A 55,619-nucleotide genomic window follows, 5' to 3' on the forward strand; every position below is an offset into this window, starting at 1 on the left:
ACCACCCCACCCCGCGCCGTCCACACGTCCGCCGATCGAGGAAGAAGAATACGTGCCGCTATCAGGCGGTAGAGTTGTTGATTGATGATGAGCCAGTCGCAATCCCAGGATTCCGCGCTCCCCGCAGAGGTCGAGGAGCGCCTCACTTTCGATGCCCAGGGGCTGGTCGCAGCCATCGTGCAGCAGCACGATACGGGTGAAGTCCTCATGCTGGGGTGGATGGATGCCGAAGCCCTCCATCGGACCCTCACGAGTGGCCGGGTGACCTTCTGGTCACGGTCGCGTCAGGAGTATTGGCGCAAGGGAGACACCTCCGGCCACCGCCAGTACGTCCGGTCCGTGGCCATGGACTGCGACGGCGACGCCCTGCTCGTCCGGGTCGACCAAATCGGTGCGGCGTGCCACACGGGGACGCGCACCTGCTTCGACGGACGCGATCTGCAGGCCGTGGTCGGCCACGAAGAAGACTGAGCCTCGCCCCATCGTTGTAAGGACATTCCCATGACTACTCAGCAGAACGACCTCTCCGGCCAGATCCGACCCACCCGCGAGGAATTCCGAGCCCTGGCCGCCCGCCGCAGGGTGGTGCCCGTGAGCATTACCGTGGTTGCGGATTCACTTACGCCCATCGGCATCTACCGTTCGCTCGTGGCCCGTGACGGCCACGTTCGCCCCGGCACGTTCCTCCTCGAATCCGCGAACGCAGGGGCACAGTGGGCCAGGTATTCGTTCATCGGCGTCTCTTCGCGCTCGACCCTGACCACCAAGGACGGCAAACCCTTCTGGCAGGGCACCGTTCCGGAAGGAGCACCGACCACGGGAAGCCCGGTCGACGCGATCCGCGAGACTCTCGAGATGCTCCACACCGAACCATTCGAGGACCTTCCGCCTCTGACTTCGGGGCTCGTCGGGTACCTGGGGTGGGACACCGTGCGCCACTGGGAAAAGCTGCCGCACCCGCCGACCGACGACGTCCACCTCCCGGAGTTCGCCCTCAACCTCGTGTCCGACATGGCCATCCACGACCACAAGGACGGATGCGTGACCCTGGTGGCCAACGCCATCAACTGGGACGGAACCTCCGATCGCGTGGATTGGGCGTACGACGACGCCGTCTCCCGGGTCCGGTCGATGCTCGAGCGCCTGGCCGAGCCCCTGAGCCGGACCACCGTGTCCTTCATGGCCGAACCGGACAGGGACGAGGGACCCTTCGGGCAGGACGTCACGGAGACCTGGACCCGCCAGCAGTACATGAACTCGATCGTCGAGGGAAAACACGCGATCCATGATGGCGACATCTTCCAGATCGTCATTTCACGCCGCTTCGAGGCGGAGACCGAGGCACTGCCCCTGGACGTGTACCGGGTGCTGCGGCAGACCAACCCGTCGCCCTACATGTACTTGTACGCGTTCGAGGACACGGAAGGTGAGCCCTATTCGATCGTGGGGTCCTCGCCCGAAGCGCTCGTGACCGTGACCGGGGACCGCGCCACGACCCATCCCATTGCCGGTTCCAGACCGCGAGGCGACACCCACGCGCACGACGTCGCCCTCGCCGAGGAACTGTTGGCCGACGAGAAAGAACGCTCGGAGCACCTGATGCTCGTGGACCTGTCCCGCAATGACCTGTCCAAGATCGCGGACCCCGGCACGGTCGAGGTCACCCAGTTCATGGACATCGAGCGATTCAGTCACATCATGCACATCTCCTCGACGGTCGAGGCACGCATCCGGGAGGACGCCAACGCCTACGACGTCCTGAAAGCCACGTTCCCGGCCGGCACGCTCTCCGGGGCCCCGAAACCGAGAGCCATGCAACTGCTCGACGATTACGAGCCTCACCGACGCGGCGTCTACGCTGGCGTGGTGGGGTATTTCGACTTCGCCGGCAACATGGATATGGCGATCGCTATCCGCACCGCGCTGCTCAGGAAAGGGCGGGCGTACATCCAAGCGGGAGCCGGTATCGTGGCAGATTCCGACCCCGAGACCGAAGCCGATGAGACCGTCAGCAAGGCCGCGGCCCCGTTGCGAGCCGTGCTCCGTGCCCAGCACCTGACGAGCCTCGCCGAGGAGGATTGACCATGAGCGAGGATCCCGCCGAAGGATCTGCCCCCGTCGCACGGGTGGACGGAAACACGGACGACAAGACGAAGAAGGCGGGTTCCGGACGAGTCATTCTCACGAGCCTTCTGGTCCCGGTCCTCGCGTTCGTCACCACCCTGTTTCCGTGGATCCACGCGAACGTCTCGAGCGTGATGTCGCAGGTCGACGTCGACGTCAAAGGGACCGACGCGGCGCCTGCCGTGTCCGCACTGGGTCTGGTCGCGCTCGCCGGGGTGGTCGCCGTCCGGATCGCGGGCAAGGTTCTGCGCGCCGTGATCTGCGCGGTCATCGCGTTGGCCGGCGCGGGCACCGCAATTTCGGCGCTGACCGCGGCCCTCAACCCGCAGGATGCGGCGATGACCAAAGTGGGCGAGGCCACCGGGACCAACGGGCCGGGCGGAAGCTATGTCGTGACCGTGTGGCCGTGGCTGACCTTCGTCCTGGGACTGGCCACGATCGTGGTGGCGCTGTGGTTGTGGTGGTCGAGCCGCCACTGGAAGACCACGTCGAGGCGTTACGAACGCGAGTCGCAACATTCGGTCCAAAAAGGTGACAACCCTCACGCCGACGACATCGACACCTGGGATTCGCTCACCGAAGGGGAAGACCCCACTCGTTAGCGAACACGAAACATCGCTCGCCGTCGTCATCGATGGCATAGAATGTCACGGTAGTGCGCGCTGGAAATCGCGCTGATCGCTTCATCGAAGGAGGGCCAGTGAGCTCTGAACAACAACTCGAACTCACGCCGGTCGCCGTGGAAGGCCACGGCAATACCGTCTCCGCATGGACTCTCGTCCTGTTGGTCATGTTGGGTTCGATTGTGGGATGCGTGGCGTTCTGCCTGGGCAATATCCCGTGGCTGATCGTCGGATTGGCGATCATCGCTGGCGGGTGCGTGGCCGGAGGAATTCTCAAGGCCCTCGGGTTCGGCAAACTCGGATCCCGCACGAAGACCCACAGTTGAGCATTGGGCTTCTGGCAGCGCTCCCTGATCGGCATGGTCGTCAGCGGGGCGCTGTTCTCTATGACCAGAGTGGCCCCGGGCCACGAAGAGCAGTAGACCGGAGATCACCGCTTTCATGACAGTTTTGGACGACATCATCGCCGGAGTCCGCGAGGACCTCGAGGAGCGGCGTCGGGCTGTGAGCCTCGACGAGCTCAAGGACCGCGTCTCGTCGGTCTCACCGGCCCGAGACGCCGTTTCGGCCCTGCGCGGTCCGGACCGGGACACCGTGGAGATCATCGCGGAGGTCAAACGCGCGAGCCCCTCCGCAGGTGATCTGAACGGTATCCCGGAGCCGGCCACGTTGGCTCACGAATACGAGGCCGGGGGAGCCGCCGCGATTTCCGTGCTCACGGAGTCGCGCCGCTTCAAGGGATCGCTCGAAGATCTCGACGCCGTCAGGTCGGAAGTCTCGATCCCGATCCTGCGCAAGGACTTCACGATCGATCCGTACATGATCTGGGAGGCCCGGGCCCATGGTGCGGACCTGGTCCTGCTGATCGTTGCTGCCCTGAGTGACCAGGAGCTTCACGAATATCTCGAACTGACCCATCGTCTCGGGATGAATGCGATCGTCGAGGCCCACACGGCCGACGAGATCGAGCGAGCCGTCGAGGCCGGTGCCAACATCGTGGGCGTGAACGTCCGCAATCTCAAGACGCTCGAGACCGACAAAACCCACTTCGCGTCCCTCGCATCCCACCTTCCGGAAGGCCCCGTGATCATCGCGGAGTCCGGCGTGGCCGAACCGAGCGACGTCGCCGACTACGGACGCCAGGGCGCCGAAGTGGTCCTCGTGGGCGAGGCCCTGGTCAGGCACTCCGATCCGCGTGACGCTGTGGGCGAATTCAAGAACCAAGGCCGCAAGGCACGCGCGGCGTACTGGGAAGAGAAGGATGCACGAGATGGCCGATAATTCCACGCCGGAGCAGGACACCGAACTCGCCGAGCCCTTTCTGGGCGCCCAGAACGGTTCGTTGAGAAACGCGACCGGTCCGTACTTCGGGGATTTCGGCGGACAGTGGATGCCCGAATCCTTGATCCAGGCCATGGACGAACTCGAGGACACTTTCGAGAAGGCCAAAGCGGACCCGGAGTTTCTCGAGGAATTCCAGCGACTGTCCCGCGAATACTCGAATCGGCCGTCGCTGCTCACCGAGGCAGAACGGCTGAGCGAGAAGGCCGGCGTTCGCATCTTCCTCAAGCGCGAGGACCTGAACCACACCGGATCCCACAAGATCAACAACGTTCTGGGCCAAGCCCTGTTGGCCAAGAAAATGGGCAAGACACGGTTGATCGCGGAAACCGGGGCGGGCCAGCACGGCGTGGCAACGGCGACTGCCGCGGCGTACTTCGGCATGGACTGCGTGGTCTACATGGGCGAGGTGGACACCAACCGTCAGGCACTCAACGTGGCGCGGATGCAGCTGCTGGGCGCGAAGGTCATCGCTGTGCAGAACGGATCACGCACCCTCAAGGACGCGATCAACGAGGCGCTGCGCGACTGGGTCGCCAACGTCGAGGACACCCACTATCTTCTCGGCACGGCCGCGGGGGCGCACCCCTTCCCGGCCATGGTCCGGTACTTCCACGATGCGATCGGTACCGAGGCGCGTCAGCAACTCCTGGACAGGACGGGTCGGTTGCCCGACGCGGTCGCGGCCTGCGTGGGCGGTGGATCCAACGCGATCGGCATGTTCCACGCATTCCTGGACGATGAGTCCGTCGAGCTCTACGGCTTGGAACCCGGTGGCGACGGAATCGACACCGACCGCCACGCCGCGACGATCAACCTCGGCAGGCCCGGTGTGCTCCACGGGGCACGCACCTACCTGATGCAGGACGACGACGGCCAGACCATCGAGTCGCATTCGATTTCGGCCGGGCTCGACTACCCGGGCGTCGGCCCCGAACACGCGTACCTGTCCGACATCGGGCGAGTCTCCTATCAGGCCGTGACCGATACCGAGGCCATGGACGCTCTCCGCGCCCTGTGCGAGTCCGAGGGCATCATCCCCGCCATCGAATCCGCCCACGCCCTGGCCGGGGCGCTGCGCCTGGCAGAACAGTGGAAGGCCGAGGATCCGGAGACGGCACGGAACAAGATCATTGCGGTGTGCCTGTCCGGACGAGGGGACAAGGACATGAGCACGGCCGTCGAGTGGTTCGGGCTGGGCAAGGCAACCCCGAGTTCCGAGGTCAACGCGGCCAACCTGCGCAGCCAGGAATCCGGGAACGCCGACGCACCAGCATCGGAGACCGGCCCCGCCGATTCGGAGGAACAGAAATGACGACACCGCATCAGGACGCCGGCCGCTACAGCGCCGCCACAAAACGCTTTCCGGAGCCGAACCCCGATTCGAAGGTTTCCGCCCGGATCCGGGACTGCCGCGACCAGGGGAGACCCGCGCTGATTGGCTACCTGCCGGTGGGCTACCCGACCGTCGACGAGTCGATCCGTGCCGGCATCGAGCTGGGACGGAATGGGGCCGACATCATCGAGCTGGGCATCCCGTACTCGGACCCCGTGATGGACGGACCCGTGATCCAGGACGCCACCACGGTGGCGTTGAGCAACGGCTTCAAGGTCGATGACGTCTTCCGCGCCGCCCGCGAGATCACCGATCAGACGGACGCGGTCGTCGTCGTGATGACCTACTGGAACCCCGTGCTACGCAAGGGAGTGGATGAATTCGCTCGTCGGCTCGCCGAAGCCGGCGGTGCCGGCATCATCACGCCCGATCTCGTCCCCAATGAAGCGGGCGAGTGGTTCGAGGCGAGCCAGGCCCATGGTCTCGATCGCATCTTCCTCGCGGCTCCTTCGTCATCGGTCGAACGACTCGATATGATCGCCCACGCTTCGAGCGGCTTCGTGTACGCGGTATCCGTGATGGGCGTGACGGGCGCGAGATCGTCGGTCTCCGACGTCGCCGAGCGCCTGGTCACGGACATACGGGCCGCCGGGGCGGAGAACGTGTGCGTGGGCCTCGGCGTGTCGCGTCGCGAGCACCTGGACGAGATCGGAGCATACGCCGACGGCGTCATCGTGGGTACCGCCCTGGTCAAAGCACTGGGCGCCGGCGGACCGGAGGCCGTGGGACGTCTCGCGCGCGAACTGGCCGGCCGTCCCGAACAGCCGGCGTGAACCCGATGACCCCCACGGCTGCCATTCCCTCTCCGACATGGTCGGCGTTCCACCTGGGGCCCCTGACCATTCATGCCTACGCCCTGTGCATCCTGCTCGGGATCGTCATCTGCATCTGGTTGACCTCCAGGCGCTGGCGAGCCATGGGCGAGGACCCGGAGAGAATTTGGGACATCGCCCTGTGGGCGATCCCGTTCGGCCTCGTGGGGGCCAGAATGTACCACGTGTTCGTGACGGCTCCGGGGGACTACTTCGGGCCCGGCAGGAACCCCGTGGACGCCCTCAAGATCTGGGAGGGCGGTATCGGCATCATGGGTGCCGTCACCCTGGGCGGCCTCGGTGCGTGGATCGCGTGCCGGAAAATGGGCCTCTCTCTGGTGAAATTCGCCGACGCCGCAGCCCCGGGAATCATCATCGCCCAGGGCATCGGGCGCTGGGGCAACTGGTTCAACCAGGAACTGTTCGGCAAGCCCACGAGCCTTCCCTGGGGGCTCGAGATCGACCCCATGTCGCACAATTTCCCGGCCCAGTACCCACCAGGAACGCTGTTCCATCCCACCTTCCTGTACGAATCCCTCTGGGACCTGCTGGGCGGTTTGGTCCTCCTGTGGCTCTCGCGTCGGATCCTGGTGAAGAGCGGTCAGGTGTTCTGGACGTACGTCATGTACTACGGGATCGGCCGTTTCCTGATCGAATTGTTCCTCCGCATCGATGAATCCGATGTCATTCTGGGTCTGCGCATCCACGTCTGGACCTCGGGAATACTGGTCCTCTTGGCCCTGGTCATGCTGGTCGTCGTCTCGCGCCGTCGGCCGCGTGAACCCCAGGAACACGAGGAGCTGACCGCGTAACACAACCGGGCCCACGGATGCGTATGACGCCGCCCACCACGGTCCGTGGTAGTTTTGGTCAACAACACATAGGCAAGTTGGGCTGCCCGCTCACGCATCACATGGCGGGAGCCACCACCGATTCGGCGTCGACACCTAGGAACGCCGACACTTTGTCTCGTGATTGCTGCAATGAAGCGGCCACCACCGAAACGTAGGGCACTGCCCGGGTGAAGCGCTCGTTGCGGACGCGATGAGCACTCTTTTCTTCCCGTACGGTGCCGGAGCTGGATCCAAATGCCCGGCCACCTGTCCGAGGGACGTTTCGTCTGGCCGCCGAACGTGGTTTCGCGCAGTCCGCTGCGCGGGCCCAGGAGCTCGGTCAGGGCATGACCCGAAACCGAGCTCACGGACTCACACGAGGAAGAGAGGCTTCAGCGTGACTCGCTTCGAAACGCCCCGTTCCACCACGGAACCAGGTGAGGTGCGCTCACCGTTCACCGCATTCGCGGACATCCCCGAGAAAGACGGTCTCTACGACCCGGATTTCGAGAAGGATGCCTGCGGTCTTGCCATGATCGCGAACTTGACCGGCGAGGCGACGCACGACGTCGTCGACAAAGCACTGACGGCTCTTCGCTCGCTCGAACACCGCGGGGCGGTAGGCGCCGACGAAGGCACCGGCGATGGCGCTGGCCTTCTGACCCAGGTCCCGGACGAATTCTTCCGGAAGAGCGTTGACTTCTCCCTGCCGGAACTTGGCAAGTACGCGGTCGGCACGGCGTACCTGCCCACGCACGGTGAGAACGCGGAGGAACTCCAGGATGCCCTGACTGAGATGGCCGAGGCCGAAGGCCTTCAGGTGCTCGGATGGCGCGAGGTCCCGGTGGACGAAACCGTGGTCGGCGCCTCTGCGCGGGCGGTTATGCCGTACTTCGTGCAGATGTTCGTCTCGGAGGCGGTCAACGAGGTCACCGAAGAAGCATTCACCGGGCACATTCCCGTGGTCGATCTGGACCCCGACCAAGAACGTCGCCAACTGGACCAGAAGGCATTCCGCATCCGGAAGCGGTCCCAGCACAAGCTCGGCATCTACTTCCCGTCCTTTTCGACGCGGACCATCACCTACAAGGGCATGCTCACCACGGCTCAGCTCGAGCCGTTCTACCCCGACCTGTCCGATCCGCTGTTCTCCACGCGACTGGCGATCGTGCACTCGAGGTTCTCCACGAACACCTTCCCTTCGTGGCCCCTCGCGCAGCCTTTCCGGACCATCGCCCACAATGGCGAAATCAATACGGTCAAGGGCAACCGGAACTGGATGAGAGCCCGCCAGTCGCAGTTGAAGTCACCGCTGCTCGGCCGGCACCCGGAGGAGCTGTTCCCGATTTGCTCGGTGGGCGCCTCCGACTCGCAGTCACTCGACGAGGTGGCCGAATTGCTCATGCTCTCGGGCCGCTCGATGCCCGAGGCGATCATGATGATGCTCCCGGAGGCCTGGGAGAACCACGAGACGATGGACGAGAACCGTCGCGCGTTCTACCGGTACCACTCGAGCCTCATGGAACCGTGGGACGGCCCGGCCGCGGTCACCTTCACCGACGGCGACATGGTCGGATCGGTGCTCGACCGGAACGGCTTGCGCCCCGGTCGCTACTGGCAGACCGACGACGGTCTGGTCATCTTCGCCTCGGAGGTCGGCGTCGTCGACCTGGGGGACACGAAGATCGTTGCCAAGGGCCGAGTGTCCCCGGGCACGATGTTCCTGGTCGATACGAAGGAAGGGCGCATCGTGCCCGACCAAGAAATCAAGGACCAGGTCGCGGCCCGCAACCCGTGGAAGGAATGGGCCGATCAGAACATCTTCACGCTCGACGACCTTCCGGAGCGTGAGCACCGCAACCCGCCGGCCCAGTCGATCCTGGTGCGGCAGCAGATCTTCGGGTACACCCACGAAGAACTCACATCCATCCTGGGGCCCATGGCAGCCAAGGGTGCCGAACCGATTTACGCGATGGGCACGGATACCCCCATTGCGGTGCTCGCGAAGCGGCCGCGGCTCCTGTTCGACTACTTCATCCAGTCCTTTGCGCAGGTCACGAACCCGCCCCTGGACTCGATCCGCGAGGAACTCGTGACCTCGTTGCGCAGTTCCCTCGGGCCGAACGGCAACCTGTTGCGCAACGGCTATGTCACGTCGCGCCAGCTCGAACTCGACTTTCCGGTGATCGACAACGACCAGCTCGACAAGATCATGCACATCGAGGACGAGGACGGTATGGCCACCGCCCTGAAGGTTCGGGGCCTCTACGAGCCTTCCGGCGGTGCCGCGTCCCTGAGGTCTCGGCTGTCCGAAATCTGTGAGAAAGTCTCGGCCGCCGTGAACCGCGGCGTGGAGTACGTGGTTCTCTCGGATCGCAATGCAAACGCCAACTGGGCTCCGATTCCTTCTCTGCTGCTGACGGCCGCGGTGCATCACCACCTGCTCCGGTCCGCCACCCGGACCAAGGTCGGCCTGGTCGTGGAGGCCGGTGACGTCCGCGAGGTCCACCATGTTGCCGCACTCGTCGGCTTCGGGGCCTCCGCGGTGAACCCGTACTTGGCCATGGAATCGGTCGAGCAGCTGGTGCGTACCGGTGCCCTGGAAGGTGTCACGGCCGAGCAGGCGACGCGCAACCTGATCAAGGCCCTGGGGAAGGGCCTGCAGAAGATCATGTCCAAGATGGGCATTTCGACCGTGAGCTCCTACTGCGGCGCCCAGACCTTCGAGGCACTCGGCCTGTCCCAGGCATTCGTGGACGAATACTTCACGGGAACGCACTCGCAGATGGGCGGCGTCGGTCTGAACGTGATTTCGGACGAGGTCAAGGCCCGGCATGACCGCGCGTACCCGCAGGACGGGGTCAAGGTTCCGTACCGTGACCTCGAGTCCGGAGGCGAATACGACTGGCGCAGGGATGGTGCCCCGCACCTGTTCAACCCGCACACGATCTTCCGGCTCCAGCACTCGACCAAGACCCGCAGATACGACATCTTCAAGTCCTACACGAAGCTCGTGGACGACCAGTCCCGGGACCTCATGACCCTCCGTGGGCTCCTCGATTTCGCGCCCCGGCGACAGCCGGTGCCTCTCGAGGAGGTCGAGTCGGTGAGCTCGATCGTCAAGAGGTTTTCCACCGGCGCGATGTCCTACGGTTCGATCTCGCAGGAGGCGCACGAGACGCTGGCGATCGCGATGAACCGGCTGGGCGGCAAGTCCAACACGGGTGAGGGTGGCGAGGACCTGGAACGCCTTCTCGACCCGGAGCGGCGTTCGGCCATCAAGCAAGTGGCTTCGGGCAGGTTCGGAGTGACCAGCCTGTACCTGACCAACGCCACGGACATTCAGATCAAGATGGCGCAGGGGGCCAAACCGGGCGAGGGCGGCCAGCTCATGTCCGCCAAGGTCTACCCCTGGGTCGCCCGCACGCGCCACGCGACTCCTGGGGTCTCTCTGATCTCGCCGCCTCCTCACCACGACATCTACTCGATCGAGGACCTCGCCCAGCTGATCTACGATCTCAAACGGGCGAACCCGGAGGCCCGGGTGCACGTCAAGCTGGTTTCCGAAATCGGGATCGGCACGGTCGCAAGCGGTGTGACGAAGGCGAAGGCCGACGTCGTCCTCGTCTCGGGGCACGACGGCGGGACCGGTGCAGCGCCCATGAACTCCCTCAAGCACGCGGGTGCACCCTGGGAGCTCGGCCTCGCCGAGACCCAGCAAACCCTGTTGCTCAACGGGCTCCGCGATCGCGTCGTCGTGCAGGCGGACGGGCAGATGAAGACGGGACGCGACGTCGTCGTGGCCGCACTGCTCGGCGCCGAGGAGTACGGCTTCGCAACGGCGCCCCTGGTGGTCGAAGGGTGCATCATGATGCGCAAGTGCCACCTGGACACGTGTCCGGTCGGAGTCGCGACCCAGAATCCGAAGCTGCGCGAGCGGTTCACCGGCAAGGCCGACCATGTGGTCAACTTCTTCGAGTTCATCGCGGAAGAGGTCCGCGAATACCTGGCCGAGCTGGGTTTCCGGAGCCTGGACGAGGCCATCGGCCACGCCGAGGTGTTGGATACCCGCAAGGCGGTCGCACACTGGAAGGCCGAGGGGCTCGACCTGCGCCATATTCTGCGGTCCACCGCCGACGAATACGGCAACCAGGGGACCAGGAACACCAGGCCGCAGGATCATGAGCTCGAGAAGCACATGGACAACGAGCTGATTCGGCTGTCCGAGCCGGCCTTGACGCACCGCACGCCGGTATCGATGGATCACCCCATCATCAACACGGATCGAGCCGTCGGAACGATGCTCGGCCACCGGGTGACCAAGACCTTCGGTGCGGAGTTCCTGGACCATGACACGATCACGGTCAATCTCCACGGCCAGGCAGGACAGTCCCTGGGCGCTTTCCTGCCCCAGGGAATCACCCTGAGGCTGACGGGGGACTCGAACGACTACACGGGCAAGGGACTCTCCGGCGGACGCATCATCATTCGGCCCGAGGCCGACGCCCTGTTCGAGGCCCAGGACAACGTGATCGCGGGAAACGTGATCGGGTACGGCGCAACCAGCGGCGAACTGTTCCTGAGGGGTCAGGTGGGGGAGCGATTCCTGGTGCGCAATTCAGGCGCCACCGCCGTGGTGGAAGGCATCGGCGACCACGGGTGCGAGTACATGACGGGCGGTGTTGCGCTCATCATCGGTCAGACCGGTCGCAACTTCGGCGCCGGGATGTCCGGTGGCGTCGCCTACGTCCTGGACCTGGATCTGGCCGACGTGAACAAGGCCGCGCGTGAATCGGGTGAGCTGACGTTCTCCGGTCTGGACGAGGAGGACGAAAAGCTCGTCCGGAGCCTGTTGGAGAAGCATTTCGCGGAAACCGGTTCCACGGTTGCCCAGACGATGCTGGCAGATCCAGCCGGGTCCATGGCGCGCCTGACCCGAGTTCTTCCCCGCGATTTCGCGGCGGTCCAAGGAATTCGCTCCCGGGCCGAGGCCGAAGGAAACGATCCGGACAGCGATCCGGTGTGGCAGGAGATTTTGGAGGTGACCGCGCGTGGCTGATCCCCGTGGCTTTCTGACGTACGAACATCGCGCTGACCGGCCCAAGCGGCCGGTGCCGGTCAGGATCCTGGACTGGAAGGAAGTCCAGGTCGAGCAGGACTCGGCGACACTCAAGCAGCAGGCGTCCCGTTGCATGGACTGCGGCGTCCCCTTCTGCCATCAGGGCTGTCCTTTGGGGAACTTGATTCCCGAGTGGAACGACTTGATGTGGCGGGGTAGAACGGACGAGGCCGTGCAGAGAATGCACGCGACCAACAATTTTCCGGAGTTCACGGGCCGTGTTTGCCCCGCGCCGTGCGAGTCCTCGTGCGTGCTCGGGATCAATCAGCCTGCGGTCACGATCAAGCAGATCGAATACACGATCGGGGAGAAGGCCTTCGACGAGGGTCTCATCGAGCCTCACCTGCCGGAACGCCTGGTGGACAAGACGGTTGCCGTGGTCGGCTCCGGGCCTGCGGGCCTCGCGGCCGCCCAGCAACTGACACAAGCGGGCTACACGGTCGCGGTCTACGAGCGCGACGACCGCATCGGAGGCCTGCTCCGGTACGGGATCCCCGACTTCAAGATGGAGAAATCCGTTCTCGACCGTCGCCTCGACGTCATGCGCGCCGAAGGCACGAGGTTCCGCGCCGGTGTGGAGATCGGCAGGGACATCACGTGGGACCAGTTGCGCCGGAGGTACGATGCCGTCGTGGTCGCCACGGGTGCAACCAAACCGCGCGACCTGCCGATCCCGGGCCGCGACCTGTCAGGGGTCCATTTCGCGATGGAGTACTTGGTGCAGTCCAACCGTGTCGGGGCAGGCGACGAGGTTCCGGACCAGATCAATGCCGAGGGAAAGCACGTGGTGATCCTCGGTGGCGGCGACACGGGTGCCGACTGCATCGGAACCGCGAACCGCCAGAAGGCCGCGTCGGTCACGACCCTCGCCATTGGCAAGAAGCCGCCCGAGGATCGCGCCGAGCACGAGCCGTGGCCGATGTTCCCCAACCTCTTCGAGGTCGCGAGCGCGCACGAAGAAGGCGGGGAGCGCAATTACCTCGCTTCGACCGTGGAGTTCGTGGGGGAGAACGGTCAGGTCACGGGCATCAAGGTCGCCGAGACGGAATATCGCGAGGACGGAACCCGAGGCCCGAAGGAAGGTTCCGAGAGAATCATCCCGGCAGACTTGGTGTTTCTGGCCTTGGGCTTCACGGGACAGGATTCCGAGGCCATAGCGGAGCAGGCCGGTGCCGAGTTGGACCGGCGCACCAACGTCTCCCGGGGAGAGGACTACATGACCAACGTTCCTGGCATCTTTTCCTGTGGCGACGCCGGTCGTGGACAGTCGCTGGTCGTGTGGGCGATCGCCGAGGGGCGTGCCTGCGCGGCCGCCGTCGAACGCCATCTGGTCGGCAGCACGCTGCTCCCCGAACCCGTCGCACCGACGGATCGACCGATCGACCTTCTGTAGAGGGCGGCTCGAGTCCCGACGCTGGGGCGGACTCCACGGAGAACGCGGTGAACCCAGCCGGGCGGCCTCGGGGCCTCCGAAGCAACCAGAAAGGACCCCCACTCGCCGAACACGGTCGAGTGGGGGTCCTTTTTCATGCGCCAGTTTGCGGTCGATAAATGTGGTCGCGACAAGCTGTGGGATTCGAACCACCACGGCGGGGCAACACCAAATCAGAGCCGCCTACTTCCACCAACCCTGTTTGCCAGACTGATCCCAGGGATCACCGTGCTTCTGGCGACGTTTTTCGTGTTCCTTTTCTCGGAGCTCGTCTTTGTAATTCCTGATGTGCCGCCTCGTCATGTCACCGAATTCTTTGTTCCTACGGTCCAGCTCATCCTCGGACATGTCTTCCTTCCACGGCTTGGTAAGGAGCAAGTCAGGGAGAAACCCAATGACCCCGCAAAGTATCCCGAAGATCACGAGGGAAAAAGCTCCGCCGAAGAGCGGGGCAAAGACCGCACCTACGATCGCCGGTGCCAACAGTGTGTTTACGGTGACTGCTGCACCATGCGGCAACGTCTTTCGTTGCCTGTACTGCACGGGCCGGTTCAGGAACACTTGCAGGCAACTACCGAGCACACCAATGAGCAACGCCAAGAGTACGAGGGCGCCAACCCGGTACGGGTGATTGAACAAGACCAGGTTGAGTACCAGGCCGACGATGAAGACTGGGATGCTGATGAGCACACCGATCATGGTCGACCCCGAGAGAGCGTATCCGAGTCCTGGTGGGTTGAACTGTTGGTCAGTCATGGTGGTTACCTCGGTTCGCGGTAAGAGATGGCGGCGCAGAGGCCAGTGGTTCGAGGCCCGCGCGGAAATGTCTATGGGCTGCAAGCTTCGATGACGCCGCGAACTCCGAGGATGCCTTCAAGCCCTGACGTCGCTAGACGTCCCAGCTTGCCGAGGACGAGGTGGCAGGTTTGTGCAGTATCAGGGCCTGAAACTGCACAAACCTGCCACCTCGCGGGGGAGTGAGTGCGCGGTCAGAGCGCCTTGATGGCGGAGACCAACGGCGCGATCGAGGCGCGGTCGCGGTAGTCTGCCGAGCCGCCGTAGCACTCGATCATCTGGAGGTCCGTCTCGGACTTGTTGGGCTTGGACTTGAGGAAGGTGCGCACGCCCATCATGGCGGTCTTGTGTGCGCGGGACAGCTGCGAATAGTCCATCCCGCCACGGAAATGACCGGTCGGGGCGCCATCGTGATAGGCCTCGCCGAGATTCTTCGCCAGGACCCCGTCCAGCTTTTCACTCGGCTGTGAGACGTCTCCCGAGAACGAAACGGTGAAGTAGGCGACCTTCTTTTCGCGCAGGTTCGCGGCCAGATCACGGATCCGGTCCGCCGCCGTCAGCTTTCCCGCGTAGTCGCTGGCTCCGATGACGACGACGTCGGCCGCGTCTACCTCAGCGGCACCGACCTGATCTGCTGCGACGGCGCGGCCATGGGTGTCCTCGGCGATCCATTCCGCGTAAGTGCGTGTGTAGCCGTAGTTCGAACCGTAGATGACGAGGGTGCTGGTCATGGATTCTCCTGTGTCAGGCAATAGTCCGGACCAGAGGCGAGACCTGAAGATTCCGGTGATGCATGCGGAACCCGACCACCTCCCGAGCCCGGGGATTCTTCCTCAACCCTATCGATTCGTCGGGGCCTGTTCCCGACGGGACACCGCTCGCGTGTGGGGAAATGTGGGTTTTTTGGATTCTTTGGTAGGCGGCCTGGGCCGACGCCGACGCCGAATGGACACAGACATTTCACACGCTTCGCCTTGAAAATGCGGGGTTGACGGGATCGATAGTGAGGTGGATCAACACCTCTGTCGCGGTGAGCCGGCGACCGCGAGTCACCGATATGGGTGCGCGCCTGACTGTTCATGTGGCTTTTGTCGAACTAGAGTTGAAGACATGAGACGCGCAAAAATCGTAAGTACCCTAGGACCCGCCCTTTCCAGCTACGACAAAGTCTCGGAGGCAATCTCCGCAGGACTCAACGTCGCCCGGCTGAACATGAGCCATGGCGACCATGACGTCCACATCCAGAACTATGACAACGTGCGGCGTGCCGCCGAAGACCTCGGCAAGAACGTCGCCATCCTCGCCGATATCCAGGGCCCCAAGATCCGCCTTGAGACCTTCGCCGACGGCCCGATCGACCTCGCACCCGGCGACACTTTCAAGATCACCGTCGAAGACATTCCTGGCAACCAGGAGATCTGTGGGACCACCTACAAAGGCCTCCCGGGCGACGTCCGCCCAGGCGATGCCCTCCTGATCGACGACGGCAAGGTCCGCCTCGAAGCGACCCACGTGGATGCGACCACGGTGACGACGCGCGTCGTCGTCGGCGGCACGGTATCGGACCACAAGGGAATCAACCTTCCCGGCGTGGCCGTCTCGGTGCCTGCCCTGACCGAAAAGGACGAAGGCGACCTGCGCTGGGCGCTGCGAACCGGCGTCGACATCATCGCCCTGTCCTTCGTCCGGTCGGGTGACGACATCTCGCGCGTTCACGAGATCATGGACGAGGAAGGCCTGCGCCTCCCGGTGATCGCCAAGATCGAGAAGCCGCAGGCGGTAGACAACCTGCAGGACATCGTGGACAAGTTCGACGGCATCATGGTGGCCCGCGGCGACCTGGGCGTCGAGTACCCGCTCGAGGACGTTCCGCTGGTGCAGAAGCGCGCAATCACGCTCGCACGCCGGTGGGCGAAGCCCGTCATCGTGGCAACCCAGGTTCTGGAGTCGATGATCAACAACCCGATGCCGACGCGCGCCGAGGCTTCGGACTGCGCCAACGCGATTCTCGACGGTGCCGACGCGGTCATGCTTTCGGGCGAGACATCGGTCGGCAAGTACCCGATCATCACGATCCAGACCATGGCCCGCATCGTGGAGTCCACCGAGCAGCACGGCATGGACCGTATGCCGGAGCTGGGATCGAGCCCGCGGACCCGTGGAGGTGCCGTCACCCTGGCGGCGGTCAACATCGCCGACCAGCTGAACGTCAACTACATCTGCACCTTCACCCAGTCGGGCGATTCGGCGCGGCGCCTGTGCCGCCTCCGCCCGACCAAGCCGGTGCTGGCCTTCACCCCGGACCCCAAGGTCAAGGCGTTCATGGCCCTGTTCTGGGGTGTCGACGCCGCCCTGCAGGAGGAGCACTCGGACACCGACAGCATGACGGAAGCCGTGGACCGCTACCTGCTCAAGCACAACCTGGTGCAGAAGGACGAGCTGTTGGTCCTGACCGCTGGTTCACCTCTCGGTGTGGCCGGATCCACCAACATGGTCAAGGTGCACAGGGTCGGCGACCTGGACGATCACGGCGCCCGCGCCCCGGAGAGCCGCGAGAAGCTGGGGCCGTACCAGCACTGAGGCCACTTCGCACAACCTGACCGCGCGTTGGCGGGACGGGGTTCACGCCCCGTCCCGCCGTCTCATGGGCACCTGGCTCCGTGAGAGATTTCGTGTTGTGTGAGCGATTGTGTAAAGTAATCGTGGTTCGGAGGTGGCCCGAGGGTCACTGCCCAACTTGCCCAAGTGGCGGAATTGGCAGACGCGCCGCACTCAAAATGCGGTTCTTCACGGAGTGTGGGTTCGAGTCCCACCTTGGGCACAAGCCAATAAAACAGCGGGCCTTGCACGGTACAACACGTACTACATAAGGCCCGCTTCTTTCATTTAAATTAGTCACGTCGTTAGTCACGCGGCCCTTAGCCCAGCGCACGGTCCATCGCTTCCGCCGCCGCCTCGGACAGTTCCGGCACCACATGCGAGTACGTGTTCATCGTCAACTGGATCGTTGAGTGACCCAAAATCTCCATCACCACACGAGGCGGTACACCCTGAACCATCATGAGAGTCGCCGCCGTATGCCTGGCATCATGCAACCGAGCTGACGGGACTCCCGCGAGGTCCAGAATCTTCTTCCACTCCGCGTAATCCGGCTGATGGGACACGGCTGTTCCTTTCGGGGTGGTGAACACAAAATCGCCCCTCGGATCACCCGTCCAACCTGGGCCGTACCTCAACCGCTCTTGTCCTTGAGCCGTCCGATGCCGCCGCATTGCCTGTTGCAGCGACCTCGGCATGAGGATTGTCCGCTTAGACCTCTTCGTCTTAGGTTCCCCCAGGACAGAACCCGTACCGTCAAAGGAGCGCTTGAGAGCATGTCTGACGGTTAAAGTCCCGGCGTCGAGGTCTATATCCTCCCAGCGCAGTCCGAGCGCTTCCCCCTGCCTTAGACCGAGACTTAAAGCTACGGTCCAGCGGGGTGCATTTCGGCGGCCCTCGGCGATACGGAGGATGGCCCGGGCATCGTCCGCCGTCAAAGGAGTTACTTCGTACTGACGAATGGTCGGCGCGTCTACGAGCGTGGCCGGGTTCCTGCTGATCTTGCCTCGTTGCTCAGCTACTTTGAGGGCACGTGATAGTACGCGGTGCGCTTTCAGGACCGTTGCTGGTGCTCGGTCCAAGTTGCGGTGGAGCTTTTCGATGTGTTCGGGGCGCAAGTCTTCAAGCCGAACCCGTCCTAGCGTGTCGTTGATGTTGTTGACTTGGGATCTATAGGCGTTCCAGGTGCCCGGTTCTAGGTTGGGTTTGGCGATGTGCTTGAGCCAGTAGTCCAACCATTCGTGAAGGTATGGGTTGTCGGCGACGAGACCGTCTTGGCCTGCCGCGATCGCTGTCTTGAGTTTGTTCTTCGCATCGGTACGGGTGCGGCCTGTCACCGTTTTGTATCTGCGGCGGCCCGTGGCGGTCCAGCCGCTAGTGAATTGACCGACCCATTTACCGTCTTTGCGGCGGAAGATCGACCCGTCACCGTCGTCACGTTTCTTAGGCGACACTGGCTTGCCTTTCCAGGTGTGTAGTGATGACCCAGGGTAGTACGTCGTAGATGCGGCACCATTCGGCCATATCGGTGATGCCGGCTGTGTCGTTGGGGTCGACGTCCTTGAGGAGTCTGTGTGCGGCGATGCGGTTGCATCTGGCTTCTCGTTTGGCGTGCCACACAGGGTCGTGTGTGGGCTCGTCTCCGTATTGGTGGTGGACGATTTCGTGGGCGAGGGTGGACCGTTGCGCCCGGTAGGTCATCCCGGGGCGTAACCAGATGGTGCGGTTCTGGTGGTCGTACCATCCGTCGTCGCCGTGTCCTGGATCCTTAAGGACTACGCGGAGGCCCAAGGCCTCCGCGTGGGTAAATGGGTTGTACATGTCAGGGCGTGTCCTCCGGTACGTCTTCGGTGTGTTCCTTTGCAGCCCGGAAGGTGGGCCTGTCATCGAGGGTAGGGCGACGGTCTGACAAGTTAGTGACGTTCGCTTGCTTAGTCTTGGCTACCGTCTTTGCGAGTTCGCGGTTGTACACCTCTTCGGCGAGCTCTAGCTCGGTGTAGGCGTCTAGTCCTTCCGCTCCACCCATTTGCCGGGCTTCGTCGCGAGTGATCATCTCTGCCTGGCGGAGTACGTCCACGATGCTGATCTCGTAGTGACGACAGATGGTGACCAGATCGATTACGGAGATCGTGTTGGAGGTTGCTTGGCGGTTCAGAGTTGCTTGGGGCATTCCTACCGCTTCGGCAATTCCTCGGATAGATCGGGTTCCGGATAGTGCCTTGAGGGCTGAGGCCATGTTCTTTGTCATGACTCTAGTATGACTCATTTCTGACTCATGAACAAGTCAAGATTGAGGCAACCGTCAAAAAAAATCCAATAATGTTTCTGATCTGGGTTGCGCGTCCCGGTCTGGTGTCCTATCGTTGAGTCATCAGATGGCAAATGAGCCAGATTAGAGACAGGAGGTGATCATGAGCTACGCGCTCAAGATCAAGCGTCACAACATCGAGATGCTCAAAGAAGAAGCATGGCGAGTCATCGGAGGACCGCAGAGAGTCATTACCGATGAGGAGCTGGCAAACGTGCTTCTCATCTCGAACTCGTCACTCGCACGAGTCAAGGCCGGTGGCAAGGTGCCCAGCATGATGGTCGCGGCAGTGATGAAGCGATTCGCGGAGCACCCCGAGATTACTGAAAACCTTTGGTACATCGAGGAACCGCAGGAGGTGGCGGCATGATCCGCACCCATGAAGACAAAAAGAAAGCCGCCCGAGCAGGGGCGGCAATCAATGAAAGGAGTTCTGTCGTGGAACTTTTCGAGTACAACAGTACACCTGTCCGAACGATTGTGGAAGACGGCGAACCGTGGTTCGTAGCCTCGGATGTCGCGAAGATCCTCGGGTACGCGAATGGCTCAGCTGCTGTTGCACAGCATGTCGACTCGGAAGACGCCCGCAGGGCAACCCTCGCGATTCACGAGGGTTCCCGCGAGGTCTCACGTGCGCGCACGCTGGTCAACGAATCAGGCCTTTACGCTCTGACATTTGGTTCGCACCTTTCCGAAGCTCGGAAGTTCCGCCGCTGGGTTACTAGTGAGGTTCTTCCTACGATCCGTAAGACGGGCTCGTATGGAGGCACCCCGGAACTGACGGGTCCCGAGCTCATGGCGAAAGCGATCCTTGAGGCTGAGTCCACCCTGAAAGAGAAGGACGCGAAGATCGCTGAGTTGGAACCGAAGGCCGAACGGTTCGATGGGTTCCTCGGTTCCACTGGTGATATGTCCGTTGGCGACGCGGCGAAGCACCTGTGCCGGATCGGTATCGATATTGGGCCGCGTCGGTTGTTTGCTTGGTTGGAGGAGCATGGGTGGTTGTTTCGCCAGGGTAAGCACAAGGCCCCGGTGCCGTATCAGTCGAAGGTTGATGCCGGGTTTCTTGCGTCGCGTGTACGGAGCTACATGGACCAGGAGACAGGGGAGCTGGTGATTGCCGATCCGCAGGTTCGGGTGACCTCAAAGGGGCTTGAGCGGATTCATCGGATGTTGTCGAAGCAGTTTTTGGAGCTGGTGTCATGATCGTTGAAGCCGATAGGGCCTACTCAATCGCCAGGGCCGCCGAGCAACTCGGAGTGTCCCGAGGGACCGTGTACAACCTCGTGAACCGTGGTGAACTGAAGACAGTCAGCTACCCCGGTATCGGGGGAATGCGGATCACTAGCAGGGAACTCGCAAAGTTCCTTAAGCGTTGCGAAAGAGCGGCGTAATTCAAAAACCACGAAATTTTCTGTGGGGAGGACTCTACCCAAAATCGCCTTGCTGTTCGCGGCTTGGCTTGTTCATAGGAGACGACTATGCACGCGTTTCTTGCCGGTGTTGACCGGTCGGATACTAAGAATCAGATCAGGGCGACGTTCTTGGCCAACGCCATGCACCTGGGGCTGGAGCTGTCCCCGTCCCGAGCTTCCCGGCTGGCCGATAAGTACAAGCGGGGCCGGCTGGACCAGTATGACCCGGAGCTGATGCGGGTGTTGGACTACAGTGACCCGACAGGTGAAGTAGCGACGTCGAACGTGATGGATGAGATGTGTCTGGTCTCGGCCTAGTAACCTCGGTCCTTGTCACAACGTCGAATGTGGAAGGCAAGGACATGATCGAACAGCGGTACAAGGTTGCTGAGGTGGCGCAGATGTTGCGGGAGTCAAAAGAGCATATTTATCGGGGTTTGCACCGGGGCTGGTTCGTAGGAGCCTACAAAATTGGTGGCGGGCGGACCTCGGATTGGCGGATTCCGGAGAGCGCGATCGAGGCTTATCTCGAGAGATGCCAACGGTGAAGCGCGAGGGCCGCCTGGTTCTTGCGGAAACCAGGCGGCCCTCATCACACGCGCACTCCCCTGCCGAGGAGTGCTTAGGGTGAGGCCGCCCCACGAATGGACGGCCCGTGGAACGGCCTCGTGCGGGGGATCTTGAGGTTCCCGCGAAACAGGATATTAGCAGAAATTTTAAGGTGAGGCCGCCGCCGTACGGGGGAATTTGGGGCGGCCTCAAGCGGGGTCTATGGGTGCCCCGCGGAACGGAATATTAGCACAACGCCGCGCAGGGCGGCAGGAGAGGAGGGGCCGTGATTGGTATTCAGATCGTCGCGCTCATTGTCCAGTTGGGGATGCTGGCGTTCCAACTGTGGTTGTGGCATGACACGAGACAGTCGGAAAAGCGGACCGAAGAGTACTACTCATCGGGGAAAGGGACAGAAGATGGGTTGGCCTGAGCGTGATGGCATCACGGTTGAGTACTTTCCGGTGGAAGCTATCCCTGACCAGTATCGTTTTTACTTTGAGAAACTATTCGGATCTTCCGCTTCATCTGTTGCAGGCGAGCTGAGTCGGCTATCCGTATGGGTCGGGGACCCGGCTGTCGTTGTAGATGGAGTGTGCGCGTGTGACGGATACGGTCAAGGGCCCACCATCGAGGAGCTGGCGAGAACCACATGGGTTTGGCATCAAAATTTCCAACGTCAAGAAGTAAGAGATTTCTTCGTCGTGGATGTTCTCCCGCAACCGTGTACCCGATCCGAAGGGGAACAGGCCCGGCATGTTGTTGGGGCCAGGTGCAATCGATGCGGTATGGCTCGTCTGTGGTTTGAAGCACCTGAGGGTGTCCCTTTGGAGGGTCGATGGACAGATGCTCACACATTGGGGTTATAGAAAGACTGAGGATCGGATGAATCCCTTGGTTTGCTATGGTGATGCCCCTTTTATTCATGACTGGGCATTGTCCGATGCGCTGTCCCCATTGATGGAGGTGTCTTATTTCTATGACTGGTACTGGCCGGTCTCTGATCGTGTAGATGAGGCCTGCGCCTGCTATAGCGGTGCCGCTAAATCCTGAGAGAAAACTGACCCAGTCCATACCCTGCCCCGCCCCTGTGCGGGGCTCTTCTAGTTAAAGGAGTTGTTCGGAGTGAAGTATATCGATGCCTTGCGGGGTGGTTGTGATGGCTAGCCCGATGTCTGAGGAGATGACACCGGAGGAGTACGAGGCGGCTCGAGAGGAGTGGATGCTCCTGGGCGAGGACGTTGTTGAGTCGTTGTCCGCGTCTGGGCAGCCGTTCTCGTTCGACATGGTGCGCCGTGAGCTGCCGGAAGCGTTACACCCGAATCATTATGGGCAGTTGATGAAGCGGCACCGTGTGAAGGCCCTGGTGGATAAGGTGCAGGCCCGTCCGTCGAGTATTCCGACTCGTCGTGGCGGGCTTTCTTATGTCTACGTGGGCCGTGGTTGGGATGAGGTCGCGTGAGGCTGTATCCGAAGCATGATTCGTGTGATGTGTGTGGTTTGCCTGGGTTGCATCACGTGCATGAGATCGATCGTGAGGGTTGGGGAGAGCAGTTGAGGGAAGAAAGGGACAACCGATGAGAGCGATCGAGCGAGACGAGAAGACAGGAACGTATCTGGTGGACCCGTTCGACGGTGGCCTGGCATGGCGACTGACACGGGAACAACTCGAGGAACTGACGGTGGCTTGCCTGACAGCCGTGAACAGGTTTGGGAGGAACAAATGATTGATCTACTGATTTTCCTTGCCGGTTGGGTGCTATTGGCCGGCTGGTTCTGGTTGGACACGAAGCCCTGGAAGAAACTTCCGGGGCTTTTTTCATGCCTGATTGGGGGCCGTCGTGGACACCGGAGCGTATAGAGCAGCACGTCGGAACACGATGCAGGGACGGCCTGTCGAGTCCTCGGAACGAAGGAACAGGCCGTCGAAGTATGGCGACCGTGGGTCCGACCGGATGACCACTGAGGAAATCAAGCAGGGGCTCGAGGCCGGTTATCTGGCTGGTCGTTGGAGAAGGAAAGGGGACGCCGCATGAGTGATCCGAAGAAGATTCACGAGGCACTGGCCGATGTCATGGAGGACGTCCGGGCGGTGCGTAAGGGTGACCAGAATACGCACCAGCGGTTCATGTTCCGTGGCGTCGACGCCGTGGTCAACGCGGTAGGACCGAAGCTGCGGAAGCACGGTGTGATCGTGATGCCCGAGGTACTGGAAAAGTCCGTGGATGTGGCACAGACGAAGAACGGTGCGATCAACTACATCACGAAAGTCACGGTCAAGTACACGTTCACAGGTCCGGCTGGGGACCAATTGTCAGCGGTTGTCCCAGGCGAGGCTATGGACATGCAAGACAAGGGCACGGCTAAGGCCATGTCAGTTGCGTTCCGTACGTGCTTGCTTCAGGCGTTGTGTCTGCCGACCGATGATACGGACCCGGACGCCGAAAACCACGAGGAATCAGTGCACCCGGAAGACGAGATCCGGTCCCGGATCGAACAGGCGACCGCGCAAGGCCCGGACGCGGTCCAGTCGCTCGGGACGTGGGCCAAGGGCCGCTGGCCTGAATGGGCTTTGGACGAGTTGAGGAAACGACTCGCGACAATGAGGGGGAAGTAATGGACCAGAACATGCCTGCCGTGTTGGTGGCGTACTACATGCAACGTGAATTGAAGAAGTATCTGGACGATCACAAGGGTGATCTCATGCGTGAGCTCAACCCGGGTGATTCGGTCTCTGCCCGGTATGACTTGGATGGGCAAGAGCTGCCGTTGGGTAAGGCCACTAGGACGGAGCCTCGTCCGGCGTGGAAGGTCACCGACTGTGACGCCCTGATGGAGTGGGCGGAAACGAACATGCCGGATCTGGTGGTGACTCAGAAGGCCTTGGACAAGTCGGGGGTGGATGAGCTGTTGCGGACGGTCAAGCACCAGAACGCGGCGATCACCAGCGAGGGTGAGGTCATTCCCGGGATCGAGTGGGACAACACGGGCGGCTCCTATGTGCGGTTCACTCCGGCGAAGGACATCGCGGAGAAACTGGCGTTGCTCAACCGTGAGGGCCGCCTGGGCGGTCTGACAGGGGAGGTGCTGGGCATTGAACCCACAGCTGAAAGCTGAGTTGGTCCGGTTGTTCAAGAGGGCGGAAGGCCGTTATGGCCCCGCCTTTTTTCATGCCCTGGACGAGGTCGCGGCGTGCCCCGCGTACCGGACCACGCCGGGCGAGATCGCGGAGTTGCTGGACACGGAGATCCTCGACGGTGTGGGCCAGTTGTACCGGAAGGAGCGGACGAAGTGATCCAGACCGACATCAACCGGCATTTGTTGGAGTGGGACAAGATCGCCCAGGCGTACCGGTCCACGATCAACGCCCAAGCTGAGGCTGAGAACACGTACAGGAAGGAGCGGGCGAAGTTCATCATCCGGGCCAAGGACGCCGACCCGAAACTGTCCCAGGCCGGGGCGGAAACCTTGGCCGATGCCGACGACCCGGTAATGACCCTGCGGTTGAAGAAGGAAGCGAAAGCCGGGGAGGTTGAGGCTTACCGGCAGAAACTCTTCTGGTGCAGGGCGAAAGCGGACTCGCTCAGGTCTGACCGCGTCGACGAGCGCGAAGCAAACAAACTTTATTCCCAACACGGAGGTGACGCGTGATCGCCAAGACCAAACGACTCAAAGTATTCGACCGTGACGGGTGGGCGTGCGTGGCCTGCGGGGTGCAGTCGGAGCTGACGCTGCAACATCGCATCAACCGGGGCATGGGCGGGAGCAAGCTGTTCGATGGTTACGAGTGCCTGATCGTCCTTTGTGCCGGGTGCAATGCCCGCCTCGAGCAGGACGCCGACTACGCGGAGCTCGGACGACGTCGTGGGTGGAAGCTGCCACGGAACCGGCGGGTGTACCCGGCGCATGAGCCGGTGTTCTATCACGGTGATTCCCGGCAGTGGTTGCTCGATCCAGATGGTCAGCGACGACTCGACGAACCCGCTTTTTGAAGGCCCGCTTCGGCGGGCCTTTCCCATACCCAATGAAGGAAGACCATGAAATACCGAATCCTAGACCTCTTCTCATGCGCTGGTGGCGCCGCTGTCGGATACCACCGGGCAGGGCTAGAGGTCGTCGGCGTGGACATCAACCCGCAGCCGCGTTACCCGTTCGAGCATCACGTGGCCGATGCCCTGGAATTTGTCGCCGCCCACGGGCACGAGTTCGACTCGATCCACGCATCACCGCCCTGCCAAGCATTCAGCGCCACGAAGTCCCTGCACACCAACACACACCCGGATCTCATCGGCCCGACCAGAGAAGCATTGCAGGCGACGGGCAGACCATACGTGATCGAGAACGTTCCCCGGTCGCCACTGACGGACCCGACAGTCCTGTGCGGGACCGAATTTGATTTACGGACCGAGGACGTGGACGGGGTTCCTTTGAAGCTGATCCGGCACCGGTTGTTCGAGTCGAACATCCCCCTGGCGCGTAAAGGCGGATGCAGCCACGACAAATCCGTGCTGACCGCCTCAGTGTACGGGGCCGGTGGCGGGTGGACGCCGAAGCATCGCGATTCACCATCCAGACGGGGCGGATATGTCCCACACACGGACGTATGCCGCCGTCTGCTCGGCGTTGATTGGACGACCAAGCACGAGATGTCCCAGGTGGTTCCACCGGCTTACACGGAGTGGATCGGAGGACAGGTCATCTCCTACCTCGAGGGGCTGGTGGAGGTCGCATGAGCTGCCGGAACACCAAGACGAACAAGAAAAAAGTCCGGTACCGGGACGAGCTGGCGGCGCGTATGGCTTTGGCGAAAACACGCAGCCCAGCACGCCGCAACTCCAGCCGAGACGAGGCCCGTGTGTATCGGTGCCCGTCCTGCGGGGGCTGGCACCTGACATCGAAGAAATGAAAGGAGGAAACGGTGAGCGTACAAGCCACATCATGGGTTTGGGACCATTCCCAGGCCGAGGGCAACGCCCGCCTCGTGCTGTTGGCAATCGCTGACGGAGCGAACAAGCAAGGCGGGAGATCGTGCCAGTCGGCTAAAACAATTGGGGAGATGTGCCGGTTGTCGAGCAGGTCAGTGCAGCGGCATATTGCATTGCTCCTGGAATCTGGTGAGTTGGTTATCGAGGGTACGCACGGGAAGTATCACACGAATATTTACGCTCTTCCCGGCCTCTCTCGCTACGACAGTACCGACGTACGTCAAAATGACGTATACGACAGTAGAGGTTCTTCGCTACGACAAAATGAGCCCGTCGCTACGACAGAGCTGTGTCACCCTACCCCAATACCCCAAGATACTTACGTATCTACCCCAGAGAGAGACGCCGACAAGTCGGCTCCCTCCAAAGGGTCACGAATGGTCGACGGGTGGATGCCAGACCAGAAGCACATCGACAAGATCAAACAGATGCGCCCGGACATCGACCTGAACCTCGAGCACACCAAGTTCATGAACTACTGGATCGCCAAGACCGGCAAGGACGCCTCAAAGAAGGACTGGGGACGAACCTGGGAGAACTGGATGCTCAACGCCCGCGTGGACAAATCCCGGCAAGAGTACAAGCCAGGTTGGCAGAAACGCCTCGAACACGCGGCAAAACAGAATGAGCAGTACAAGGCCCCGTCCAATGACGGGGTCTTTTCTATAGGAAGGTGACTATGACGCCGGAAGATGTTCACGGATTCTTGGCGTGGGTAAATCAGCACGACCCGAGGGTCGAGACGTCGCCGGTGAACGTGGAGGTCTGGGGCCGAGCTGTCGGGACGTTCGACAACATGGTGCTCAAGGACGTGATGCTGGATTACTTCGCCCGGTCGGGGGAGAAGCCCGCACCGTCCGAGATTCGCCGATTGGCGATGTCCGAGGTTGAGCGTCGTGAAGCACGACAGCGTGCGTTGGAGGGTCCGAAGGAACAGGGGCCGGGCTTCGAGAAAGCTCTCCGCTCTCATCTGAATGATCCTGAGTTCCAGCGGATCAGGATGGAAGCCCGTGTGCGGTGGTGCGAGACCCACGACGTCGAGCACGACGGCGACGGGTGGACCGCAGCGGACCGACCCACGACCGCCCGTGACGGGCGCACGACGGCACTGGACGACCTCGGACGCTTCTGACGACCCAACACCTACCCAGCATATTTCTAGCCCCTCACAGGGGCTTTTTTCGTACCTAGGAGAAAACACACCATGTACCAGTACCGGGGGCAACGGACCCTCGACAAAGACACCGAATCATTCACCGAACTGCGCGAACAACTCCGACAAGCCGTCAGGGACCGAAACTCAGCACACAGACGAGCCACACGATACAAAGCCGAGAACGAGACCATGAGACACGAAATTCAGAGGCTCAAGACCGTTGTCGAGACTCAACGCGTCACGATCGATGACCTCACCGTGAAGCTCAAGAAAGCTAACGAAGCGCAGGATGCCCCGACCCTGAGCGCTGACTGGTTCGAGAAAATGCGAAGGTCCTACCAAGCGAGAATCGCGGAATTGGCCGCCGAGAACGGCATGCTCAAGAACATGGCGATCATCCAGAGGGCAGCGGCATGAAACCGGAGGACATTGTTTGCCCTGATTGTGGCCGGTCGGCGTTGCAGGTGACGTTCAATTCCCCGAACTGGTGTTCCACGTGTGAGAACTATTTCCGGCGTAACGGGCGTCGGCGTCCGAATGACCGGAAGTTGGGACCGAGTAAGAGGTTTGACCCTTCGTGCCAGGTGTGCCCGGAGTGTGGGCATTTTCGTGCGAGCGGTTCGGCTCTGTGCCGGGAGTGCGAGAACAAAGCGAGGGCCAAGGACGAGCCTGTGACGACGGGGTACCGTCCCACTATCGATGTCATCCGCGACGATCTCGCGTATTGGCTGAGGACGTGTGTCCCGAGCACGGTGGGCAGGGTGATGGCATGAGCCTGTCGCTTGCTGATTTGGCGCGGAACCCGGGCAAGAAAGCTACCGGGGATGACGGTGCCGTGTACGTGTGGGACGACGGCGACCTGTGGCGGTTGCACCCTGGCCCGTTCAACGACGGCGAGTCGGTCATGTTCGACGACGACGTCAAATACTTTTACGAGCCGGTCCAGCAGGGGCCGGCTCTCTTCACCGCATGGCGGAACGAATGAGTAACCAAACCGAGTAGGAGGTGGTCGGCGTGGCGAAGTACCCGGATGACTACATGCCGGTCCCGCAGGACGAGACGCGGCACGAGACGAACGATTTTTGGATCAGCGAAGGCGTGGACTGGTAATGAAACAAGCAGAGAAGCAGTGCCAAGGCGCGCTGAATATCGCCGGTGAACATTACAGGTGCGACCTGCCCGCAAACCATGACGGCGCGGGACACGCGAACACGGAAGCTAAGGCTATTTGGTGCGGAGACGGGAAGGACGACACGAAATGAGCGACTGGTCCACCATCGTAAGCGCGGTCGGCGCACTCACCGCCGGAATGATCCTAGTTATCTGCGTTCAACTCGCAACAGCACTACTCGACCGGGTCGAGGCAGACACCAAAAATCGGAATCTAGAGGAACAGATTAAGCGCATGGAATCAGCCTTGAGAATTTGCGCCGTAACCGGCATGACCTACGACGAAGCGCTAAAGCGAATGGAGGCCATGAAATGACTGACATGGACCTCGAAGCAATCAAAGCCCGCGCACGAGCGGCAACCCCCGGACCGTGGCGAGTCGGGGCGAACTTTATCGACAACTTCACCCCGGACAAAGACGAATACGACGTGGTGGTCGACGTCTGGACGATGGACCCGAGCGGCGACGCCGAATTTGAAATGTCTGATGAGGACAAGGCGTTCATCGAGGGTATGGACCCGACCACCACACTCGCACTTGTCGAAAGGATCGAGCGGTTACAGGCCGCCTGGATGGAGGCGGTGACGTCCGACTTATGGGCAACATTCCAGCTCGAAGAACTCCGCGACCGGCTGACCATCACCGATGAAATGATCGAGCGGGCCGCTCTGGCGATCGCAGAAGTGGACGAATGGCCCACCAACGAAGAACTCGGCGGCAACCTTACCGGAACACGGGACGAAGAGTTCCGGGATCAATACATCGACATGGCCCGCGCCGCCCTCGAAGCCGCGCTAGGGGGCCACGAATGAGCCTCGTAGGACTCGCTATCCACATCGGCCTACTGTCCATCGCCGTAGCCGTCCTCATCCCAGCAGGACTGACCATCCTGGCCCTGCTCATCTACGAGACGGCCCGTGACCCCGACAAACCAGCCGAATACAGACTCCAAGGAGGAAAACACCCCGTAGTGCCACACGACCCACTACCCGCAGAATTTTGGGAAGACTGTTTGCCCTGTCGGGCCGGGTACCCAGAGCTCTGCACCGAAGAAGATAAGCCGTCCCACCGGGCGGCATTTTTTATGCCCAAAAGGAAGTCATGATGCAAAACCAAAAGTATGCCTCTCCGCAGGAGATCGCTGAGTACCTACTCACCACCGAAGCCAAGCTCGCCAACGATCGCTACCACGGCGTAGGCCTTCCTTACACCAAGTTCGGTCGCAAGATCCTCTACTCCTGGGAAGCCGTCGAGGCCTACCTCGAAAAGAACACCGTCAACACCACCAAATCCCAAGCCGGGCAGAAAGATCAGGAGAACAAGTAAACATGGCGAACGAAACGACCATCACTGTAGTAGGCAACTTGACCGCCGCACCGGACCTCCGGTTCACCCCGAACGGCGCGGCAGTAGCCAACTTCACCATCGCATCGACACCGCGCAAGTTCGACAAGCAGGCCAACGAGTTCAAGGAGCAGGAAGCACTGTTCTTGCGGTGCTCGGTTTGGCGGGAGACCGCCGAGAACGTGGCCGAATCCCTCGATAAGGGTATGCGAGTTATCGCCACGGGGGAGCTGCGCCAACGGTCCTTCGAGGACAAGGAAGGCAACAGGCGGTCTTCGATCGAATTGGACGTGCAGGAGATCGGCCCGGCGCTGAAGTTCGCTACTGCGCAGGTGACGCGGAATCAGCGATCACAGGGCGGCCAGGGTTCCACCCAGAACGCTCCACAGGGGCAGGGCTGGGGGAACGCTCAGAACCAGCCTCAGCGGCCCGTGCAGGGGCAGCCGGTCGACCCATGGAGCGGAGGAAAGCAGCAGGCCGCCGACTGGGGCAACGGGCAGGACGATGCGAATGTTCCGTTCTGACCCCCGCAAGTCGCGGATGCCGCAAAATCCAATACTGATACCGGAACGTGTTGCCGAAAGAGCAGCTACACGCATCGATGTCACCGAGGAAGGATGCTGGGAAAGCACCTACTCGGTGGCCTCTCACGGTTATGCACAGATCGGGTGGCAGGACGGTGGCTATCGCCAAGTGGTGACAGCCCACCGCGCCTCATGGGTACATTTCCACGGCCAAATCCCACCGGGAATGACCATCGACCACCGATGTCGTAATCGAAGATGCGTCAACCCGGACCACCTCCAACTCATGACCAACGTGAAAAATGCACGAGGCGGAGGCGGGTTCCATCAGCAGAAGCCAGTGCCCACGGATGAGCGTTGCTCCCGTGGGCACATTGTTTTAAGGTACCCATCCGGCGCGAAACACTGTCGAGAATGTGCTCAAGAGTGGGCGCGGAGAAAAGCCGCTAGACAACTACTAAAACGATCCGGTCTTGAAGACCAAGCAGCATAACCACAACTGATAAGCAGGCACTCCTCGGGGGTGCCTTTTTCGTGCCCGCACGTCACCACGGCGTGCGGGCACACCACAAGGCCACAACCGGATAACCGGACTAACAAGGAGAACGCATGATCTACGAATTGTTCGTTCCGCTCGGCTCCAAGAAGTGGATCAGCGCCAACGAGCACACGACCAGCATCGGCGCACGTCGGGCAATCAGCCAACGCACCAAAGCATGGCGAGAAGAGACCTGCCGTCTCGCTATCAAGTCCGGGTCACCAGCTCTCATGGAACACGCCTGGATCGACATCTACGTCCACATGGCGACGAACCGCAGGTACGACCCTGGCAACCGGTACCCGACCGCGAAAGCCTGCGTTGACGGCCTCGTAGACGCAGGCCTAGTTGAAGACGACGACTACAAACATGTCTCAGGCCCGTTCCTCCACCACGGCGGCAAGGACAAGGACAACCCGGGCTTGCGCATCGTAGTAAGGAGCATCGAATGACACATCACGTCAACGAATGGGCGCAATGGCCCGGTGCCGGTCGACACGCCGGGGAATGCGAATGCGGAGCGAGCGCCGCGTTCGACACCTGGGACGAACTCAACGCCTGGATCACCGAACACAAGGAGACAACATGAAGTCGATAGAAGCTCTGCATCTTCCCAATCCATGCGAAGAACCGGTGAGCCAGGGACGAGCCATCCGATACAACACGGAAAAGGACGAGAGCGGGCACATCGTTATAACCGGCATTGAACTTATCTCGACAGACGGTAGCCGAATCAGCTCTACAGACTGGCGAGAGGCAAATCCCCTCGGACGCTGGGAGGACATCGCACTGACTCGAGTACGGGTCGTTAACCCGGTCGATAACACTCTCGAAGTTCCCCATGCGCTGACCCTTGGCGTAGCCGAAGCTGCGAACCTCCGGTCAAGAGGGCCTTCGAGCCTAGAAACTATCCAAATTGCCGCTGACGCGTACAACCTTGCGGCGGCACTTGGAATACCAGAGAGCAAGACGGTCCAGAGGGTTTTCTCGGCCAATGGGGCGCTTGACCCGCTTCCGAGGGCCACGGCGTCAGGATGGATTCGCCGGGCGAAGGACTCGGGGCTTATCAACGAGGGACAGGAGACACCATGACTGCACTATCCGAAGCAGTGCACGTGCTGACCGAAGACCACAAAGTAAACCCAGACAAGACGGGGAAGACCTTCAACCTCGTTGAAGAATACGCCCTGCTTACACAGCTTAAGGAAGCCTTCACCGCAAATCGAGGAACCGGGGCAGGAGCCAGCGGCCCAAAAGGAGTTATCTCCTTCAACGCCCTCAACCTCTGGGAAGACATCGCCACCGTGACCAACAATCACTGGCGAGGATTCGGCATCCGCGCAGTATCCCGGACACCCTTGCCGGAGAGGATTCAAGATTGGGCACGATCCGTCGAAGGGTCCCCAGACGAAAGCGAGTGCTTCGCATGGATATCCAAATGGAACCGCCAGATCCGCGCCCTGGACGAGTCTCACGCGGAAGTGATCGGCAGATGCCCCGAATGCGGGGAAAGCGAGATCGTGGTCGAAGACGATGGGGAGATCATCAAAAAAGCTGCCGTGACACGAGTGGAAGGGCATGCTTACGCATCGTGCGCTCAATGCCTGGCCGAATGGGAAGGACTGGACGCGGTGAGGGAACTCGCTAGGAACGTCAGTCCAGTGTGATACACTGAGGACACCTGTTTTTGGTGTGCCCAATTATAGGCTGGGTGTTCCTTTCAAGCCTCCACAATGTGGGGGCTTTTCTTGTTGGTCATGGGTTGCCAGAGAGGCCCCGTCTACATCACGTAGGCGGGGCCATTCTGCGTTAAGGCGGTGAATACATGGACGCACTCGACGCGATGAGTCAAGCGATCCTCTACCGCAACCAACTCCCAGACGGAGACCCAGGCCGGTCCATGACGGATAGGGACATGCTCCAGATCATTCAGGAAGGCATGACCGAGAACCGGACCAAGCACCGGCCCAGCATCGACTACGCAGACCCTACAGGGGATCAGGCCGCCGCCAGAGCAGACAGGAGCCGACGATGACACCGGATCACATTGACGCACTCAGCACCGACGCCGGGGCGACCCTCGCCGCCCTCGAAGACGACACCGTCACCCTGGACGAGCACATCGCCCGCATGACGGAGGCGGAGGACGACGGGTTCATCACCCCGTCCCGCTACCTCACCAACGAATGCTCAGATTAGCCTCTGGCTTTCTGAACGGCCCTCCACACACCCTGGCGACTCATCCCGGCGACGAGTGCGATCCGAGATAGCGGGATGCCCTGATCGACAGCGGCGACCAATGACAGCCGGAACTTGTGGTCGGCATCGTCCCGTTCCTGACGGGCTTGAGACACGGCCTCGAGAGTCGTTTCAGCGGTCACGGTGGATCACCGCCCGAGTGATGGTGACACCGGCCAATACGACGGTCAGTGCCGCTATGGTGACGGTCAGCCACACGGGCTGGTGGGTTGCGTAGGACAGTGCGGTCATGACCGCGCCGAACGCTATAGCGGTGGTCTTGTTTTTCATGGTTGGCTCCTTCATGATTGGAAGGACCAGGGAGCCGAGTGGTGGCTCGACTCCCCAGTTCCTTACTCCTCGCGATCGAGAATGTCCCGGATCAGTCCGACGACTTCTCTTGCTATCTTGAGGATCAGGAGGGTTGCGGAAAGCATAACGATTATCGTCATTGCCGCTCCCTTCCTGTCGTACCCCGTTTGTTCCGGAGTCCCCCGGACCTTCCGGGGTACTTCTAGTTTAACGGTCCAACACCCCATTGTCAACTACACTCAACAATAAAGTAGGGCAATGTGGGCGAATCCGTACACAAGAATCCCGTACCTTCGCGGGTTATCGAGGGATGGTTAGGTCGCACCGCACAACGGGTAAGCCGACCACCACGGGAGACCTGCACAGCAGAGTCCCGTGTAGAAGCGACGGAAAGCGTGTTTTGTTGGGGCACGCGAGATCAGGGGAGAACTTCAATAGTTCCCACGTGGTGTTCAAATCCCACCCGTCGCACGAGGCCCGGCGAAAAGGCGCACCGAAGAGTGCCTGCCATTGACAGCTCAACGGCTAGCCGGGCCATGAACTTCCTTGCCGTGTGTGGCAGGTGGGACGACGTTAGTCATTTGTTCGGAAGACAGGACGCCCGTCACCACGGCAAGGGGGCAAACACCATGAAGGAGATGCACGTGAGCGAAGATATCTACGTGAACGGCAAGATAGGTGGCGGCAGAGACCGCCAGCCCATGATCCATGAGGGCGAGTACGTGTTGAGGCCCGAATGTCGGGGCGAAGGCTAGGAGCATGACGCGATGAACCGGCTACAACAGCTGCTATGTGAGGTCGGCGCGCATTCGTGGGGGTTCACGCCCTACCCGCTATGGCGGCAATGCCAGGTGTGTGGCACGGTACGGAGAGTTAGAAGGTAGGGGCAATGGGTGAACTACTCGGAGCGCTACAACTCCCGCCCGGTACAACACAAGCCGGCCTCTTCGCCAACGGCCTACGCATCGGCAACACACCACTCACCAACGACTACCTCAAACAACACCGCGTCGAGATCATGATCATGGGCGAACCCACCAAAGGCAAACACCCCGACCTCTTCCACCTCGCCCTCCACTCCATCATCATCGACGGCCAACACGCATACACCTTCGAAGACTAAAGGCGGACACCATGTCACGAACATCAACGTGGACATGGAAACAAATCAGGACAGCAGCCATCACCCAAGCAACAGCACAAGGCATAACGAACTGTCCACTCTGCCGCACATGGCTCGACTACGAACACCAAGGACTACCGAACTCACCCGAAGTCGACCACATCATCCCTCACGCTCAAGGCGGCCTCGACGACATCAACAACACCAGAGTCATCTGTCGCACCTGCAACCGACGACTCGGCGGCAAACACGGCAACGCCAAACAACGCCGCAACCAAGCCATGAAAACGTTCCAACCGAAGACCCCCAAAACGTCGTTCAACTGGTAACCCCAAACAACACCATCCGGGGACGGGCAGAAAACACGCCCACCAAACGACCCCACCCAGGCCCCAAAGTTATCCACACCCCAGGGGGTAGGGGGTCCCACCCTGTGGATAACGCCCCTCCCGGGCATTGAGCTGTCCCCCCGGGCTTTTCAGGACCACAGGGCCTAATTAGTTTTCCCTACTCTCCCCGCATGTTCTTGCGGGTTGAGGGTGGGGATTTTTTATATCAAAAATGCCCCGCGACGGCGGTAACCGTCCGGGGCCTCGGCTGAACTGAGAAGGAGTTCAACGTGCCTATTATCGCATGCCCCGTTTGTGGTGAGAAGTTCGAACGTCGGACCAATAGCAATAAGTATTGCTCGTCGTCTTGCAAGGACAAGGGGAAGCCGAGCAAGCGGAAGAACCGGTGCTCGGTATGCGGGAAAGCCATGCAGGGAAATCTGAACCCCAAGTCTGTATGCAACCCGTGCCGAGGCGTAGAACCTTCTGGGTATACGCGGACTCATGCACGGAATGGCTTCGTGAGTCACGGTTCAATATCGATGTACAAGTACGGCTGCCGTTGTGATGGCTGTCGTGAGGCGAAGTCTGATTCCATGCGCGATTATGCGCAGCAGGTCAAGGCTAAACATGGTATTGGTCCGGCTTCGGTATCCCGGCGGAAGTTCAAGGAGACTCATGGTTATTGGCCGCAGGCGCGTTATGGGTATGACATTCCGCATCGTGTTCGTCGTGCTGTTTATGAGCGTGATGGGTGGGTTTGTCAGATCTGCGGTGGTCTGATCTCGCGGGATTATGACCCCTACGATCGGTTGGCTCCGTCGTTGGATCATATTGTCCCTCAGTCTTCGATGTTGTTGCCGGATCATTCGGAAGCGAACCTTCGGATGGTTCATGCGGTGTGCAACACGATTCGTGGGAATGGTGTTTTTTCTGATGACGAGGTGCGGGTGAGGGCCGCACGGTTTGTTTCTTGAAGGAGGCGGTTATGGCGGAGCGTTCGATGCTTGTTTTCACTGGTTCGCGGAAGTCGCGTCTGGATGGGTTGAAGGCTCTGCGGGACAAGTTGGGTCGGCAGATTGATGATTGTGAGTCGAATCGTGATTTGGCTTCGTTGTCGTCGCGGCACATGGAGGTGTTGCAGCAGGTGGCGGAGTTGGAGGCTGAGGCGGAGAAGTCTGCTGGCCCGCCGAAGGGTACGGGCGTGACGGATATTGGTGCTAAGCGTGCTCAGCGGTTGGCGGCTCGTAAGGGGGCTTGATGCTTGCGGTTCAGGGTACTCAGGTGCCGCGTGTGTGTTTGTCTCCGGTGGCTGATTGGTCTGAGGCTGAGGATTGCGCGGAGTTGGCGTCTCATTATGGTTTGATGCCTGATCCGTGGCAGCGGAATGTTCTCGAGGCGTGGATGGGTCGGGATGGGTCTGATCGGTGGGCCGCTGGCCGGTGGGGTATCGCCGTTCCTCGTCAGAACGGGAAAAATGGTCTGGTTGAAATGGTCGAGCTGTATTTCATGACCATTCTGGGGTTGCGGATCTTGCATACGGCGCATGAGGTGAAGACTGCGCGCAAAGGGTTTTTGCGGATCTTGTCGTTTTTCGAGAATGATCGCGAGTTTCCCGAGCTTCGGGAGATGGTGAAGGGCACCCCGCGTAAGACGAACGGGCAGGAAGCGATTTTCCTCCACGCTCCGGGGTGTCGGGATCTTGGTAACGATGGGTGCAAGTGCGAGGGCGGTTCGGTTGAGTTCATTGCACGGTCGAAGTCGTCTGGTCGTGGGTTCACGGCTGATGTGCTGATTTGTGATGAGGCGCAGGAGTATGGGGATGAGGCGCAGGCGGCGTTGTTGCCTACGATTTCGTCAGCTCCTTCTGGTGACCCGTTGCAGATTCTTCTTGGTACGCCTCCGGGGCCGGGGACTGATGGGACGGTGTTTACCCGGTTGCGTGAGGCGGGCCATCAGGAGGCTCCCCGTGTTGCGTGGTGTGAGTGGTCGGCTGAGGTCGGTGTTGATACTTCTGATCGGGCGAACTGGTTTGCCAATAACCCATCGTTGGGTATCCGCTTGAACTTTTCGACCGTCGAGGATGAGTTCGGGTCGATGTCGCCGGAGATGTTCGCTCGTGAGCGTCTTGGTGTGTGGAACGAACACTCGAATGGTTCTGCTGCTTTCAATTTCACGCAGTGGCAGGAGCTTAAGGCCGATGCCCCGGACGATGGTGTCCGGGTGTTCGGTGTGAAGTTCGCGGCTGATGGTTCTCATGTTGCTTTGGGCGCGTGTGTGAAGCCGGTGGAGGGTTCTCCTTTCGTGGAGGGTATCGCTTCTCGTCAGATGGGCGAGGGCACACAGTGGCTCGTGGATTTTTTGGTTGAGCGTAAGTCTGAGGTCGCGCAGATTGTTGTTGATGGGCGGTCTGGTGTTGGTTTTTTGGTTGATGCCTTGCGGCAGGAAGGTGTGGGGAAACGCGTGATCGTTGTCCCGCAGGCTGACGAGGCGATTGCGGCGCACACGATGTTCGATCAGGCGATCACTGAGGGCACGTTGGCTCATGGTGGTCAGGGCGCGTTGAACGATGAGATTAGAGATGTGAAGCGCCGCCCGATTGGGAATTTGGGTGGTTTTGGTTGGGCCGCTCGTTCTGAGGGCGGTTCGGTTGGTCTGGTTGATGCTGTGACGTTGGCGTTTTGGGGTGCGCGGACTACGAAGCGTAAGCCGGGGAGGAAGCAGGTGATTTTGTGAATTGGTCGCTGGACGATATCTCGGGGCTGAGGGTCTCGGGGTTGTCGGAGGCTGTGGCCGGTGAGATGAAGGATCTGCTTCATTCTTGGCGGTCCAGGTGGGAGAAGAATTATAAGCGCACTCTGTATTGCGATACGGAGCAGGCGTTTAAGGATATTGGTATTGCTTTGCCGCCGAAGATGTCCAAGACACGGTATGTGTTGGGGTGGGCGTCTCAGGCGGTGAAGAAACCGGCGATGCGGTCCCAGTTTGATGGTTTGCGGTTGCCTGGTTCGGATGATCCGTTTGAGCTGGGTGAGGTTTTGGACGCTAACCGTTTTGAGTTGGAGTTTGGGCAGGCTGTCCATTCGGCTTATAAGCATGGTTGTTCTTTTGTGACTGTCGCTCGTGGTCGTGATGGTGAGGCTCCGGTGCAGATCATTGGGTATTCCGCTGAGGCTGCTACGGGGTTGTGGGATGCTCGGAATCGGCGTTTGCGGTCTGCGTTGACGATCACGGATACGGATTTGGAGGGCAAGCCGACTGAGTTTGTGATCTGGTTGCCTGACGAGATCGTGACTTGTTCGCTTGATGGTGGGTCGTGGTCGGCTGAGTCTGTGCCTAATCCGACTGGGCGTGTGTTGTGTGTGCCGGTGACGAATGATCCTCAGATGACTTCGCCGATGGGTCGGTCGCGGCTGACTAATTCGGTGATGGTCTTGAACGATATTGCGGTGCGGACTATGGCTCGCATGGAGGGTAACGCGGAGTTTTATTCGTCGCCTCAGTTGGCGATTCTCGGTGTTGATTCTGAGGCGTTCGGTGATCGTGGTATTTCTCGGGATGATAAGTTCCGGTTGGCTATGGATCGTGTGCTTGCGTTGTCGAAGGATGAGGACGGGGATGCGCCGTCGTTGACGCAGTTGCAGCAGGCGACGATGGTTCCGCATTCGGACATGATGCGCACGGTTGCGATGGCTTTTGCGGGTGAGACTGGTTTGCCGCCGTCGAGCTTGGGTGTGATTCACGATCAGCCCGCGTCGGCTGAGGCGATTAGGGCAGCTGAGCATGATCTTCTGATCGATGTCCGTTTGCAGAATCGCGGGGCGTTGTCTTATGCGGCAAAGGATATTGCCTCGCTGGCGGTGATGGTTCGTGATGGGACTACTCAGCCTCCGGCGGATATGTGGCGTGCTTCGGTGGCTTTTGCTGATCCTGAGTTTAGGTCTCTCTCGGCTGAGGCTGATGCGGTGCAGAAGCTCGCGTCGATGATGCCGACGATCAGTAATTACCCGGTGCTTCTGGAGCGGTTGTTTGATTCGGGGGAGGTTGCCCGGATTCAGGCTGATAACCGGAAGTCGGCGGTTTCTGATCTGATGTCGAAGCTGACAGAGAAGTCCGCTGGGCAGTCTCAGCGGGCCGCTGAGGCCACTGAGTCCGGTTCGCCGCCCGTTGGGGGCGAGGCTGAGGCGGTGACGCCTGATGATTCCGTATGACGCTGTCGCGGGCTATTCGGCCCTTCTGGGGCAGGTGCGTTCTGCTGCTGTTTCTGACTTGGACCGCCTGGCGGCGTCGTTGACCGGGTTGCCGGTGGCTGAGCAGTACGAGGCGTTGTCGGAGTTGTTGCCTGATCTGGGTCAGCGCTACGAGGTGGCGGCGTCGAAGGTCACGGCGGAGTTCTTTTCCGAGTTGCAGCAGATGCAGGGGGTGCGCAAACCGGTCTCGCCGGTTGAGTTGGACCCTGTGAGCAGAGCGTCGTGGCAGGCCCTTGCCGGCTGGTCGACGTCGGGGAAGACCCTTGCGGAGCGGTCCGCGAATGATGTCCTTTTCGGGTTGTTGTCGGGTGGGTTCACTCGGCGGTTGACGGAGGCGGCTTCGGACACGATGGTCGAGAACGCGGCGGTCCAGGGCGGCATGCGGTATCAGCGTGTCCCGGCACCGGGGTGTTGCGCGTTTTGTGCGATGTTGGCGTCTCGCGGCGGGTCGTATACGTCGTGGGAGTCGGCTACACGAGTTGTTGGCCGTGGCCAGTCCGTCGAGTACCGGAGGCGGGGCGGAGCGAAGGAAACCCGTCCTCGCGGGTCACAGAAGTTGGGCCAGACGTTCCACGACAATTGCCGGTGTTCGGCTGTGGCGGTTGCTGAGGGCAACGAGGTCGACTTGGGCGCTCAGGCTGAAAAGTATTTTAAGGCTTATGCCGATGCTCGAGATGAGATCCTGTCCAGGGTCCGGATGGAGACGGACGTGTGGATGGACCGGGACAAGAGCAGGCATACGGACAGTTACCGGGTGGACGAGAACGACGATCGTGTCTCGTCTAAGGAACTGACAAACAGGATGGCGGCGCTGATGCGGAAAGCGGCGGCGTAGCCTCCTGCGAATCTATTGAAAGTTTGGGACTCCCGCACGGGGGTCCTTTTTTATTGCCGCACGGCATGGAGGTAAGTAATGGCTGACGAAGCTACCCAGGACGTCCCGGAGCAGGTTGAGGCCCAGGCATCGGTGGAGGCTCAGGAACCGGAGGTGTCCGAGGATTCGGAGGCGCACGCTGAGGGCGAGTCCGAGGGCACTGATTGGAAAGCGGAGGCTCGCAAGTGGGAGTCCCGCGCCAAGGAGAACAAGACCGCTGCTGACGAGTTGGAGCGGTTGCGGGCGGAGAAGGAGGAACTGGCCGGAAAGGTCAGCGAGTTCCAGGCCCGTGAGGAACGTGCTGGGTGGGCGCGTGAGGTCGCTACGAGCGCGGGTGTCCCAGTGGAACTGATCCGTGGCGAGACCCGTGAAGAGATGGAAGCTCATGCGGAGTCTTTGAAGGCTTTCGCTTCTTCCCTCCCGCGTGGCCCGGTGGTGGGCGCGCAGGGCAAGACGGGTCAAGTCAAAGTGGCTGACCCGAAACGTGAAGCCGTTCAGAACTTGTTCGGCAATAAAGACTAAGGACGATTTCTTATGGCTGTTTTCAGCACTAACGAGTCTAAGATCCTGATGCCCCGCGAGATCGCGGACGGCATGATTAAGGATGCGCAGACGACTTCGACTCTCGCTCAGCTTTCGGGCCAGGAGGCCCAGAAGTTCGGCGAAGTCGAGTACATGATTTTCAACGATTTCCCGAAGGCCGAGTTCGTGGAAGAGGGCGCGGCGAAGTCCTCGACCACTGGCGGCTTCACCTCCGTGAAGGCCAAGCCTCGCAAGGCTCAGGTCACTATGCGGTTCAACGAGGAAGTCCAGTGGGCTGATGAGGATTATCAGCTTCATATCCTCTCGGAGCTTGGCGGGGCCGGTTCTACTGCCCTGTCGCGTGCCCTTGACCTGGGTGCTTACCACCGGATCAACCCGCTTTCGGGTGAGGTCATTTCCGGTTGGGATAATTATGTCGGTGGCACCACTGGGAAGGCTGAGCTGGGTAGCAAGGACGCCGATCAGGTTATCCGCGAAGCGGCGGGCAAGCTGATTAAGCGCGAACGGCCCGTGTCGGTTAACGGCTTTGCGATTGATCCGCGTCTGACGTGGGACCTTGCTGAGCTTCAGACTAAGAACGCTGATGGTTCTCCGTCGGGTAATCAGCGCTACCCGCAGCTGGGTCTTGGTACGGGGATTAGCTCTTTCCTGGGGATCAACACTGTTCAGGGCGACACGGTTTCCGGTCAGCCCGAGGCGAAGAAGGATACTGGTATTCGCGGTATTCTCGGTGACTTCCAGAACGGTATTCGGTGGGGTATTCAGCGGAATCTTCCGCTCGAGCTGATCCGTTACGGTGACCCGGACGGCCAGGGCGACCTGAAGCGCCATAACCAGATTGCGCTGCGTTTGGAGATCGTTTACGGCTGGTATGTCTTCCAGGAGAAGTTCGCTCTTGTCGCGGAGAAGGCGGCTGCGCCGGGAAAATGACGACGCCGGGAGCTGATGTTTTCCCCGGTGATTTGTATCCCGGCACGAACTAGGCGGGAGGTGTCCTGAATGGTGGATATACCTTTCGCGACCGTGGATGAGTTGAAAGCCCGATGGCCGGATTTCCCGGCTGGGGGCGAGTCGTACGCTGAGGTCCATCTAGAGGATGCGTCGCAGTTCATTCTTGATGTGTGCCCGTCTGCTGTTGAGGTTTCGGCGGGCACACGTCGACGTGTGGTGTGTGCTGTGGTGCGTAGGGCGATGCAGGCTTCTGCTGCCGGTCAGGTTGGCATGTCGCAGATGTCGGAGACTGCGGGGCCGTTTTCGGCGTCGTGGACGGCGTCTAACCCTAACGGGGACTATTACCTGACTAAACAAGAGTTGAAGGCTCTCGGCGGTGGTGGTCGACCCAAAGCGTTAAGTATCCCAGCTGGTGACGTGGGCTGGTGCCCTAGTCATCGGCTGTGGTGCTCGCTCGCTTTTGGGGCTACCTATTGCTCCTGTGGTGCTGACCTCACGCTGGACGAACCATTGTGGGAGGCGTGAATGCCTTACCCGGTTGTTCAGTGGAAAAGATACATCGAGGGCGCTAGGGACGATTACGACAAGCCTCGAGACTCGTGGGCGGCACCTGTGCCTATCTCGGCGGGCTTCGCGCCGACACGGAGCGAGGAACCTCGTGATGGGTTGACTACTCGAGTCGTCTTCGACGCACAACTGGTGCTCGATAAACCCATCGATTACGACGCTCGGGACAAGTTCCTGGTGGACGGTGTCGAGTACGAGGCCGAGGGTGTCGGTGGCGTCTGGTGGGGCCGATTTTCGCGGCGCATGTTCGGGCAGATCATCGAGATTAGGAGGCCGGATGGGTAAGCCGAGAATCAAGTGGAACCTAGAAGGCTTCCGCCAGTTGAGGCAGTCGCCGGCTATCAAGCAGGACTTGATGAACCGTGCCCAACGTGTGGCCGCGTCCGCTGGGGGCGAGGCTATGGGGTACATGGTCACGGACCTGACTTTGGAGCGGCCTCGTGGGGCCGTGTCGGTCATGGCGACGGGGAAGGCGAAGGCTGATAACCGGAAGCGTAATTCGCTGATTCGGGGATTGGATGCGGGCCGTGGTTAGTGCTTTCGATGATCCTGTTGTGGCGGCTGTCCGGTATCTGAGGCCGTATGTGCGCCGCGTGGAGGGCGGTGAGCCGGATGGGAAGGATTACGACCCGGACGAGCTCATTGTCATTGTCCAGGATGGCGGCGGTGCAGGTGAGTACGCTTACCAGCTTTCCGATACCCGGCTGACGTTCGAAGTCAGGTCGGGGGATCGTGGGTTAGCCGCTGACACGGCCACTTTGGTAGATGCCCTGATCCGTGACTGGCCGTACCGTTCCGGTGGTGTCTATTACCGTGGCGCGCTGTCGCGACCGACGTTCTCCCCGGAGGCTGATCGGCGTATCCCGGCGTATGTGTGGACGGTGAACCTGTCGTTCCGTGGGCATTCGCTGTCTGTCTAACTACATAAGTATTTTCTCTGACCCTCACATGTTGTGGGGGTCTTTTTTATGCCCAATTTCGGGCTGGAAAGGATCACAAATTGGCTGATAAAGATTTCACCGATGTGATTGTCAACAAGCCGTCGAACGTTGGTGGCGGCATCACCTGCGGGCCTATCGGTTCTGTCATCCCCGAGGATGCTACGAGCAAGCTCCCTGAGACGCAGGACCTTTTGGGTCTGGTCTCGTCAGACGGGGTGACCCTGACTACCGATTCCTCCGACGAGGACATCTTCGTGTGGGGCGGCGTCAAGGCTCGTAAGGTCCGGTCGGAGTTCTCGGCGACCTTCGGTGCGGTCCTTTACTCGACGGCTAACCCGAAGACGCTGCGCGCTGTTCTGGGCGATGACAACGTCGACGTTTCGGGCGGGAAGATTACCGTCACTCACTCGTCGGACCTGTCGCCTGAACAGGTGTTCACCGTGGAGACGAAGGACCCCGGCACGAATACTGCCCGTCGTTTCTATATCCCGAAGGGGCAGCTGACTGTTTCGGGCGACCGGACTCTGGTTGATGCTGAGGCGGATAGCTTCGAGGTCACTATCGAGGCGCTTGTCGATCCCGAGACCGGTGTTTGCTTCTACGAGTACATCGAGAAGACCGACGGGACTTCGTTCGAGGCGAGCGGTGATGTGTCGGGGGAAGGCTGACGCCGGGGAACAGCACGTTTCCCGGCGCTAATTCGTTTCCGAGTAATGGAGGTAAATGATGGCTTATGTTAAGCAGTCCTGGAAGGACGGCAAGGAGGGCGGCACGCCTATCACGGCGGCTCGCCTGAGTCATATTGAGGATGGTATCGCGTCTGTTCCGGCTGGTCCCAAGGGCGACGCCGGCCCGAAGGGTGACCCTGGCCCGAAGGGTGATGCCGGTGCAGCTGGTGCGGCTGGTCCGAAGGGTGACAAGGGCGATGCCGGCCCTAAGGGCGATACCGGCGCTAAAGGCGCTGACGGGTTCCCCACTAAAGAACAGTGGGAGGCCCTGGTTGCTCGTGTGACCGCCCTCGAGGGCAAGGCAAAATCCTAAACCCGTATCTAGATCCCGGCCCGTGCGTGGACAGCGACTCCCCGCGCACGGGCCGGACCCAACCAATGGGTGAACTTATCCAAGGGGTCGCTTTTTGCTTTTAAGGAGTCGTTATGGCTGAGGCCAAAAAGAAGGTAGTCCGCAAGGCCGCGAAGCGGTACGAGATGGTGAAGTTCACCAACGAGAACTTCGAGGGCGAGTTCGTTCTTCCGAAGTTCGCACCTCCGCTGGGCGTGATGCGTCGTATCCAGGACGGGGACGTTTCCAAACTGATCCAGTGGCTCGAGGATGCTCAGGTGGACCCGGATTATCTCGAGGCGATCGATTCCCTCGACATTGAGGGCGAGCTGGAACAGTTCATCACTGATTGGACACAGGGGCAGTTGGCTAACGCCCCAAAATCTTCGGACTGATCTCCGAGTATGACCAATACCCCTCGGCTGTAGTGGCTCGACTGATGGAGTTCGGGTTGCGGTGGCCGAGGGCCGATGAGGAATGCGACTGGTGGGACGAGATGATTTCCGCCGTCGAGACCGAGCCGATGGATGGGCCGTTGCATCGGGCGCGGAACCCGAAGGACTGGCACTGGTACGTGCCGGGGTACAACGAACAGGTGACCCTGGTGGAGCTCACGGCCATGGCTAACTGGCAGCGCGCCGGTGGCAAGGGCATGCGCCCTAAACCGGCGAAACGTCCGTGGGACAAGAAGAACACTCAACGGAAGATCACCCCGGATAAGGGCACTGACACCGACGAGTACTTGAAGTGGTTGGAGGGCCGTTTCGCGAAAGCGTGACGGTCCTTTTTTTATGCCTAAGTGGAGGTTTGAGAATGGTCGCCAAGATGGAGCTTGCCAGCGCTTACGTGACGCTGAACGTGTCCACGAAGCAGATGGGCAAGCAGATCGGGCAGATGTTCGGTCAAGCGGAGTCTCAAGCCTCCACCACCGGGCAGAAAATGGGCAAGTCCATCCAGAAGGGCTTGAACGCTGCGTCAACCTCGACTGTCGAGGACTTGCAGAAACGGCTGACTTCCGGTGAAGAGAAGCTGGCTGCTGCCACGGAACGGGGATCCCGTCGACGGTCAGCGGCGGCCCGTGGTGTTGAGATCGCTGAGGCGAAGCTCAACGAGGTCAAGGAAAAGGGCAACGCGAAGAACTCTCAGATTCTCGCGGCTGAGAATCGCCTCATTAAAGCGCGGGAGAAGTACACCCAGGTCTCGCGGGACGCGGTTACTCAGATTTCTGGGTATGCGAAAGAGGTCCAGGCGTCGAAGTCCGCTCTCGACGAGTTGTCTACGGCGTCGACGAAGTCCGGGGGAGCGGTCCGTGCCGCGTTCTCGGGTATCGGCCAGAAGATCGGGTCGGCGTTCAGCGGGGCGAAGTCTGCCGCATCTACCGCGTTTAGTGGTGTCCAGTCGGCGGCCAGTGTTGCCGCTGGTGCGGTGAAGTCCACGTTCGCCGGTGTCGGGTCGTTCTTGAAGAACGTTTTTACCGGGAACTTCTCGGGCGCGTTCAATCAGGTCGTGACCGGGGCGAAGACTGCCGGGTCTGCCGTGTCTACGGCGTTCTCGAACGTGTGGGGTGGATTCCGTAACGGCCTGGCTAATGCGAGGTCGAGTATCGCTTCCACGGCTGGCGGCATGGTGTCGTCGTTTACGGGTGCGGCGTCGTCCACGGGCGAGGCTGTGCGTAGTGGCCTGTCTCGCGGTTTCACGGGGATCAAAACGGTTGCTTCCCGTTCGGCGGCGGAGAATTTCGCCGCTTTCACGTCGGGCGCGGGCCGTGCCGCTTCGACGGTCGGTAACGCTTTGTCGGGTGGTTTCCGGGCCACTGTGGGCGCGGCCCGTAGTGCGGCGGCCAATGGGGCTAGTGCCCTGACTAGTGGTTTCTCTAAGGCCGGTTCCGCTATCTCGAGTGGTGTTTCTCGGAGCCTTAGCAGTTTGTCGGGTATCGCTGGCCGGGTCGGCGCTGAGGCCGGTCAATCCATGACAAATGGCATCATGGCGAAGATGAAGGGCCTGCCAGCTATGATCGGTGGCCTTGTTGGTCTCGGTGGTGCTGGCGCTGTCCTGTCCTCCGGGTTCAACCGGTTGATGGACTTGCAGAAGTCCGACATCGTCTTTAAGAATTTGGGCCTGTCGTCAAAGCAGACGGCCGGGCTGATGGACAGCCTCAATAAGGCTGTTACGGGCACGAGTGTGTCCCTGTCGGATGCGTCCAAGAACGCCTCGCTGCTGATGCAGTCGGGCGTGAAGCTCGGCCCTGAGCTGGACGCGTCCACGAAGGCGTTGACGAACCTCGCGGCGGCATCCGGGGCGTCGGCTACCGATATTGGCACAATCATGACCCAGATCAAGGCATCTGGGCAGCTCTACGCGGGCGACGCTCTACAGCTGATGCAGCGCGGCGTTCCGGTGTATAGCTATCTTGCTAAGTCGATGGGCAAGACCACCGATGAGGTTAAGAAGCTCGGCTCTGAGGGCAAGATTTCCTACGAGGATTTCGTCAAGGCCGTGAACGAGAACACGGGCGACTTGGCGAAGGAAATGGGCCAAACCCTTCCCGCGAAAATCGGCATCTTGAAGACCGCCTTCGCATCATTCGGGGCAGAGCTGATTAAGCCATTCGTCGGCCCGATGACTCAAGCCGTGGACGCTATTACCGGCGTCCTCAAGGACACTATTACCCCTGCGATCAAACAGTTCGCCGAATGGCTGAACTCTGGTTCCAAGTCTGCCGAGATATTCAAGGGCGTAGCTATTGTCCTCGCGGTCGCGATTACGGCGGCTGCCGTTGCATTCGGTGGTATGGCTGTCGGCATCATGGCCGTCAACGCGGCAGTGGGTATTTTCAACGTACTGACGGGCGGAATCCTGATATGGATTGGCGTCGCTATTGCTGCTATCGCTGGTCTGGTCGTTGGTTTCATTCAGATGTACAACAAGGTCGGCTGGTTCCACGATGCTGTTGATGCAGCGTTCAAGGGCATCAAAGACGTCGTAGCAGTATTCGTCGGGTGGTGGACCGGCACGGCGTGGCCGGCTATCCAAACTGGCCTTGAAGCGATTGGGCGTGGCTTCAATTGGTTGTGGCAGAACGTGATCGTCCCTGCGTGGAACGGGATCGTCACTGCCGCTCAGTGGGCGTGGGACAGCATCTTGAAGCCGATCTTCACGGCCATAGCCTGGATGATTACGGACTTCGTGGGTCCTGTCTTCACGTGGTTGTGGCAGTCGATCATTGTCCCCGCGTGGAACGCGATCGTTCAGATCGCACAGTGGGCGTGGGAGAACGTCCTTAAGCCGATCTTTACAGACATCAGCAACTTCGTCCGCGACGTGGTTGGGCCTGTGTTCAGTTGGTTGTGGGAGAACGCGATCAAACCGGCCTGGGATGCGATTAGTACTGCGATCTCGTGGGCGTGGGAGAACATCATCAAGCCGGTCTTCGGTTTCATCGTCGAGATCCTCCAGAACGTTGTTGGACCTGTGTTCCAGTGGTTGCTGGACTTCGTAGTCGTCCCGGTGTTCCAGGGGATCGGCCTCGTGATCCTGGCGGCCTGGGAGATCATCAAGGGCGTCTTCACGGTCCTGGGCTGGATCATCCAGAACGTCCTCGGCCCGGTGTTCGTGTGGCTGTGGCAGTCCGTCATTGTCCCGGCCTGGAATGGTATTGCTGCGGTCATTACTTGGGCGTGGAACTCGATCATCAAGCCGGCCTGGGATGCGATCAACTGGTTCATCAACGCGATCCTCGTTCCAGTTTTCAATTGGCTCCGGGGCGTGGTATCTGCCGTGTGGAACGGGATCGTTGCGGTGATTTCCTGGGCGTGGAACGTGATGATTCTGCCGTTGTGGAACGCGATCAACGCGTTCATCAACGGGATTCTGGTTCCGGTGTTCAATTGGCTCCGCGCTGTAGTTTCCGCTGTGTGGAACGGGATCGTCGCGGTCATCCAATGGGCGTGGAATACGATCATCCTTCCGATCTGGAACGCGATCAACGCGTTCATCAACACGATCCTCGTACCGGTGTTCAACTGGCTCCGGTCGGTGATTGTCGCGGTGTGGAATGGGATCGTGGCCGCGATCCAGTGGGCCTGGAACGTCATGATCCGTCCCGCGTGGGACGCGATCAAATGGTTTATTGATAATATCCTGATTCCAGCTTTTCAGTGGCTTGGCACTAAAATCAAAATGATCTGGGATTGGATCGGTAGTATTATCGGTTCAACCTGGACTTGGTTGCGGGATAGTATCTTTAACCCGATGATGAATTTCATCCAAAACAACCTTGTCCAGGCTTGGGATAACACGGCTAATCTTATCCGCGACGCGTGGGATAAGCTCCGTGATGCTGTGAAGAAGCCAATTAAGTTCGTTGTTGATGAGGTCGTTAATCCGTTCGTTGGTGCCTACAACACCGTCAAGAAGGCTTGGGGCGGTAAGGATATTGACGAGCTTAAACCTAAGGGTTGGGCGACGGGCGGTTATACTGGTCCGGGCGGTAAATACGATCCGGCTGGTATTGTTCACGCTGACGAGTACGTCATCAAGAAGTCCTCGCGTAAGAAGTTCGAGCAACGCTATCCCGGTTACCTGGATGCGATTAACTCGACGGGCGACCTGCCCAATTCGCCCAAGAATGCGTACGCTAAGGGCGGTAACGGTATTGCTGCGGGTACAGTGCCGCCTCACGGTCCCGGCACTAACGTGTGGGGGTCGATGCAGGCGGAGGCGTCTAAGGCCGGCAAAATGGTTTTCAAGGCCACTAACATTAGTGGTGTTGATACCGAGTCGGCGGCGCGAGCCTGGATGGGTCGTTCTGCTCTTGATGTGAAGATGGGTAACGGCGGCCCTGGTGTGTCGAGCTTCATCAATGGCAACTCGGGCGGTTGGGGGTTCTACTCGGGGAACCAGATTCAGGTTTCCTCAGCTGTTCCCGCTCACCGTGTCCGTGGCGTTCTGGTCCACGAGATGGGCCACGCGCTCGGTCTGGACCACGTTGCTAACGGCGATTCCAGCTCGGTCATGGACCACATGATGACCGGTGGTGACTGGCCGCACTCGGGCGACTATCAGGCGCTACGGGAGTTGTGGGGTGAGCCTGGCAAGGGCGTTAAGACCTACGAGAACCCTGGCGGCGGCGGTGGCGGGTCGTCCTGGATTGTTGAGGCTGTCCGCAAGATTGTGGATAGCGTGTTCAACAAGGGGCGCGACCTGGCACGTGGCAAGTTTAAGGGTAATGATTTCGTCGAGGACGGTATTGGTGTAGGCCAAACCAGCGTTGATGGGATCATTGATTGGCTGAGCCAGCTGTTCGGGGGCGGCGGCTCTAACGATAGCGGCGGTGAGTCGTCTAAGCCGGCTGAGCAGTGGCGTTCAACGGTCATTGAGGCGCTTAAACGTGTCGGCCTGCCTACGTCTAATGATTACGTGAATGCGTGGATTAGGCAGATTGCTACTGAGTCGGGCGGTAACCCGAACGCGGTCCAGGGCAACATCGGAGACGTCAACAACGCGTCCGGCGATATTGCTAAGGGTCTTGTGCAGGTGATCGGTGCGACGTTCGCCGCGTACCGTGACCCGTCCTTGCCGAATGACCGTTTTAACCCGTTGGCGTCCTTGGTGGCCGGTATGCGTTACGCGAAGGCGAGATACGGCGTGTCAGGAATGCTCGGGGCTATCGGTCACGGGCACGGATATTCCGGTGGTGGCCTCGTGCAACCGGCGAAGCTGTTCGACGGTGGCGGGAAGCTCGAGAAGGGCGTCCAGTTCATCGACCACCAGCGCGACAAGCCTGACTACGTGCTCACGTCCGAGCAGTGGCGTGCGATGTTCACGATCGCGGAAAACAGTGCATCGAAGGGCCAGGGCATGGTCATCAACGGCGGTATTCATGGCTACTCGGCTGAGGAAGTCGGACGGGAAGTCATGAAGGAGCAGAAGAAGAGGGAGACCCTGTATGCCTAAGTTCGATCCCACAGTGACGATCAGCCGAGGCGGGGAGTCTCTTCGTCTCGGCTTTTCCGTCACTGATGATGGGTACCTACTCAAGCGGGGCGTCACGGGTCTGGGTATTGCCCCGGTGGAACACGAGTTCAGTTCGATTCCATCGGGGCATGGTGCCCTCCTTCGGCACACTCGCTTGACTGAGCGGGAGCTGTTCTTCCCGATCTTCGTCTACGGGGATTCGTATGAGCAGGTGGACAAGCGCCGTGACGCATTGTTCTCGCTCCTGGACCCGGGCAAGGGGCCGGTCAGGGTCAGTGTCCAGTCACGGACTCGAAACAGCGAGATCCGGTGGGTTGATGCTGTCTATTCCGATGGTTTGGACGGCGACTATGGCGAGGACTTCCGGGGTTGTTACCAGCATTTCGGGGTGACCCTGAAAGCCCCGTCCGCGTTCTGGTCCGCTGATCCGGTTTCGAGGCTGTTCCAGCTCGATCCGGGGAAGAAACCGTTCTTGTCGGAGACGTCCCCGTTCTTCCCGGTGATCCTGTATTCGTCGTCTATTGCTGGCCGCTTTGAGATCCAGGTCAAGGGCGACAAACCGGTCTACCCGGTGTTCACGGTGACCGGGCCTGGCACTGATTTAAAGATTCAGGCCGGGGAGAAGAAGATTCATTTTACGGGTGACATTGAGGCAGGTCGCCGGATCACGTTCGATACGGCTGCCGGGGATGTTTACGACTCCGAGAACCATGACGGCCAGTTGTGGGACCGGGTTTCGTTGGATTCCGACTTCTTCCAGCTCAGCCCTGGGGCGAACACCGTCACAGTCTCGTTTACCGGGGCCAATGAAAAGTCGTTGTTGGAGCTGACGTACAAGCCGCAATACCTGACGGGCTACTAGGGGGTTCTATGGAGATGACGCTGATTGGGCCTGACCTGGTGCCTCGTGGCCGTTTGGATTGGGTGAATTGCACGGTGGTGCAGAAGCTCAACGCTAAGGGGACGTTTACGGCTCAGATTGTGGGTGAGGGTAGGGCGGCATCTCGGATTGTTCCGGGGTGCCGCCTGTTCATCCGGGACCATGATGCTGGCGCGTATTCGGTCCTTATTACCACCATTGAACGGTCGATGACGTCGAAGGGGATTCTCAACCTGAACCTTTCCGGCGTGGATGATCTTGTGGCTTTGGCGCAACGGATCACGTTCCCATCGCCTGATCGGGCGGCGGACCAGCAAAACGTGGCCGATTATTATACCGATTCCGGGTCGGCGGGCCGGGTGATCGGGTCGATGGTTCTGCGGAACCTCGGGCCTAACGCTCGGGCTGAGCGGCGCTGGTTTGGGCTGGTTGTTGATGAGGCTGACACGGGTGGCCGTGTCGAGGTCAAGTCCCGTTTGAAGCCGGTTCTTGATGAGGCGGCGACGTTGGGCGACCTGGGCAAAGTGAGAATGGTTTGCAGGTATGGGCAGGACCGGAAGCTGCATTTCACTGTTGAGGCGGTCACGGATCGCACCCGGTCGATGGTCTTCCGGCAAGAGACCGGGACGTTGGGCGACTGGACGGTATCCTTGACGGCCCCGGAGACGACAGCGTTCATCCTTGGCGGCAAGGGGGACTTGAAAGAACGCTTGTTGGGCGAGTACAGGATCCCGTCCGAGGACACGTGGGGTTGGCGGGCCGAGACGTTCAAGGACCAGACGGACGCGGAGGACCGGGCGGCCCTCGATAAGGCCGGGGCCAAAGAGACTAAGCTCATGGCCGGGTCTGCCGCTGTCACATTGACGGCGAATGAACGCCCGAATGAGAACGGCACCTCGAAGGTGTTTGGGCGCGATTATCTGATCGGCGACATCGTTACTGCCCGCCTTGGTGGTGCCGATTATACGGATCAGATCCAGCTGGCGGAGATTTCCTGGGACGACAAGGGCCGCAATACGAAATTGACTATTGGTAAAACCCAGGATCAGGACAACGATTCTCCGGCTTGGGTTAGGCGTGTGCGTGACCTCGACAAGAGGCAAAGAGGGATGGAGACAAACTAATGACTGAGCAGTCATTCCCCGTTATTGAAAAACCGTTGACGGATGACCAGTGGAAGTCCGTCACGCTGGGTATTGGTGACGGTGTCCTGGATGAAGGCGGCAACCCGTACCGGGTGACACTGTCAAACACGGGCGACAGCGTGACTGTTGAGACAGACTCGTTGAAGGGGTTCAACCACGCAATCTTGCGAGGTTTTTACCACAAGATGGATGCCCCGATCACCCTGAAAGTTCCTGCGGTCACGGCGGAGACGACGTACTACATTGCTTTGCAGTACAACCCGGCGAACTCTGAAACCCCTGTGAAGTTGGGGGTTTGGACGAATCTGGACTTCACCAGCGGGAAGTACTACTTGCATATCGCGGAGATCGTGCGGAAGCCGAATCAGCTTCTCACGGACGCGAAACTGACGATGCGGAACCAGAAGATCACTCCGACGATCCAGGTTGACCGTGAGGTAGACCTGCCTGACCCTAACCGGTTGTTGTGGGGTACTCGGGCTATTGTGTGGCGCGAGAACAAGGAGTTTAGGGCCTCCTGGAACGTGTGGTCACCTATTGGCGGCCAGCGTATCGCCTTGTGGGGTATGCCTGGCTGGTCTTTCACCTCGGGCAGCGGCGGCATGTTGGTTCAGCCGACCTCGGACGGGTGGGAGTGCAAAGCGAACGCTACTGTGCAACGTGCAGCGGAGTCTTACACGATCCGCGAATGGTCGGTAGTGGGAACAATCATGGGGCCGGAATGGTACCCGCCATATCGCCTGTTCGGTCTCGGCGTTTACCGCGATCAACCTATCCAGGTTCAACTGGCCACGAATGGGCAAGTGCAGATTAAACCGATGGGTGGGGCTTCTCTGAATATCACCCAGGGTTTTTCGTTCACTTTTGATTTTACGTGGTTCGCGCCGATGGACCCGAACACGGCATCCTAAAGGGGTATTTGGATGAATTACGAAACAGTTTTGGCGTCTCTGCGAACCACTCTGGCAGCTGACGAAAAAACCCATACGGAGTGCGTGGACCGTACAGCGCGTTTGAGTGAAGAGTACGCGAAAGCGCAGGCCGCTGAGAAAGCGGCGGCGGACAAGATGAAACAGACTAAGAATACGCTCCTCACCATTGAGTCGCTTTTGCAGGCTCAGAAGGCTACTGAGGGTGCGTATACCGGGAATATGGGGGTTGAGGCTGATGGCTGATTTTAGCCAGTTGTCGGGCCGTTTTTTGGCGGCATCGAGGGATTCCACGGCGGCATCTGATGAGCCGATGCGCGGCAAGGTTGTGTTTACCCCGAGGTTTACTAGGTTGTCGGACAAGGCTTCGCAGTCCATCCGCTTCCCTGGACGGGTCGAAGGCGTGTTGGACCCGGCGGGTGAGATTACCCGTGACGGGTCTAACGCGCTTGTCTTGCTGTGCCCGGCTGAAAAGGATGAAGTTCAGTGGGAGTGGACTGTAGCGCCTGATCTGACGTTTGAGGGCAAGCGTGTTTCGGTGAAGCCGTGGACTGTGCGCATGTGGGCGGCACAGTCGTACCGGCTTGAAGACCTGGTTCAGAGCGTCCCTGATGCGCTGACCCCGTCTAAGGGCATTGTCAAAATCACGGCTGAACGTGGCGGCATTGTTTTCAAGTTGGGTGACGGCACCGATTATTTTGTTCAGCTTCCCGAGACGATTAAGGGAGCTGACGGGCGCGGCATCGTCTCCATTGAGGCGGGAGAAGGCACGGACGAGGGGACGCTAACTATCACCTACACGGACGGCACCACGAGCAAGGTCAAGGTTCCTAAACCGGCTGACCCGACTATCCTTGTTGAGGCTGAGGCTGAGGCACGCAAAAAAGCTGACGATAACCTGAATGCGTCCTTGTCGTCTGAGGTCACTAAACGTACGTCTGACGTGTCCAATTTGACGGCTTCGCTGGGCAGTGAGGTTAAGGCTCGTACGGCCCTTGAAGCGCGGTTTGACGAACTCGCCGGTGGTGCTGGTGACCTTTCGACCGTGAAGAACCGGGTTAAGGCGCTTGAGTACATTAATCAGGCTGAGCTTCGTGCGTACGTGTCCAACCTGATCCAGAAACAGCTGAATGAGGGTGTCGGTATTGTGTATGCCGGTTCCTCGACCGCTGAGGGCTACGGTTCGGCGGGTATTGGCTCGAACGATTATAACGGTAGGGCTTGGGCTGAACGTGTTAACGCTGTGTTGACGCCGCGTACCTTGAATTGGAACGTCAACAACACCGATAAGAAACCGGCAACGGGCATCCAGGGTTGGCAGTTCTCCAAGGGCGGCACCACGTCCTCGGATTATCTGCCTGCCGATAAGGTGGCCGCTATCGGGTCTATTAAGCCGCAGCTGATGTTCCACGCTGTCGGCTCGAATAACTACGGTAATCAGTGGGGCCTGGACGATTACGAGCGGGATATGCGGAATAAGCTCGCGGAGATCGACAAGGTTTCCCCGGATACCCGCCATATTCTTTTGACCTACCAGACGCAGAACGGGAAAGACGGAAATAACCCGCCTATTAAATGGTGGCAGTACAACGAACGTTTGCGGAAGGTCGCGGAAGAGCACCCGAGGGCGTATTACCTGGACCTGTCGGACGATTCGTACGCTATGGGTATGCCGGGGGCAAATCATTGGTGGGCTTATGCGACCGATGGTAACCATGTTACCGCGTTCACGCATAGGTATTTTGCGGCTCGTATTCTTGCGGAGCTTGGTTTGCCTGTCCCGCCGGAGGGGCCGGAAACTTATGTTTGGCCTACGTTTGGTGGCGGCGATAAGGGGCCGGGGGCTACTATCGCTACGAGGTCGGCGGGGTTGCGCCCTTACCCGCGCCAGATCGTCACGACCGGCACCGTGTTTGGCAGGTCGTCGTCTAACGGCGGTTATTTCAACCTCCAGCTGACGGGGAACACTCAGGCAAATAAGTCGCTTTCCACCAACTCGACAACCAACGCCACGGGAATGTCTTTGGCGCATTCGTTCTATTGCCCGCCTGGTGTCGAGGCTATCGTCACCCTGTCGGTGGATAATACGGGCGGTTATGTTTCGGGTGCGGCTGAGTATCAGCGCATCATTACAACGGCGTACATCGTCTAGTGGAGGGGGTGGGCCTGATGAGAAATCTTGGTCAACGTATCCTTCTTCTTGGCGTTTTCGTTGTCAGTCTGGCGCAGGTTATCGCGTATACGCCGTATTTTGGTGGTCCTTATGAGTCGTCCGGCCCGATGTTTTTGACTGATAACGGGTCGGCCATGTGGTTGTACGTCGCCCTATGGGGCGTGGGCGCTGTCCTTGCTCTGGTCGGGATGATCCGGGGCAAGGGCGGCCTCGCTACTTTGTGGTTCGCGTTCCTTATGCTGACGTGGGCGGCGGGCTACATGGGG

General features: G+C 60.3%; 66 protein-coding genes, 1 tRNA gene and 1 pseudogene (1 of these 68 running past the window's edge). 63 read left to right on the plus strand and 5 right to left on the minus strand.

All coding sequences use genetic code 11. The features are described 5' to 3' along the window. Positions 1-84 precede the first annotated feature (84 nt). The 11 genes from hisI (at position 85) to EWU68_RS07400 (ending at position 14,460) form a co-directional block, all read left to right on the plus strand. A complete protein-coding gene (hisI, locus tag EWU68_RS07350) occupies positions 85-471 on the plus strand; it encodes a phosphoribosyl-AMP cyclohydrolase (protein WP_420852877.1) in 387 nt (128 codons plus the stop codon). 30 nt (positions 472-501) lie between these two features. Further along, a complete protein-coding gene (locus EWU68_RS07355; protein ID WP_129315483.1) occupies positions 502-2,082 on the plus strand; it encodes an anthranilate synthase component I in 1,581 nt (526 codons plus the stop codon). A gap of 2 nt (positions 2,083-2,084) precedes the next feature. Beyond that, complete coding sequence (locus EWU68_RS07360; RefSeq protein ID WP_129315484.1) at positions 2,085-2,726, plus strand: Trp biosynthesis-associated membrane protein; 642 nt, start codon at positions 2,085-2,087, stop codon at positions 2,724-2,726. A gap of 98 nt (positions 2,727-2,824) precedes the next feature. Then, positions 2,825-3,073: an HGxxPAAW family protein gene (locus EWU68_RS07365; protein WP_129315485.1), complete on the plus strand. Its 249-nt coding sequence runs from the start codon at positions 2,825-2,827 to the stop codon at positions 3,071-3,073. A 115-nt stretch (positions 3,074-3,188) separates the two neighbouring features. Beyond that, complete coding sequence (gene trpC / locus EWU68_RS07370; protein WP_129315486.1) at positions 3,189-4,028, plus strand: indole-3-glycerol phosphate synthase TrpC; 840 nt, start codon at positions 3,189-3,191, stop codon at positions 4,026-4,028. After that, the gene (gene trpB / locus EWU68_RS07375; protein WP_129315487.1) at positions 4,018-5,403 is read left to right on the plus strand and encodes a tryptophan synthase subunit beta; all 1,386 of its coding nucleotides are present in this window, start codon (positions 4,018-4,020) and stop codon (positions 5,401-5,403) included. The genes trpC and trpB overlap by 11 nt, the downstream gene beginning before the upstream one ends. Further along, positions 5,400-6,257, plus strand: a complete 858-nt coding sequence (trpA, locus tag EWU68_RS07380; RefSeq protein WP_129315488.1) for a tryptophan synthase subunit alpha — start codon at positions 5,400-5,402, stop codon at positions 6,255-6,257. The genes trpB and trpA overlap by 4 nt, the downstream gene beginning before the upstream one ends. A 5-nt stretch (positions 6,258-6,262) precedes the next feature. After that, positions 6,263-7,108, plus strand: a complete 846-nt coding sequence (gene lgt / locus EWU68_RS07385) for a prolipoprotein diacylglyceryl transferase (RefSeq protein ID WP_129315489.1) — start codon at positions 6,263-6,265, stop codon at positions 7,106-7,108. Positions 7,109-7,526: 418 nt separating this feature from the next. Beyond that, positions 7,527-12,188: a glutamate synthase large subunit gene (gene gltB / locus EWU68_RS07390; RefSeq protein ID WP_238692375.1), complete on the plus strand. Its 4,662-nt coding sequence runs from the start codon at positions 7,527-7,529 to the stop codon at positions 12,186-12,188. Next, entirely contained in the window at positions 12,181-13,641 is a 1,461-nt protein-coding gene (locus tag EWU68_RS07395) for a glutamate synthase subunit beta (RefSeq protein ID WP_129315491.1), read from the plus strand. Before gltB ends, EWU68_RS07395 begins: the two co-directional genes overlap by 8 nt. A gap of 135 nt (positions 13,642-13,776) precedes the next feature. After that, positions 13,777-14,460: a hypothetical protein gene (locus EWU68_RS07400; protein WP_129315492.1), complete on the plus strand. Its 684-nt coding sequence runs from the start codon at positions 13,777-13,779 to the stop codon at positions 14,458-14,460. Positions 14,461-14,669: 209 nt separating this feature from the next. On the opposite strand, the gene EWU68_RS07405 is transcribed toward EWU68_RS07400, so the two are convergent. Further along, the gene (locus EWU68_RS07405; protein ID WP_129315493.1) at positions 14,670-15,206 is read right to left on the minus strand and encodes a flavodoxin domain-containing protein; all 537 of its coding nucleotides are present in this window, start codon (positions 15,204-15,206) and stop codon (positions 14,670-14,672) included. A gap of 379 nt (positions 15,207-15,585) precedes the next feature. On the opposite strand from EWU68_RS07405, the gene pyk reads away from it, so the two are divergent. Next, positions 15,586-17,055: a pyruvate kinase gene (pyk, locus tag EWU68_RS07410; protein WP_129315494.1), complete on the plus strand. Its 1,470-nt coding sequence runs from the start codon at positions 15,586-15,588 to the stop codon at positions 17,053-17,055. Positions 17,056-17,214: 159 nt separating this feature from the next. Beyond that, positions 17,215-17,296, plus strand: a tRNA-Leu gene (locus tag EWU68_RS07415). A gap of 97 nt (positions 17,297-17,393) precedes the next feature. On the opposite strand, the gene EWU68_RS07420 is transcribed toward EWU68_RS07415, so the two are convergent. From EWU68_RS07420 to EWU68_RS07430, 3 genes are read right to left on the minus strand one after another with little or no spacing between them, the layout of a single operon-like run. Beyond that, on the minus strand, positions 17,394-18,527 hold the full coding sequence (locus tag EWU68_RS07420; protein WP_129315495.1) for a tyrosine-type recombinase/integrase: 1,134 nt from the start codon (positions 18,525-18,527) through the stop codon (positions 17,394-17,396). After that, positions 18,517-18,894, minus strand: coding sequence for an ImmA/IrrE family metallo-endopeptidase (locus EWU68_RS07425; protein WP_162421388.1), 378 nt, complete (start codon positions 18,892-18,894; stop codon positions 18,517-18,519). Before EWU68_RS07425 ends, EWU68_RS07420 begins: the two co-directional genes overlap by 11 nt. A gap of 1 nt (position 18,895) precedes the next feature. After that, positions 18,896-19,321: a hypothetical protein gene (locus EWU68_RS07430; RefSeq protein WP_129315497.1), complete on the minus strand. Its 426-nt coding sequence runs from the start codon at positions 19,319-19,321 to the stop codon at positions 18,896-18,898. Positions 19,322-19,484: 163 nt separating this feature from the next. Between EWU68_RS07430 and EWU68_RS07435 the strand changes: the two genes are divergently transcribed. The 28 genes and pseudogenes from EWU68_RS07435 (at position 19,485) to EWU68_RS13015 (ending at position 33,262) form a co-directional block, all read left to right on the plus strand. Continuing rightward, complete coding sequence (locus EWU68_RS07435) at positions 19,485-19,751, plus strand: hypothetical protein (RefSeq protein ID WP_129315498.1); 267 nt, start codon at positions 19,485-19,487, stop codon at positions 19,749-19,751. After that, on the plus strand, positions 19,748-20,587 hold the full coding sequence (locus EWU68_RS07440; RefSeq protein ID WP_129315499.1) for a phage antirepressor KilAC domain-containing protein: 840 nt from the start codon (positions 19,748-19,750) through the stop codon (positions 20,585-20,587). Before EWU68_RS07435 ends, EWU68_RS07440 begins: the two co-directional genes overlap by 4 nt. Beyond that, entirely contained in the window at positions 20,584-20,775 is a 192-nt protein-coding gene (locus tag EWU68_RS13505) for a helix-turn-helix domain-containing protein (RefSeq protein ID WP_129315500.1), read from the plus strand. The genes EWU68_RS07440 and EWU68_RS13505 overlap by 4 nt, the downstream gene beginning before the upstream one ends. A gap of 87 nt (positions 20,776-20,862) precedes the next feature. Continuing rightward, positions 20,863-21,114, plus strand: coding sequence for a hypothetical protein (locus EWU68_RS07450; protein WP_129315501.1), 252 nt, complete (start codon positions 20,863-20,865; stop codon positions 21,112-21,114). A gap of 44 nt (positions 21,115-21,158) precedes the next feature. Then, a complete protein-coding gene (locus EWU68_RS13510) occupies positions 21,159-21,344 on the plus strand; it encodes a helix-turn-helix domain-containing protein (protein ID WP_129315502.1) in 186 nt (61 codons plus the stop codon). Between the two features lie 1,172 nt (positions 21,345-22,516). After that, entirely contained in the window at positions 22,517-22,807 is a 291-nt protein-coding gene (locus EWU68_RS07460; protein ID WP_129315503.1) for a hypothetical protein, read from the plus strand. A gap of 570 nt (positions 22,808-23,377) precedes the next feature. Beyond that, a complete protein-coding gene (locus EWU68_RS07465; protein ID WP_129315504.1) occupies positions 23,378-23,962 on the plus strand; it encodes an ERF family protein in 585 nt (194 codons plus the stop codon). Beyond that, positions 23,962-24,462, plus strand: a complete 501-nt coding sequence (locus EWU68_RS07470; RefSeq protein WP_129315505.1) for a hypothetical protein — start codon at positions 23,962-23,964, stop codon at positions 24,460-24,462. The genes EWU68_RS07465 and EWU68_RS07470 overlap by 1 nt, the downstream gene beginning before the upstream one ends. Further along, a complete protein-coding gene (locus tag EWU68_RS07475; RefSeq protein ID WP_129315506.1) occupies positions 24,440-24,640 on the plus strand; it encodes a hypothetical protein in 201 nt (66 codons plus the stop codon). The genes EWU68_RS07470 and EWU68_RS07475 overlap by 23 nt, the downstream gene beginning before the upstream one ends. Beyond that, positions 24,637-24,996 (plus strand): hypothetical protein, encoded by a 360-nt coding sequence (locus EWU68_RS07480; protein WP_129315507.1) that lies wholly within the window; start codon positions 24,637-24,639, stop codon positions 24,994-24,996. The genes EWU68_RS07475 and EWU68_RS07480 overlap by 4 nt, the downstream gene beginning before the upstream one ends. Beyond that, positions 24,993-25,337: a hypothetical protein gene (locus EWU68_RS07485; protein ID WP_129315508.1), complete on the plus strand. Its 345-nt coding sequence runs from the start codon at positions 24,993-24,995 to the stop codon at positions 25,335-25,337. The genes EWU68_RS07480 and EWU68_RS07485 overlap by 4 nt, the downstream gene beginning before the upstream one ends. Positions 25,338-25,382: 45 nt before the next feature. Continuing rightward, complete coding sequence (locus EWU68_RS07490; RefSeq protein ID WP_129315509.1) at positions 25,383-26,078, plus strand: DNA cytosine methyltransferase; 696 nt, start codon at positions 25,383-25,385, stop codon at positions 26,076-26,078. 185 nt (positions 26,079-26,263) lie between these two features. After that, positions 26,264-26,446: pseudogene (locus EWU68_RS13560) on the plus strand (helix-turn-helix domain-containing protein); the annotation flags it as partial. A 276-nt stretch (positions 26,447-26,722) separates the two neighbouring features. Then, on the plus strand, positions 26,723-27,007 hold the full coding sequence (locus EWU68_RS07495) for a hypothetical protein (RefSeq protein WP_129315510.1): 285 nt from the start codon (positions 26,723-26,725) through the stop codon (positions 27,005-27,007). A gap of 2 nt (positions 27,008-27,009) precedes the next feature. Beyond that, a complete protein-coding gene (locus EWU68_RS07500; RefSeq protein ID WP_129315511.1) occupies positions 27,010-27,462 on the plus strand; it encodes a hypothetical protein in 453 nt (150 codons plus the stop codon). 213 nt (positions 27,463-27,675) lie between these two features. Then, positions 27,676-27,903, plus strand: coding sequence for a hypothetical protein (locus tag EWU68_RS07505; RefSeq protein WP_129315512.1), 228 nt, complete (start codon positions 27,676-27,678; stop codon positions 27,901-27,903). Positions 27,904-28,255: 352 nt separating this feature from the next. Beyond that, positions 28,256-28,471 (plus strand): hypothetical protein, encoded by a 216-nt coding sequence (locus tag EWU68_RS07510; protein WP_129315513.1) that lies wholly within the window; start codon positions 28,256-28,258, stop codon positions 28,469-28,471. A gap of 273 nt (positions 28,472-28,744) precedes the next feature. Next, positions 28,745-28,972, plus strand: a complete 228-nt coding sequence (locus EWU68_RS07515; RefSeq protein ID WP_129315514.1) for a hypothetical protein — start codon at positions 28,745-28,747, stop codon at positions 28,970-28,972. Next, positions 28,969-29,469 (plus strand): hypothetical protein, encoded by a 501-nt coding sequence (locus EWU68_RS07520; RefSeq protein ID WP_129315515.1) that lies wholly within the window; start codon positions 28,969-28,971, stop codon positions 29,467-29,469. The genes EWU68_RS07515 and EWU68_RS07520 overlap by 4 nt, the downstream gene beginning before the upstream one ends. A 289-nt stretch (positions 29,470-29,758) precedes the next feature. Next, on the plus strand, positions 29,759-29,983 hold the full coding sequence (locus EWU68_RS07525) for a MerR family transcriptional regulator (protein ID WP_202976701.1): 225 nt from the start codon (positions 29,759-29,761) through the stop codon (positions 29,981-29,983). Between the two features lie 2 nt (positions 29,984-29,985). After that, positions 29,986-30,525, plus strand: coding sequence for a single-stranded DNA-binding protein (locus EWU68_RS07530; protein ID WP_129315516.1), 540 nt, complete (start codon positions 29,986-29,988; stop codon positions 30,523-30,525). Between the two features lie 16 nt (positions 30,526-30,541). Continuing rightward, complete coding sequence (locus EWU68_RS13515; protein WP_420852878.1) at positions 30,542-31,018, plus strand: HNH endonuclease signature motif containing protein; 477 nt, start codon at positions 30,542-30,544, stop codon at positions 31,016-31,018. 116 nt (positions 31,019-31,134) lie between these two features. Further along, positions 31,135-31,515, plus strand: a complete 381-nt coding sequence (locus EWU68_RS07540) for a RusA family crossover junction endodeoxyribonuclease (protein ID WP_129315518.1) — start codon at positions 31,135-31,137, stop codon at positions 31,513-31,515. Next, a complete protein-coding gene (locus EWU68_RS13010; RefSeq protein ID WP_156265380.1) occupies positions 31,512-31,652 on the plus strand; it encodes a hypothetical protein in 141 nt (46 codons plus the stop codon). Before EWU68_RS07540 ends, EWU68_RS13010 begins: the two co-directional genes overlap by 4 nt. Next, positions 31,649-32,155: a hypothetical protein gene (locus EWU68_RS07545; RefSeq protein WP_129315519.1), complete on the plus strand. Its 507-nt coding sequence runs from the start codon at positions 31,649-31,651 to the stop codon at positions 32,153-32,155. The genes EWU68_RS13010 and EWU68_RS07545 overlap by 4 nt, the downstream gene beginning before the upstream one ends. Continuing rightward, entirely contained in the window at positions 32,152-32,730 is a 579-nt protein-coding gene (locus tag EWU68_RS07550) for a hypothetical protein (protein WP_129315520.1), read from the plus strand. Before EWU68_RS07545 ends, EWU68_RS07550 begins: the two co-directional genes overlap by 4 nt. 233 nt (positions 32,731-32,963) lie before the next feature. Continuing rightward, the gene (locus EWU68_RS13420) at positions 32,964-33,098 is read left to right on the plus strand and encodes a hypothetical protein (RefSeq protein ID WP_274542741.1); all 135 of its coding nucleotides are present in this window, start codon (positions 32,964-32,966) and stop codon (positions 33,096-33,098) included. Continuing rightward, the gene (locus tag EWU68_RS13015; RefSeq protein WP_156265381.1) at positions 33,095-33,262 is read left to right on the plus strand and encodes a hypothetical protein; all 168 of its coding nucleotides are present in this window, start codon (positions 33,095-33,097) and stop codon (positions 33,260-33,262) included. Before EWU68_RS13420 ends, EWU68_RS13015 begins: the two co-directional genes overlap by 4 nt. A 171-nt stretch (positions 33,263-33,433) precedes the next feature. On the opposite strand, the gene EWU68_RS13020 is transcribed toward EWU68_RS13015, so the two are convergent. Continuing rightward, positions 33,434-33,592 carry a hypothetical protein gene (locus EWU68_RS13020; protein WP_156265382.1) on the minus strand — a complete coding sequence of 53 codons (159 nt, stop codon included), beginning with the start codon at positions 33,590-33,592 and terminating at the stop codon, positions 33,434-33,436. Positions 33,593-34,502: 910 nt separating this feature from the next. Between EWU68_RS13020 and EWU68_RS07555 the strand changes: the two genes are divergently transcribed. From EWU68_RS07555 to EWU68_RS07665, 22 genes are all read left to right on the plus strand, one after another. Further along, entirely contained in the window at positions 34,503-34,736 is a 234-nt protein-coding gene (locus EWU68_RS07555; RefSeq protein ID WP_129315521.1) for a hypothetical protein, read from the plus strand. Between the two features lie 11 nt (positions 34,737-34,747). Continuing rightward, positions 34,748-35,065, plus strand: a complete 318-nt coding sequence (locus EWU68_RS07560) for an HNH endonuclease (RefSeq protein ID WP_129315522.1) — start codon at positions 34,748-34,750, stop codon at positions 35,063-35,065. A 521-nt stretch (positions 35,066-35,586) separates the two neighbouring features. Next, positions 35,587-36,042 carry an HNH endonuclease gene (locus EWU68_RS07565; protein WP_129315523.1) on the plus strand — a complete coding sequence of 152 codons (456 nt, stop codon included), beginning with the start codon at positions 35,587-35,589 and terminating at the stop codon, positions 36,040-36,042. 11 nt (positions 36,043-36,053) lie between these two features. Continuing rightward, entirely contained in the window at positions 36,054-36,326 is a 273-nt protein-coding gene (locus EWU68_RS07570) for a hypothetical protein (protein WP_129315524.1), read from the plus strand. 230 nt (positions 36,327-36,556) lie between these two features. Continuing rightward, positions 36,557-37,801 carry a hypothetical protein gene (locus EWU68_RS07575; RefSeq protein WP_202976702.1) on the plus strand — a complete coding sequence of 415 codons (1,245 nt, stop codon included), beginning with the start codon at positions 36,557-36,559 and terminating at the stop codon, positions 37,799-37,801. Between the two features lie 65 nt (positions 37,802-37,866). Next, entirely contained in the window at positions 37,867-39,276 is a 1,410-nt protein-coding gene (locus EWU68_RS07580; protein WP_129315525.1) for a phage portal protein, read from the plus strand. Beyond that, on the plus strand, positions 39,263-40,150 hold the full coding sequence (locus EWU68_RS07585; RefSeq protein ID WP_129315526.1) for a VG15 protein: 888 nt from the start codon (positions 39,263-39,265) through the stop codon (positions 40,148-40,150). The genes EWU68_RS07580 and EWU68_RS07585 overlap by 14 nt, the downstream gene beginning before the upstream one ends. A 78-nt stretch (positions 40,151-40,228) precedes the next feature. Continuing rightward, positions 40,229-40,711, plus strand: coding sequence for a hypothetical protein (locus EWU68_RS07590; RefSeq protein WP_129315527.1), 483 nt, complete (start codon positions 40,229-40,231; stop codon positions 40,709-40,711). A 12-nt stretch (positions 40,712-40,723) separates the two neighbouring features. Then, the gene (locus EWU68_RS07595; protein ID WP_129315528.1) at positions 40,724-41,662 is read left to right on the plus strand and encodes a phage major capsid family protein; all 939 of its coding nucleotides are present in this window, start codon (positions 40,724-40,726) and stop codon (positions 41,660-41,662) included. A 687-nt stretch (positions 41,663-42,349) separates the two neighbouring features. Further along, positions 42,350-42,535, plus strand: coding sequence for a hypothetical protein (locus EWU68_RS07605; RefSeq protein ID WP_129315530.1), 186 nt, complete (start codon positions 42,350-42,352; stop codon positions 42,533-42,535). A gap of 242 nt (positions 42,536-42,777) precedes the next feature. After that, on the plus strand, positions 42,778-43,170 hold the full coding sequence (locus EWU68_RS07610) for a hypothetical protein (protein ID WP_129315531.1): 393 nt from the start codon (positions 42,778-42,780) through the stop codon (positions 43,168-43,170). An 80-nt stretch (positions 43,171-43,250) separates the two neighbouring features. Continuing rightward, positions 43,251-43,859 (plus strand): phage tail tube protein, encoded by a 609-nt coding sequence (locus EWU68_RS07615; RefSeq protein WP_129315532.1) that lies wholly within the window; start codon positions 43,251-43,253, stop codon positions 43,857-43,859. A gap of 55 nt (positions 43,860-43,914) precedes the next feature. Next, positions 43,915-44,232 carry a hypothetical protein gene (locus EWU68_RS13025; protein WP_162421394.1) on the plus strand — a complete coding sequence of 106 codons (318 nt, stop codon included), beginning with the start codon at positions 43,915-43,917 and terminating at the stop codon, positions 44,230-44,232. A 113-nt stretch (positions 44,233-44,345) separates the two neighbouring features. After that, the gene (locus EWU68_RS07625; protein WP_129315533.1) at positions 44,346-44,645 is read left to right on the plus strand and encodes a hypothetical protein; all 300 of its coding nucleotides are present in this window, start codon (positions 44,346-44,348) and stop codon (positions 44,643-44,645) included. Between the two features lie 32 nt (positions 44,646-44,677). Continuing rightward, positions 44,678-45,028 (plus strand): hypothetical protein, encoded by a 351-nt coding sequence (locus EWU68_RS07630; RefSeq protein ID WP_129315534.1) that lies wholly within the window; start codon positions 44,678-44,680, stop codon positions 45,026-45,028. A gap of 35 nt (positions 45,029-45,063) precedes the next feature. After that, positions 45,064-50,205 (plus strand): tape measure protein, encoded by a 5,142-nt coding sequence (locus EWU68_RS13525; protein ID WP_129315535.1) that lies wholly within the window; start codon positions 45,064-45,066, stop codon positions 50,203-50,205. Next, positions 50,198-51,088: a phage distal tail protein gene (locus tag EWU68_RS07640; RefSeq protein ID WP_129315536.1), complete on the plus strand. Its 891-nt coding sequence runs from the start codon at positions 50,198-50,200 to the stop codon at positions 51,086-51,088. Before EWU68_RS13525 ends, EWU68_RS07640 begins: the two co-directional genes overlap by 8 nt. 8 nt (positions 51,089-51,096) lie before the next feature. Continuing rightward, complete coding sequence (locus tag EWU68_RS07645) at positions 51,097-52,230, plus strand: Gp37-like protein (RefSeq protein ID WP_129315537.1); 1,134 nt, start codon at positions 51,097-51,099, stop codon at positions 52,228-52,230. Continuing rightward, on the plus strand, positions 52,230-53,162 hold the full coding sequence (locus EWU68_RS07650) for a hypothetical protein (protein WP_129315538.1): 933 nt from the start codon (positions 52,230-52,232) through the stop codon (positions 53,160-53,162). Before EWU68_RS07645 ends, EWU68_RS07650 begins: the two co-directional genes overlap by 1 nt. A gap of 12 nt (positions 53,163-53,174) precedes the next feature. Next, positions 53,175-53,426 carry a hypothetical protein gene (locus EWU68_RS07655; RefSeq protein WP_129315539.1) on the plus strand — a complete coding sequence of 84 codons (252 nt, stop codon included), beginning with the start codon at positions 53,175-53,177 and terminating at the stop codon, positions 53,424-53,426. Further along, on the plus strand, positions 53,419-55,332 hold the full coding sequence (locus EWU68_RS07660) for an SGNH/GDSL hydrolase family protein (protein ID WP_129315540.1): 1,914 nt from the start codon (positions 53,419-53,421) through the stop codon (positions 55,330-55,332). The genes EWU68_RS07655 and EWU68_RS07660 overlap by 8 nt, the downstream gene beginning before the upstream one ends. Before the next feature lie 17 nt (positions 55,333-55,349). Next, on the plus strand, positions 55,350-55,619 hold the 5' portion of the coding sequence (locus EWU68_RS07665; RefSeq protein WP_156265383.1) for a hypothetical protein. The gene runs 171 nt beyond the window's last position; the window shows 270 of its 441 coding nt (coding positions 1-270); the start codon lies at positions 55,350-55,352; its stop codon lies off the right edge, out of view.

The organism is Rothia koreensis, from assembly GCF_004136575.1.
Lineage (GTDB): Bacteria > Actinomycetota > Actinomycetes > Actinomycetales > Micrococcaceae > Rothia > Rothia koreensis.

Coding starts and splice junctions, on each gene's coding strand:
- EWU68_RS07465 (WP_129315504.1), top strand. CDS start 23,378: ATGAGTGATCCGAAGAAGATTCACGAGGCACTGGCCGATGTCATGGAG.
- EWU68_RS07505 (WP_129315512.1), top strand. CDS start 27,676: ATGAGACACGAAATTCAGAGGCTCAAGACCGTTGTCGAGACTCAACGC.
- EWU68_RS07435 (WP_129315498.1), top strand. CDS start 19,485: ATGAGCTACGCGCTCAAGATCAAGCGTCACAACATCGAGATGCTCAAA.
- EWU68_RS13505 (WP_129315500.1), top strand. CDS start 20,584: ATGATCGTTGAAGCCGATAGGGCCTACTCAATCGCCAGGGCCGCCGAG.
- EWU68_RS07590 (WP_129315527.1), top strand. CDS start 40,229: ATGGCTGACGAAGCTACCCAGGACGTCCCGGAGCAGGTTGAGGCCCAG.
- EWU68_RS07660 (WP_129315540.1), top strand. CDS start 53,419: ATGGCTGATTTTAGCCAGTTGTCGGGCCGTTTTTTGGCGGCATCGAGG.
- EWU68_RS07575 (WP_202976702.1), top strand. CDS start 36,557: ATGGTCGAGCTGTATTTCATGACCATTCTGGGGTTGCGGATCTTGCAT.
- trpC (WP_129315486.1), top strand. CDS start 3,189: ATGACAGTTTTGGACGACATCATCGCCGGAGTCCGCGAGGACCTCGAG.
- EWU68_RS13010 (WP_156265380.1), top strand. CDS start 31,512: ATGACACATCACGTCAACGAATGGGCGCAATGGCCCGGTGCCGGTCGA.
- EWU68_RS13515 (WP_420852878.1), top strand. CDS start 30,542: ATGCCGCAAAATCCAATACTGATACCGGAACGTGTTGCCGAAAGAGCA.
- EWU68_RS07520 (WP_129315515.1), top strand. CDS start 28,969: ATGACTGACATGGACCTCGAAGCAATCAAAGCCCGCGCACGAGCGGCA.
- EWU68_RS07500 (WP_129315511.1), top strand. CDS start 27,010: ATGACGCCGGAAGATGTTCACGGATTCTTGGCGTGGGTAAATCAGCAC.
- trpB (WP_129315487.1), top strand. CDS start 4,018: ATGGCCGATAATTCCACGCCGGAGCAGGACACCGAACTCGCCGAGCCC.
- EWU68_RS13510 (WP_129315502.1), top strand. CDS start 21,159: ATGATCGAACAGCGGTACAAGGTTGCTGAGGTGGCGCAGATGTTGCGG.
- EWU68_RS07405 (WP_129315493.1), bottom strand. CDS start 15,206: ATGACCAGCACCCTCGTCATCTACGGTTCGAACTACGGCTACACACGC.
- EWU68_RS07440 (WP_129315499.1), top strand. CDS start 19,748: ATGATCCGCACCCATGAAGACAAAAAGAAAGCCGCCCGAGCAGGGGCG.
- EWU68_RS07525 (WP_202976701.1), top strand. CDS start 29,759: ATGATGCAAAACCAAAAGTATGCCTCTCCGCAGGAGATCGCTGAGTAC.
- EWU68_RS07625 (WP_129315533.1), top strand. CDS start 44,346: ATGGCTGAGGCCAAAAAGAAGGTAGTCCGCAAGGCCGCGAAGCGGTAC.
- EWU68_RS07470 (WP_129315505.1), top strand. CDS start 23,962: ATGGACCAGAACATGCCTGCCGTGTTGGTGGCGTACTACATGCAACGT.
- EWU68_RS07490 (WP_129315509.1), top strand. CDS start 25,383: ATGAAATACCGAATCCTAGACCTCTTCTCATGCGCTGGTGGCGCCGCT.
- EWU68_RS07425 (WP_162421388.1), bottom strand. CDS start 18,894: ATGTACAACCCATTTACCCACGCGGAGGCCTTGGGCCTCCGCGTAGTC.
- lgt (WP_129315489.1), top strand. CDS start 6,263: ATGACCCCCACGGCTGCCATTCCCTCTCCGACATGGTCGGCGTTCCAC.
- EWU68_RS07595 (WP_129315528.1), top strand. CDS start 40,724: ATGGCTGTTTTCAGCACTAACGAGTCTAAGATCCTGATGCCCCGCGAG.
- EWU68_RS07540 (WP_129315518.1), top strand. CDS start 31,135: ATGATCTACGAATTGTTCGTTCCGCTCGGCTCCAAGAAGTGGATCAGC.
- EWU68_RS13420 (WP_274542741.1), top strand. CDS start 32,964: ATGACGGATAGGGACATGCTCCAGATCATTCAGGAAGGCATGACCGAG.
- EWU68_RS13525 (WP_129315535.1), top strand. CDS start 45,064: ATGGTCGCCAAGATGGAGCTTGCCAGCGCTTACGTGACGCTGAACGTG.
- hisI (WP_420852877.1), top strand. CDS start 85: ATGATGAGCCAGTCGCAATCCCAGGATTCCGCGCTCCCCGCAGAGGTC.
- EWU68_RS07650 (WP_129315538.1), top strand. CDS start 52,230: ATGACTGAGCAGTCATTCCCCGTTATTGAAAAACCGTTGACGGATGAC.
- EWU68_RS07510 (WP_129315513.1), top strand. CDS start 28,256: ATGAGCCTGTCGCTTGCTGATTTGGCGCGGAACCCGGGCAAGAAAGCT.
- EWU68_RS07640 (WP_129315536.1), top strand. CDS start 50,198: ATGCCTAAGTTCGATCCCACAGTGACGATCAGCCGAGGCGGGGAGTCT.
- EWU68_RS07355 (WP_129315483.1), top strand. CDS start 502: ATGACTACTCAGCAGAACGACCTCTCCGGCCAGATCCGACCCACCCGC.
- EWU68_RS07545 (WP_129315519.1), top strand. CDS start 31,649: ATGAAGTCGATAGAAGCTCTGCATCTTCCCAATCCATGCGAAGAACCG.
- EWU68_RS07495 (WP_129315510.1), top strand. CDS start 26,723: ATGCCAGACCAGAAGCACATCGACAAGATCAAACAGATGCGCCCGGAC.
- EWU68_RS07430 (WP_129315497.1), bottom strand. CDS start 19,321: ATGACAAAGAACATGGCCTCAGCCCTCAAGGCACTATCCGGAACCCGA.
- EWU68_RS07580 (WP_129315525.1), top strand. CDS start 37,867: ATGAAGGATCTGCTTCATTCTTGGCGGTCCAGGTGGGAGAAGAATTAT.
- EWU68_RS07550 (WP_129315520.1), top strand. CDS start 32,152: ATGACTGCACTATCCGAAGCAGTGCACGTGCTGACCGAAGACCACAAA.
- EWU68_RS07360 (WP_129315484.1), top strand. CDS start 2,085: ATGAGCGAGGATCCCGCCGAAGGATCTGCCCCCGTCGCACGGGTGGAC.
- EWU68_RS13020 (WP_156265382.1), bottom strand. CDS start 33,592: ATGAAAAACAAGACCACCGCTATAGCGTTCGGCGCGGTCATGACCGCA.
- EWU68_RS07460 (WP_129315503.1), top strand. CDS start 22,517: ATGTCTGAGGAGATGACACCGGAGGAGTACGAGGCGGCTCGAGAGGAG.
- EWU68_RS07555 (WP_129315521.1), top strand. CDS start 34,503: ATGGGTGAACTACTCGGAGCGCTACAACTCCCGCCCGGTACAACACAA.
- EWU68_RS07560 (WP_129315522.1), top strand. CDS start 34,748: ATGTCACGAACATCAACGTGGACATGGAAACAAATCAGGACAGCAGCC.
- pyk (WP_129315494.1), top strand. CDS start 15,586: ATGAGACGCGCAAAAATCGTAAGTACCCTAGGACCCGCCCTTTCCAGC.
- EWU68_RS07530 (WP_129315516.1), top strand. CDS start 29,986: ATGGCGAACGAAACGACCATCACTGTAGTAGGCAACTTGACCGCCGCA.
- EWU68_RS07655 (WP_129315539.1), top strand. CDS start 53,175: ATGAATTACGAAACAGTTTTGGCGTCTCTGCGAACCACTCTGGCAGCT.
- EWU68_RS07585 (WP_129315526.1), top strand. CDS start 39,263: ATGATTCCGTATGACGCTGTCGCGGGCTATTCGGCCCTTCTGGGGCAG.
- trpA (WP_129315488.1), top strand. CDS start 5,400: ATGACGACACCGCATCAGGACGCCGGCCGCTACAGCGCCGCCACAAAA.
- EWU68_RS07570 (WP_129315524.1), top strand. CDS start 36,054: ATGGCGGAGCGTTCGATGCTTGTTTTCACTGGTTCGCGGAAGTCGCGT.
- EWU68_RS13025 (WP_162421394.1), top strand. CDS start 43,915: ATGATGGCTTATGTTAAGCAGTCCTGGAAGGACGGCAAGGAGGGCGGC.
- EWU68_RS07645 (WP_129315537.1), top strand. CDS start 51,097: ATGGAGATGACGCTGATTGGGCCTGACCTGGTGCCTCGTGGCCGTTTG.
- EWU68_RS07515 (WP_129315514.1), top strand. CDS start 28,745: ATGAGCGACTGGTCCACCATCGTAAGCGCGGTCGGCGCACTCACCGCC.
- EWU68_RS07450 (WP_129315501.1), top strand. CDS start 20,863: ATGCACGCGTTTCTTGCCGGTGTTGACCGGTCGGATACTAAGAATCAG.
- EWU68_RS07400 (WP_129315492.1), top strand. CDS start 13,777: ATGCGCCAGTTTGCGGTCGATAAATGTGGTCGCGACAAGCTGTGGGAT.
- EWU68_RS13015 (WP_156265381.1), top strand. CDS start 33,095: ATGACACCGGATCACATTGACGCACTCAGCACCGACGCCGGGGCGACC.